33 protein-coding genes, 2 tRNA genes and 1 pseudogene (2 of these 36 cut by a window edge) are annotated in these 57671 nt (G+C 62.5%); 23 read left to right on the top strand and 13 right to left on the bottom strand.

Annotated features, from left to right (window positions below; genetic code table 11):
• The 3 genes in view from HNE05_RS01720 to HNE05_RS01710 are tightly spaced (at most 2 nt apart) and all read left to right on the top strand, a layout consistent with a single transcriptional unit that may run on beyond the window.
• Positions 1–469, top strand: the end of a protein-coding gene (locus HNE05_RS01720) for a type I secretion system permease/ATPase (protein WP_173211447.1). It extends 1253 nt beyond the left edge of the window; only the last 469 of its 1722 coding nucleotides appear in the window; its start codon lies off the left edge, out of view; its stop codon occupies positions 467–469.
• Positions 470–471: 2 nt separating this feature from the next.
• Complete coding sequence (locus tag HNE05_RS01715) at positions 472–1800, top strand: HlyD family type I secretion periplasmic adaptor subunit (protein WP_173211445.1); 1329 nt, start codon at positions 472–474, stop codon at positions 1798–1800.
• A gap of 2 nt (positions 1801–1802) precedes the next feature.
• Positions 1803–3128, top strand: coding sequence for a TolC family outer membrane protein (locus tag HNE05_RS01710; protein ID WP_240008798.1), 1326 nt, complete (start codon positions 1803–1805; stop codon positions 3126–3128).
• 58 nt (positions 3129–3186) lie between these two features.
• On the opposite strand, the gene HNE05_RS01705 is transcribed toward HNE05_RS01710, so the two are convergent.
• The 8 genes from HNE05_RS01705 to hisB form a co-directional block, all read right to left on the bottom strand.
• Positions 3187–4014, bottom strand: a complete 828-nt coding sequence (locus HNE05_RS01705) for a hypothetical protein (protein ID WP_173211440.1) — start codon at positions 4012–4014, stop codon at positions 3187–3189.
• A 24-nt stretch (positions 4015–4038) separates the two neighbouring features.
• A complete protein-coding gene (locus tag HNE05_RS01700) occupies positions 4039–5880 on the bottom strand; it encodes an O-linked N-acetylglucosamine transferase, SPINDLY family protein (RefSeq protein WP_173211438.1) in 1842 nt (613 codons plus the stop codon).
• 84 nt (positions 5881–5964) lie between these two features.
• A complete protein-coding gene (locus HNE05_RS01695; protein WP_173211436.1) occupies positions 5965–22341 on the bottom strand; it encodes a hypothetical protein in 16377 nt (5458 codons plus the stop codon).
• Between the two features lie 361 nt (positions 22342–22702).
• Positions 22703–23473, bottom strand: coding sequence for an imidazole glycerol phosphate synthase subunit HisF (hisF, locus tag HNE05_RS01690; RefSeq protein ID WP_173211434.1), 771 nt, complete (start codon positions 23471–23473; stop codon positions 22703–22705).
• Positions 23474–23483: 10 nt separating this feature from the next.
• Entirely contained in the window at positions 23484–24221 is a 738-nt protein-coding gene (gene hisA, locus HNE05_RS01685; RefSeq protein ID WP_173211432.1) for a 1-(5-phosphoribosyl)-5-[(5-phosphoribosylamino)methylideneamino]imidazole-4-carboxamide isomerase, read from the bottom strand.
• Between the two features lie 37 nt (positions 24222–24258).
• Complete coding sequence (locus HNE05_RS01680; protein WP_173211430.1) at positions 24259–24516, bottom strand: DUF2164 domain-containing protein; 258 nt, start codon at positions 24514–24516, stop codon at positions 24259–24261.
• Positions 24517–25155: an imidazole glycerol phosphate synthase subunit HisH gene (gene hisH / locus HNE05_RS01675; protein ID WP_173211428.1), complete on the bottom strand. Its 639-nt coding sequence runs from the start codon at positions 25153–25155 to the stop codon at positions 24517–24519. It abuts the gene before it with no gap.
• Positions 25156–25749 carry an imidazoleglycerol-phosphate dehydratase HisB gene (hisB, locus tag HNE05_RS01670; RefSeq protein ID WP_173211426.1) on the bottom strand — a complete coding sequence of 198 codons (594 nt, stop codon included), beginning with the start codon at positions 25747–25749 and terminating at the stop codon, positions 25156–25158.
• Positions 25750–25879: 130 nt separating this feature from the next.
• Between hisB and HNE05_RS01665 the strand changes: the two genes are divergently transcribed.
• The 5 genes from HNE05_RS01665 to HNE05_RS01645 all read left to right on the top strand — a co-directional run bounded on the left by HNE05_RS01665 (position 25880) and on the right by HNE05_RS01645 (position 31123).
• Positions 25880–27181, top strand: a complete 1302-nt coding sequence (locus HNE05_RS01665) for a nitrate regulatory protein (protein WP_173211424.1) — start codon at positions 25880–25882, stop codon at positions 27179–27181.
• A 319-nt stretch (positions 27182–27500) separates the two neighbouring features.
• Positions 27501–28832, top strand: a complete 1332-nt coding sequence (locus HNE05_RS01660) for a CmpA/NrtA family ABC transporter substrate-binding protein (RefSeq protein ID WP_173211422.1) — start codon at positions 27501–27503, stop codon at positions 28830–28832.
• 30 nt (positions 28833–28862) lie between these two features.
• Positions 28863–29735, top strand: a complete 873-nt coding sequence (gene ntrB / locus HNE05_RS01655) for a nitrate ABC transporter permease (RefSeq protein ID WP_173211420.1) — start codon at positions 28863–28865, stop codon at positions 29733–29735.
• Positions 29736–29745: 10 nt separating this feature from the next.
• A complete protein-coding gene (locus HNE05_RS01650) occupies positions 29746–30528 on the top strand; it encodes an ABC transporter ATP-binding protein (protein ID WP_173211418.1) in 783 nt (260 codons plus the stop codon).
• A gap of 196 nt (positions 30529–30724) precedes the next feature.
• The gene (locus HNE05_RS01645) at positions 30725–31123 is read left to right on the top strand and encodes an acetyl-CoA sensor PanZ family protein (protein ID WP_173211416.1); all 399 of its coding nucleotides are present in this window, start codon (positions 30725–30727) and stop codon (positions 31121–31123) included.
• Between the two features lie 256 nt (positions 31124–31379).
• Here HNE05_RS01645 and HNE05_RS01640 read toward each other — a convergent pair whose 3' ends face one another.
• Positions 31380–32594 (bottom strand): sterol desaturase family protein, encoded by a 1215-nt coding sequence (locus HNE05_RS01640; protein WP_173211414.1) that lies wholly within the window; start codon positions 32592–32594, stop codon positions 31380–31382.
• 101 nt (positions 32595–32695) lie between these two features.
• Here HNE05_RS01640 and HNE05_RS01635 point away from each other — a divergent pair, with 101 nt between their 5' ends.
• The 7 genes from HNE05_RS01635 to HNE05_RS01605 all read left to right on the top strand — a co-directional run bounded on the left by HNE05_RS01635 (position 32696) and on the right by HNE05_RS01605 (position 43714).
• A complete protein-coding gene (locus tag HNE05_RS01635; protein ID WP_173211412.1) occupies positions 32696–33796 on the top strand; it encodes an NAD(P)/FAD-dependent oxidoreductase in 1101 nt (366 codons plus the stop codon).
• Between the two features lie 51 nt (positions 33797–33847).
• Positions 33848–36076 carry an AsmA family protein gene (locus HNE05_RS01630; protein WP_173211410.1) on the top strand — a complete coding sequence of 743 codons (2229 nt, stop codon included), beginning with the start codon at positions 33848–33850 and terminating at the stop codon, positions 36074–36076.
• Positions 36073–37140 (top strand): A/G-specific adenine glycosylase, encoded by a 1068-nt coding sequence (gene mutY, locus HNE05_RS01625; protein WP_173211408.1) that lies wholly within the window; start codon positions 36073–36075, stop codon positions 37138–37140. The genes HNE05_RS01630 and mutY overlap by 4 nt, the downstream gene beginning before the upstream one ends.
• Positions 37137–37409, top strand: coding sequence for an oxidative damage protection protein (locus HNE05_RS01620; RefSeq protein WP_173211406.1), 273 nt, complete (start codon positions 37137–37139; stop codon positions 37407–37409). Before mutY ends, HNE05_RS01620 begins: the two co-directional genes overlap by 4 nt.
• Positions 37410–37608: 199 nt before the next feature.
• Positions 37609–37684 (top strand) — tRNA-Phe (locus tag HNE05_RS01615).
• A 568-nt stretch (positions 37685–38252) separates the two neighbouring features.
• Positions 38253–41582 carry a calcium-binding protein gene (locus HNE05_RS01610; protein ID WP_173211404.1) on the top strand — a complete coding sequence of 1110 codons (3330 nt, stop codon included), beginning with the start codon at positions 38253–38255 and terminating at the stop codon, positions 41580–41582.
• A 176-nt stretch (positions 41583–41758) separates the two neighbouring features.
• Positions 41759–43714, top strand: coding sequence for an HD domain-containing phosphohydrolase (locus HNE05_RS01605; protein ID WP_240008875.1), 1956 nt, complete (start codon positions 41759–41761; stop codon positions 43712–43714).
• Between the two features lie 448 nt (positions 43715–44162).
• On the opposite strand, the gene HNE05_RS01600 is transcribed toward HNE05_RS01605, so the two are convergent.
• From HNE05_RS01600 to HNE05_RS01590, 3 genes are read right to left on the bottom strand one after another with little or no spacing between them, the layout of a single operon-like run.
• Positions 44163–45059: a M48 family metalloprotease gene (locus HNE05_RS01600; RefSeq protein WP_173211400.1), complete on the bottom strand. Its 897-nt coding sequence runs from the start codon at positions 45057–45059 to the stop codon at positions 44163–44165.
• A 15-nt stretch (positions 45060–45074) separates the two neighbouring features.
• The gene (locus HNE05_RS01595) at positions 45075–45569 is read right to left on the bottom strand and encodes an SH3 domain-containing protein (protein WP_173211398.1); all 495 of its coding nucleotides are present in this window, start codon (positions 45567–45569) and stop codon (positions 45075–45077) included.
• Positions 45566–47404, bottom strand: a complete 1839-nt coding sequence (locus HNE05_RS01590) for an adenylate/guanylate cyclase domain-containing protein (RefSeq protein ID WP_173211396.1) — start codon at positions 47402–47404, stop codon at positions 45566–45568. The genes HNE05_RS01595 and HNE05_RS01590 overlap by 4 nt, the downstream gene beginning before the upstream one ends.
• 385 nt (positions 47405–47789) lie before the next feature.
• Here HNE05_RS01590 and HNE05_RS01585 point away from each other — a divergent pair, with 385 nt between their 5' ends.
• The 7 genes from HNE05_RS01585 to HNE05_RS01555 all read left to right on the top strand — a co-directional run bounded on the left by HNE05_RS01585 (position 47790) and on the right by HNE05_RS01555 (position 55081).
• Entirely contained in the window at positions 47790–48563 is a 774-nt protein-coding gene (locus HNE05_RS01585) for an ABC transporter ATP-binding protein (protein ID WP_173211394.1), read from the top strand.
• A gap of 14 nt (positions 48564–48577) precedes the next feature.
• Positions 48578–49330, top strand: coding sequence for an ABC transporter substrate-binding protein (locus HNE05_RS01580; protein WP_173211392.1), 753 nt, complete (start codon positions 48578–48580; stop codon positions 49328–49330).
• Positions 49331–49385: 55 nt separating this feature from the next.
• Complete coding sequence (locus HNE05_RS01575; RefSeq protein WP_173211390.1) at positions 49386–50081, top strand: ABC transporter permease; 696 nt, start codon at positions 49386–49388, stop codon at positions 50079–50081.
• The gene (locus HNE05_RS01570) at positions 50078–50767 is read left to right on the top strand and encodes an ABC transporter permease (protein WP_173211388.1); all 690 of its coding nucleotides are present in this window, start codon (positions 50078–50080) and stop codon (positions 50765–50767) included. Before HNE05_RS01575 ends, HNE05_RS01570 begins: the two co-directional genes overlap by 4 nt.
• A gap of 39 nt (positions 50768–50806) precedes the next feature.
• Entirely contained in the window at positions 50807–52042 is a 1236-nt protein-coding gene (locus HNE05_RS01565; RefSeq protein WP_420826984.1) for a methyltransferase, read from the top strand.
• A 291-nt stretch (positions 52043–52333) separates the two neighbouring features.
• Positions 52334–52409 (top strand) — tRNA-Thr (locus tag HNE05_RS01560).
• A 497-nt stretch (positions 52410–52906) separates the two neighbouring features.
• Positions 52907–55081 (top strand): acyltransferase family protein, encoded by a 2175-nt coding sequence (locus tag HNE05_RS01555; RefSeq protein WP_173211386.1) that lies wholly within the window; start codon positions 52907–52909, stop codon positions 55079–55081.
• Positions 55082–55489: 408 nt separating this feature from the next.
• Here the strand turns inward: HNE05_RS01555 and HNE05_RS01550 are convergent, their stop codons facing one another.
• Positions 55490–56506 (bottom strand): hypothetical protein, encoded by a 1017-nt coding sequence (locus tag HNE05_RS01550; protein ID WP_173211384.1) that lies wholly within the window; start codon positions 56504–56506, stop codon positions 55490–55492.
• Between the two features lie 275 nt (positions 56507–56781).
• On the opposite strand from HNE05_RS01550, the pseudogene HNE05_RS01545 reads away from it, so the two are divergent.
• Positions 56782–57671 (top strand): annotated as a pseudogene (locus HNE05_RS01545) (IS3 family transposase); it runs 274 nt beyond the window's last position.

The raw sequence follows: 57671 nt of genomic DNA, 5'->3' as shown, positions 1-57671 counted from the left end.
CGATGGCACGGTGGCCGAGAACATCGCCCGCTTCGGTGAAACCGACTCCAACAAGATCATCGAAGCCGCTACCCTGGCCGGCATTCACCAGATGGTGCTGCGCTTCCCGCAGGGCTACGACACCCTGCTCGGGCCTGGCGGTCTCGGCCTGTCCGGCGGGCAGAAGCAGCGCATCGGCCTGGCCCGCGCCCTATACGGTAAACCGGCACTGGTGGTGCTGGACGAACCCAACTCCAACCTCGACGACGCTGGCGAAGCCGCGCTGGTCGCCGCCATCGATGCCCTGCGCAAACATGGCTCAACCGTGGTACTGGTTACTCACCGACCCAACGTGCTGGCGGTAGTCGACAAGTTGCTCGTGCTGCAGGAAGGTACCCAGAAGATGTTTGGCCCGCGTGACCAGGTGCTCAAGGCCTTGTTTCCGAGCAATGCCCCTGCCAGCACAGACCCCAGCACCCAAACGAGCTGATCATGTCCGCCTCCCTCACCAAGCCAACCCTGCCAGCCGACATCAGTTCCGCCGCCAAGACCGCCCGACTGGGCCTGTGGATTATTGCCCTGGGGCTCGGCGGCTTCATTCTCTGGGCCAGCCTGGCGCCGCTGGCGCAAGGCGTAGCCGGTAACGGCACGGTCGTGGTGGCCGGCGAGCGCAAGACGGTACAAGCCCTGGCCGGCGGTGCAGTAGACGATATCCTGGTGCGCGAAGGCGATCATGTGCAGGCCGGTCAATTACTGATCCAGCTCAACACGGTGCAGGCCCAGGCTCAGTTGGAGGTTGCCCTCGGCCAGTGGTTCAGCGCACGCAGCAGCGAGGCACGCCTGAGTTCCGAGCGCCACAGTCTGTCCGCCATCGATTGGCCGCCAGACCTGCTGGCGCGACAGGACGACCCGCGCGCCAAACGCAATATGGATCTGCAGAAGAATCTGTTCGAGACCCGCCGTGACGAGCTGAGCAGTCGCCAACAGATTCTTGAGAACCAGGCTGCCTCGCTGCAGGAGCAACTGCGCTCCTATGAACAGATCAGAAACCATCTGGAAACCCAGCTGGACTACCAGCGCAAGGAGTTGGCCGGTCTGCGCCAACTGGCGGCTGAAGGTTATGTACCACGTAACCGCCTGTTCGAAGCCGAGCGCAACTCCGCCCAGCTCAGCGCCCAACTGGCCTCCGGCATCGCGGATATCGGCAAGACCCGGCAAAGTATCGCCGAGAGCAAACTGCAAGCCCTGCAGCTGCAACAGAGCTTTCGTATCGAGGCCGAGTCCCAGCTGGCCAGTATCGCGGCCGAGGCCTCCAGCCTGGAGGAGCGGATCAAGGCCCTGGAGTTCGAGGTCAGCAACGCCGCCATCCGTGCCCCGGTCGCCGGCCAGGTGATTGGCCTGGCGGTGCACACCGAAGGCGGCGTCATTCCCGCTGCGCAAAAACTGATGGACATCGTGCCGCGCGGCTCGGCGTGGATCATCAAGGCTAAGTTCGAGCCCGTGGTTGCCGATCGACTGAAGATCGATCTGCCGGTGAATTTGCGCTTCTCCTCGCTGAACAGCGCCACGTTGCCCGTGGTAGAGGGCAAGGTGCTGACGGTTTCCGGTGATCAGCTACTGGACGAGCAGACCGGCCTGCCCTACTTCGCCGTCGAGGTTGAAGTGGGCGCCGAGGCCGTGACCAAGCTGCAGGCCCACGGCCTTGAGGTGAAGCCCGGGATGCAGGCCGAAGTGATGGTGCAGACCGGCGAGCGCACCTTCCTCAACTACCTGCTCAGCCCGCTGGAAAAGCGCATTCGCGGCGCGCTCAAGGAAGAATGAGCATGCGCCTGCACCTCGCCCTGCTTACTGCCTTGCTGCTGCCACTCGCCCAGGCCGCAGAGCCGGCGCCCCTGTCACTGCTGGACGCCTACGACAACGCGCTGTACCACGACCCGACGTTCCAGACCGCCACCTTCGACTACCAGGCCAGCCAGCAGGAAGAGGCCATTGGCCTGGCGCCGCTGCTGCCGCAGGTCAACGCCAGCGGCCGCTACGGCAGCACCCGGCAGCTCCGCGGCCGCGATCTCGACGGCAACAACGAAGACCCGCAGTCAACCAGCAGCGGCCTCAGCCTGAGCGCCCGCCAAGTGCTCTACGACCGCGCCCAGGCCGCCTACTACGCCCAGAGCAAGGCGCGCGGCAGACTGGGCGAATCGATCTATGACGATGCGTTCCAGGAGCTCTTCCCGCGCGTGGTCGAGGCCTATTTCGAGGTGGCTCGCCAGGAGAATGAACTGAGCCTGATCGCGCAGCAGAAGATCGCCATCGAAGGCTTGGTCAAACAGACTCGCCGGCTCTACGAAGTGGGCGACGGCACCATAACCGACACCGAAGAGGCCCAGGCCCGCCTGGACCTGGTCAAGGCCCAGGAGATCGAGGCCCAGGCCCGTCTGCAGGCCGCCCGCCATGCCTTGGCCGGACGCACCGGGGTCGCCATCGATGAGATCGTGACCATGCGCGATGAGCTGCCGGCAGCGCCTCCCCTGAAGACGGGTGAAGACCTGCCCTTCTGGCAGCAGCAGGCGCGACTGGCCGCCCCCCGCCTGGACGCCCGGCGCGACTCGGTGGCCGTGGCCGAGGCGGAACTGCGCGCGCAGAAAGCCGGGCACTACCCACAGCTGGCGCTGGTCGGTGAACTGAATCACTCAGACCGCGACAACCTGGCCGACGACTTCCGCCGCCAGTCCACCTCCTACCTCGGCTTGTCCCTGGACGTGCCGCTGTACGCCGGCGGCGGCGTCAATGCCGCCTCGCGCAAATCGCAGTTCGCCCTGTCCAGCGCCCAGGCCCAGCTCGATGACGAAACCCGTCTGTTGTCCGAGGAGATCGAGCGCAACTACCTGGGCGTGGTCAGCGGTTACGCCAAGAGCAAAGCCCTGCAAACCGCCGTGAACTCCAGCCAGCGTGCCCTGGAATCAGCCGAGAAAGGCTACCAGGCCGGGGTGCGCTCGACGGTGGATATCCTCAACGCCCAGCAGACCCTGTTCTTGGCCCGCCGTGACCTGCTCAACAGCAAGCTGCTGATGCTGCAGAGCCTGGTCACCCTGCACGCACGCAGCGGGTTGATGCACCGTGGCCTGCTGCAGCAGGTCGAAGCGCTATTCTGAGAGCCTGTTTACGCTCTCCTGATTCGCGGCCAGGAGATCGTAAAAAGACCCTGAGGGCTCAGACGCCCGGTACGTAACTGCGCTCGCCAGACTTGACCAGCAGATTGAGCTGACCGGTATGCCGGCTCAGCCAATCGCCGTTGGCACTCGGCAGGCTGCGCAACTGGCGCAGCAGGTAGTAGCTGCCCAGACGCTCGGCACAGAAGGCCCAGACCCGCGCCTGCACGTCTGGCCGCTGGGTCGGGTGCAGTTCCACGCAGCGCCGCACCACCGCTTCGATGGCGGTGATATGGCGGACCCAGAACTCCGCAGGCAGCACACCCAGTTCGATGCCGCCGGGGAAGAAGATCTTCTCGTCGAAGAACGGACAGACCTCCTGGCGATCCAGCACGCCCAGCTCCACAGCCGCCGCGGTGAAGCGCAGGAAGTCCTCGACGTGGTGCACGTCCTTGTACTGGTACAGGTAGCCGTGGTTAACCCCGTTGAGGGTGAACTGTCCGGGTTTGCCGATCAGAAAGTCCGAATCCGTGGGCAGCATCTGCGCGGTGAGCACGTCACGGTCGATCTGCTCGGTCGAGAGCACGTCCATCACCTGGTAATTGTCGGCCTGCACGCCGAGGCGCTCGCGGGTCATGAACTTGCGGTACTGGCAGATGCCCACATGGCTGATACCGGGGCGCTGCAACAGCAGGTTCTTCAGGGCGAATGCACCGGCGATCGAGCCCAGCACGGGATGATAGGGCTCCCACTCCGGGGCCAGGTCGCGCAGGTTGAGGCGCCCTTCTCCCTGCGCATCACCCATGTAGATGGGCGTGACATAGTGCGGATAGTCCACCTCCAGCGGCACATGGGTCAGGCAGGCGTAGACGAGGTTCTCGGGGGCCATCGGTAGCTTCCGCGGTAAAAGGGGTCAGTCGCGCGCCGCCGAGGCGTTTCTGGCGGCCAGCAGGCCTTCCTCGAAACTGCGCACGAAGCGCGGCATATCGAACAACAGTGAAGTCTCGCGCTCCTCGGCCAGGCGTTGGCGCAGGTCTCGCAGCTGAGCGGGATCACGCGCCAGTTCGATGGCACGCCGCTCGTAGTCGACCAGATTGTCGGTGATCAGCTCGGGCAGCTCCAGGGCAGTGAGCAAACTGCCAGCCATGCGCGAGGCGAAGGTACGCCCGGAGCGGGTCAGCACCGGCAGGCCCATCCACAGGGCGTCGTTGGCCGTGGTGCCACCGTTGAACGGATAGGCATCGAGGAACAGGTCAGCCACCGTGTAGCGCGCCAGGTACAGCTCGGGCGCCACGCGCGGGGCAAAGATCAGCCGCTCGACCGCCACACCATGGCGCTCGGCACAGGCCAGCAGGTTGGCCTGTGACCACTGATTGTCGGCCAGCAGCCAGAACACGCTGTCCGGTACGGCGGCGAGGATGCGCATCCAGCAGGAAAAGGTTTCCTCGTTGAACTTGTAGTTGTTGTTGAAGCAGCAGAACACCACCTTGTCTTCCGGCAGCCCGCAGTCGGCGCGGCTGGGTAACGGAGCTACCGGGCGCTGGCGGTCACTGCACTGGAACACAGGCAGGTACAGTGGCTTCTCGCTGTAGAAAGGCTTTTCCGCATCGGGAATCAGGTAGCGGTCGGCGATCACGTAATCGACGCACGGCAGGCCGGTCGGCCCCGGAAAACCGAGGTAGGTGATCTGCAGCGGCGCCGGGCGATAAGCCAGGATGTTCGGCCGCGCGCCCGAAGTCAGGCCCTGCAGATCGACCAGGATGTCGATCTCGTGCTGCTGGATCAGCTGCGCAGCGCTGGCGTCATCCATGCCGCCGATGGGAATGAAGTAGTCCATGGCCGCCTTCACCCGCGCACGCAGGGCCGAGCCATCCTCGCGGCTCCAGCAGAAACCGTAGACTTCGAAACGCTCGCGATCGAGCAATTCGAACAGCTCCACCGTCAGCAGCGATACCGCATGCAGACAGAAGTCCGAAGAGAGAAAGGCAATGCGCACGCGCGGATGGTCGTAGCCTTGCGGCGGCGCCAGCAGGGCTACGCGCTGGTTGACCCGCTCGACCACGAAACGCATGGCGGTGGCCAACTGCAGGCCCGGATCGTCGCTGGCGGAAAGCATGGCCAGGGGCGAGGTAGCCTTGAGCATGTCACCGCAGGACAGGCCATCCAGCGGGGTCAATACCGGCCACTCGCACTGTTTCTGGCGCAGGTGCACCCAGTGCTGGATCACCTTGGGCTGCAGCGGATTGGCCTGCAGGCTGGCCAGCAGTTTCTGTTCGGCCGACTGCAGCTGGCGCGTTTCCTCCATCAGCCGGCCCATGCTGTTGAGCACCATGATGTACAGCTCAGGATTGAGCTCGGGGCCCACCAGCGGGTGGTCGAGCATCGACTGCCAGATGATCAGGGCATTCTCTGCCCGCCCCTGGCGCTCGATCACCGCGCCCAGATTGAACCAGGCCTGGACGAAATCCGGTTTGCGCTGAATCGCCGCCCGGTAAGCCTGCTCCGCCGCCGGCAATTGCTCCAGCTGCGACAGGGTTACCCCCAGGTTGAACTGCACGATGTAGTCGGCAGTCGAGCTGCAATGACCTAGCCAGGTCTGGTACAGCCTGACCACGTCGGCTGAGCGGCGTGCCTGGCCCAGGCGCTCGGCCACGGCGATCAGGTGCATGGGTTCGAGAGCAGCCTGCTCGGCCAGCTGTAGAGCACTCAGCAGGGCAACGTCCAGGTTCGGACTTTCAAGGGGATTGGCGGGCATGCGTACGCCTTGTCAGGGGAGGGATTGCACACGTGCCTCCCCGGCAGCGCCAGGCGCCACCGGGGAAGAGTTACCAGCGCTTACTCAGGAGAAGAAGCTGGTGTTCACGTTGCTGGCCACCAGCAGCTGGATGTCGCCATCGTTGTACACGTCGTAGCTGGTGCCGTCGACCTGTACGCTGCCGGCAGCCTGCCACTGCTCGGCAGAGCCGGCAATCTGCACACTGTCGTTGGCATCGCCATTGACGATCAGCTGCACCGGTTGCGAGGCACCCAGACCACTGGTGTCCACCAGTCCGGTCTGACCGAACAGGCTGATGCTCTCGGCATCCAGCTTCAGCGTGCTGGCGACACCACCATCATGCCCCAGATCGATCCGGCTCAAGCCGTGCTCGCTGATCGACGCCGGGTTCAGCGCCGTCAGATCGATGGCCTGACCAGCCTCACCACTGCGGAACCAGGCGTCGACCATGCTGTGCGTCTGGCCGTCGACGGTCTCGTAGCTGCCACTCAGGCCGATCCAGTTGCCGTTGTTCAGTTCGCTGGTCTGCTGAGATTGCAGATTGATGCTGGCGATCCCAAGACTGGACAGACTGAACAGCTCGCCGGACTGGCTGACGCCGTCCTTGTTGCCATCCATCCACACCCGCAGGGCGGCGAACGCTTCGTCGCTGGCATCAATGCGGCCATCACCGTTGCTGTCCAGCTCGGCCAGGGCGGCAAAACCATCCTCTGCCTTGCTGCCATCCGCCAGGGTAGTGGCGGTGCCGAACAGCTCGCTACCGTCATTGATGCTGCCATCGCCATTGCGATCCAGTGTCAGCAGGCCATCGCCCTCGCCGACCCAGCCGGTCTGGTCGAGATCGCCGTCGCCGTCGATATCGAACAGGGTGTTGGCCGCCCAGTGTTGGGTCTGCACACCGTTGCCGTCGAGATCGAGGATCAGCGGCGAGGTGGTCAGCACGGCCAGCTGGTCGGTGCTCATGGCTGCCAGCTGCGACGCGGTGAAGGCGTCTGCCTGGGTCATGTCGAGCGCCGACAGCTGATCGGTGGTCAGTGCGGCAACATCCGATACGTCGATCGCCACCAGTTGTGCGGTGTTCAGCTCGGCGAAGTCACCGGCCTCGATGGCGCCGATCTGCGCCGAAGTCAGGGCCGCCACATCGGCGGTTTCCAGGGCGGCGACCTGGTCGCTGGTCAGGGCGGCGATCTGTGCAACAGTCAACGCCTTGATCTGCGAGGTGGTCAGCGCCTGGATCTGATCGGTGGTCAGTGCCGGGATCTGATCGGTAGTCAGCGCCGCCAGGTCACTGTTCTGCATGGCCTGGATCTGCGCGGTGGTCAGCGCCGCCAGGTCTTCGGTCTCCAGCGCGGCCACCTGGGCGGTGGTCAGGCCGTAGATCTGCGAAGCCGTCAGTGCCTGCACCTGGGCGGTGGTCAGCGCCTCGATCTGCGCCGCCGTCAGAGCCGCCAGATCGGAGATCTGCATGGCCGCGACCTGCGCCGTAGTCAGCCCTGCTACCTGGGCCAGGGTCAGCGATTCGACCTGGGCCGTGGTCAGCGAAACGATCTGCGAAGTGGTCAGTGCCTGCACCTGACCGACGGTCAGGCCGGCGATCTGATCGGAACTCAGCGCTGCCAGGTCGGAGCCCTGGATAGCCTGGACCTGATCGTTGCTCAGAGAGGCCAGGTCGCCGACTTCCATCGCGGCGAACTGGTCGCTGGTCAACGCGACGATCTGCGCGGTGGTCAGCGCCTGCACCTGGGCAACGCTCAGGGCAACGATCTGCGCACTGGTCAGCACCGCCACGTCGGCGCCCTGCATGGCCGCCACCTGCTCGGTGGTCAGCGCCTGCACCTGATCGGTGGTCAGCGCCTGCACCTGTGCAGTGGTCAACTTGACCACCTGCTCGGTAGTCAGTGCCTCGATCTGCGTCACGGTCAGCTCGACCAACTGGTCGGTGCTGAGCAACGCTAGGTCGGTGGCATCCAATGCGCGAATCTGATCGGTACCCAGTGCGACCAGGTCCTCGATTTCCAGCGCCTCGACCTGGGCGCTGGTCAGCGCCTTGATCTGTGCGGTGGTCAGCGCCTGGAACTGCTCGCTGGTGAGATCCTGGATCTGCGCGGTGGTCAGCGCGGCGATGTCGCGGGTTTCCATGGCTGGCAGCTGGTCACTGGTCAGCGCCTGAATCTGTGCACTGGTCAGCGCTGCGGCCTGGGCAGTGGTCAAACCGACAATCGCGGCGACCGACAGCGCGGCCAGGTCGGCCACCTCCATCTGCACCAGTTGCACCGTACTCAGCGCGGCCAGTTGAGCAGAGGTCAGGAAGCTGGCCTGCTCAGTGGTCAGGGCGACGATCTGCGCGGTGGTCAGCGCCGCGATGTCGGCGGTTTCCATCACGGCGATCTGGTCAGAGGTCAGATTGGCGAAGTCGGCCACTTGCATGGCGGCGACTTGCGCGGTGGTCAGCGCCTGAATCTGCGCGGTGGTCAGCACAGCGACCTGATCGCTGCCGAGCGCAACAATCTGCGCGGTCGTCAGCGCAGCCACGTCGTCGGTGCCGAGAGACACCAACTGGGCGCTGGTCAGTGCGGCAACCTGGTCGGTGGTCAGGGCGGCTGCCTGCTCGGCCGACAGGCCTTGCAGGGTGGCCGTGGTGATGACCTCCAGGTCCTCGACCTCGATGCGGACCAACTGTGCAGTGGTCAACGCCGCCAGCTGGGTAGAGGTCAGCGCCTCGGCCTGCTCGGTGGTCAGGGCGACGATCTGCGCGGACGTCAGCACCGCCACGTCGCGGGTCTGCAGGGCGACGATCTGCGCCGTGCTGAGCAGGGCGAAGTCGGCAGCATCCAGAGCCGGCACCTGATCTGTGGTCAGGGCAACGATCTGTGCGGTGGTCAGTGCCTGCACCTGATCGCTGGTCAGAGCCGCGATCTGCGCAGTGCTGAGCACGGCGATGTCGCGGGTCTCCATGGCCTGGATCTGGGCGGTGGTCAGCACAGCCAGATCGGCGGCCTGCATGGCCTGGAACTGCGCGGTGGTCAGGGCCTGGATTTGTGCAGTAGTCAGCGCAGCGACCTGTTCGGTGGTCAAGGCGACGATCTGCGCCGAGGTCAGACCACTGATGTCGGCCGTCTCGATGGCACGAATCTGCACCGTGTTGAGCAGGGCCAGATCGGCGGTCTCCAGCTGCGACAGCTGGGTCTTGCTCATGGCCTGGATCTGCTCGGCAGTCAGCACCTGCACCTGGTCACTGGTCAGCGCGACCAGTTGGGCACTGGTCAGCGCGGCAACATCGTTCGCCTCCATACCGGCCACCTGGGCGGTGGTCAGGGCCTGGATATCGGCGGTTTCCAGCGCCGCCACCTGGGCTTCGGTCAGGGCCTGGATCTGGTCGTTGCTCAGCGCCTGAATCTGCGCGGTGGTCAGGGCAACCACCTGAGCAGTGGTCAACGTGCTGACCTGATCCAGGGTAAGGGCGGCCAGTTGGTCACTGCTGAGCAGGGCCAGGTCGGCAATTTCCAGGGCGCGGATCTGCGCCGTGGTCATCTGCGGGATCTGGTCGACGGTAATAGCCTGCACCTGCGCCGAGGTCAGCAGCGGGATGATGCTGGTGGACAGCGCAGCCAGATCCTGCGGTTCCAGTGCGGCGATTTGCGCGGTGGTCAGGCCAATCACCTGGGCCGAGGTCAGCGCAGCCACCTGGGCGGTGGACAGCAGCTGGATCTGGTCGGCGGTCAGCGCGGCGATATCCGCGGTTTCCATCAACACGATCTGGTCGGTGGTCAACGCCGCCAGTTGTGTGATCTCCAGTGCCTGTACCTGGGCGGTAGTCAGTGCCACCAGCTGCGCGGCACTCAGGGCCTGGATACTGGCAGTACTGAGAGCCGCGATCTGCGCAGCCGACAGGCTGGCGAACTGGGCGGTGCTCAGGGCCGCGGTCTGCAGGGTGGTCAGGGCAGCCACTTGCTCTTCGGTCAGGGCCACGATTTCGGCGGTGCCCAGGGCCTCAAGCTGGGTAGTGGTGAGTTTGCTGATCTGCGCAGTGGAGAACTCCGCGTACTGCGCCGGAGTCAGGGCGACGATCTGCGCAGTGGTCAGCGCCTGTACCTGGGCGGTAGTCAGCGCACCGATCTGATCGAGGGTCAGGGCGGCCACATCCTCGGTGCTCAGTACCTTGATCTGCGCGGTACTCAGGGCAGCAACCTGGGTGTTGTTCAGCGCTACCACCTGAGCGCTGGTCAGCGCGGTGATCTGCTCGTTGGTCAGCGCCAGCAAGTCCTCGGTCTCGATGGCGGCCACCTGGTCGGCGGTCAGTACCGCGATGTCGGCGGTCTCCATGGAGCGGATCTGCGCAGTGCTGAGCGCAACAATCTGCTCGCCGGTCAGGGCGGCGACCTGGGCCGTGGTCAGCCCTTGGATCTGCGCGCCGGTGAGGGCAGCAACCTGATCGGCGCTCAGTGCGGCAATGCGACCGGCACTAAGCGCAGCCAGATCGGCCACTTCGAGCACGCGGATCTGCGCGGTACTCAGGGCATTGAGCTGAGCATCCGTCAGGGCAGCTGCCTGCGCGGTGGTCAACGCCACCAGCTGAGTATTGCTCAGCGCGGCAACGTCCTGGCTCTCCAGCGCGGCGACCTGGGCGCTAGTCAGCGCCTGGATCTGCGTGGTGGTGAGGGCCTGCATCTGCTCGGTAGTCAGCGCTTTCACTTGCACCGTGGTCAGCGCGGCAAGGTCCTCGGTTTCCAGAATACGGATCTGCCGGGTGGTCCAGGCTGCCACCTGCTCGGTGGTCAGCGCGGGCACGCTGTCGGTGGTCAGCGACTCGATGAAGGCGATCTCGGCGGAGCTCAGCGCATCCGGGTTCAGCGCCGCCACTTGATCTTCATTGAGCGCGGCGAACTGGGCACTGGTCAGCGCGGCCGCCTGGTCAGAGGTCAGCTCGGCCAGTTGCTCCGGTGTCATTGCGGCCAGATCGACCACTTCCATCGCACCGATCTGACTGCTGGTCAGCGCAGCGATCTGCGCCAGGGTCAGGTTGGCCACCTGAGCGGTGGTCAGGCCGACGATGGCGGCGGTGGACAGCGCGGCGAAGTCCACGGCCTGCAGGGCGGTGATCTGATCGACACTAAGCACGGCGATCTGCGCACCGCTCAAGGCTGCGGCCTGGGCAGTAGTTAGTGCAGCCAGCTGGACATCGGACAGCACAGCCACATCGGCGGTCTGCAGGGCCGCTACCTGAGCGGTGGTCAACGCAGCCACCTGAGCCACGGAGAGCAGTTCGACCTGCGCCGTGGTCAGCGCTACCACCTGGGCGGTGGTCAAGGCAGCCACCTGGGCGGTGCTCAGGGCTACGACCTGATCCTCGCTCAACACCGCGATGTCGGCCGTTTCCAGGGCACGGATCTGCGCCGTGGTCAGCGCGGCCAGATCAGCCACTTCCAGGGCGGCAACCTGAGCGGTGGTCAAGGCGAGGATCTGGGCCGTGGTCAGGGCAGCCGCTTGCGCGGTGGTCAGGGCAATGATCTGGTCGGTACTCAGGCCGGCGATATCAGCAGTTTCCAGGGCACGTAGCTGGGTGGTGCTGAGGGCAGCCACCTGCTCGCCACTGAGAGCACGCACCTGGGCAGTGCTCAAGGCGACAATCTGCGCAGTGCTCAGGGCCTGCAGATCGACGCTCTGCAGCGCCGCCACTTGGGCAGTGGTCAGCGCGGTAACCTGGGCAGTGCTCAGGGCAGCCACCTGGGCGCTGGTCAGACCCGCAACCTGCTGCTGGCTCAAGGTCACCAGATCAGCGGTTTCCAGAGCACGGATCTGCGCTGTGCTCATGGCCGCCAGATCGACGGTCTGCAAGGCAGCAACCTGGTCACTGGTCAGGCTGACGACCTGGGCGGTGCCCAGTGCGGCGACCTGGTCGCTGGTCAAGGCGACGATCTGTGCGGTGCTTAGTGCCTGGATGCTGACGGTGGACAGCGCAGCGACCCGGGCCGGGCTAAGCGCCGCGATCTGTTCGGCATTCAGTGCACGCACCTGAGCGGTGCTCAGGGCCTGCAGCTGGGCGTTGCTCATGACCGCCAGATCGGCGCTTTCGATCGCCGCCACCTGGCCGGTGGTCAGTGCCTGCACCTGAGCGGTGGTCAGCTTGGCGACCTGGGCAGTAGTCAATGCCGCGACCTGCTCGACCGTGAGGGCAGCCAGATCGGCGGTTTGCAGGGCGACTACCTGGGCGGTAGTCAGGGCCGCCACATCGACAGTCTCCAGCGCGGATACCTGGGCCGTGGTCAGCGCAACGATCTGCGCAGTGCTCAGGGCCTGGATCTGCGCTGTGGTCAGGGCGCTCAGCTGGTCGCTGGTCAACACGGCCACATCGGCAGCTTCCAGGGCGCGTACCTGAGCGGTGCTCAGGGCCGCAACCTGGGCCTGGCTGAGGACCTGGACCTGGGCGGTGGTCAGCGCAGCGATCTGCGCGGTGCTCAGCACCTGCAGATCAGCCACTTCCAGCGCCTCGATCTGCACGGTGGTCAGACTGGCCAGCTGCGCCGTGGTCAGCGCCGCGACCTGGGCCGTGGTCAGTGCCACGACCTGATCGGCGCTCAGAGCTGCCAGATCGGCAGTCTGCATGGCCGCGATCTGCGCAGTGGTCAGCGCCGCAACCTGAGCCTCGCTGAGCGCGGCAATCTGGCCGACGGTCAGGCTGGGGATGATGAGGGTGCCAATCGCCGCCAGATCAGCGGTTTGCAGCGCCGCGACCTGATCGACGGTCAGGGCCGCCACCTGGGCGCCAGTCAGTGCTGCGGCCTGGGCGGTGGTCAGGGCGACGATCTGCGACGGCGTCATGGCCGCCATATCGTCGGTCTGCAGCGCCTGGATCTGCGCGGTGGTCAACGCGGCGACCTGAACGGTGGTCAGCGACTCGACCTGGGCGGTGGTCAGGCCAATCACCTGGGCACTGGTCAACGCCTGCACCTGAGCGGTGGTCAGTTTGTTCACCAGGTTGGCGCTCAGGGTGGCCAGATCGGCGACCTCGATAGCCTTGACCTGGGCAACGGTCAACGCCTGCAGCTGGACGCTGCTCAGGGCAGCCAGCTGGGCCGAACTCATGGCCTGAATCTGCGCGGTGCCCAAGGCTGCCAGGTCGGCAGCCTCCAGAACAGCGACCTGGCTCGGCGCCAGCGCTGCCACCTGGTCAGTGGTGAGGGCCGCCGCCTGGGCGGTGGTCAGCGCCTGTAGCTGGGCACTGTTGAGTGCCGCCAGATCGGCGGCATCGATGGCACGGATCTGCGCGGTGCTCAGCACGGCCAGGTCGGCCGCTTCCAGGGCACCCACCTGATCACTGGTCAGCGCGGCAATCTGCACGGTGGTCAGCGCTGCGGCCTGGGCGGTGGTCAGGGCGGCGATCTGCGCCCCCTGCAGAGCGGCGATATCGGCAGTTTCCAGTTTGCTGATCTGGCTGGCGCTGAGCGCCACCAGATCGACAGTTTCGATAGCCGCGACCTGCTCGGTGGTCAGGGCCAGCAGCTGGCTGCTGGTCAGCGCCGCGAACTGGGCGGTGGTCAGCGCCTCGATCTGGTCGGTACGCAGGGCCGCCAGGTCGACGGTTTGCATGGCGACCAGTTGCGCCGTGGTCAGCGCCTGCAGGTCGGCCTGCTCCAGCGCCTGGATCTGCGCGGTGGTCAGGGCAACGATCTGCGCCGTGCTCAGCGCCTGGATCTGCGCGGTGGTGAACGCGGCAATCTGCTCGGCGGTCAGCACCGCCACATCGGCGGTCTCTATCGCACGCACCTGGGCAGTGGTCAGCGCGGCGATCTGGCCAGCGCCAAGCGCCTGGATCTGCGCCGTGGTCAAGGCGACGATCTGCGCGGTACTCAGGGCCGCCAGATCGGCGGTCTCCAGCGCGGCGATCTGGCCGACGGTCAGCTTGTTGATTTGCGCCGTGGTCAATGCCGCTACCTGGGCGGTGGTCAGAGCCACAATCTGGGCATCGGTGAGGGCTGCCAGATCGGCGCTTTCCAGGGCGCGGATTTGGGTAGTCGTGAGCGCCCGCAGATCGACAGTTTCCAGTGCAGCCACTTGAGCAGTGGTCAACGCCTGGATTTGCTCAGTGGTCAATGCCGCGACCTGTACAGTCGTCAGATTAACCACCTGCTCGGCGGTCAGCGCGGCCAGGTCGGCAGTTTCCAGAGCACGGATCTGCAGGGTGGTCAGGGCCGGAACCTGATCCAGGGTCAGCGCCTGCATCTGCGCCGTGGTCAGCGCCTGAATCTGCTCGGTAGTGAGGTTGGCCAGGTCGGCAGTCTGCCAGGCGGCGATCTGCGCGGTCGGCAGACTGGCGATCTGCGCGGTGGTCAGGGCGGTCGGCTGCGAACCACTGAGGGCAAATACCTGCTCCTGGCTCAGCGCCGCCAGATCGGCGGTTTCCAGCGCGGCGATCTGAGTGCTGGTCAGCTGGGTGATCTGGGTGGTGGTCAGCGCCTGGATCTGCGCGGTGGTCAGGGCAACGATCTGTGCCGTGGTCAAGGCGCGCAGATCGCTGCTTTCCAGCACGGCAACCTGGGTCTGGGTCAGGCTGGCTACCTGCGCGGTACTCAATGCCACTACCTGGGCGGTAGTCAGCGCCTGTACCTGTGCGGTCGTCATTGCCGCCAGGTCGACGGTTTCCAGCGCCCTTACCTGAGCGGTCGACAGGGAGGCTACCTGACCGTTGGTCAGGGCAGCCACCTGGCTGCTGGTCAGAGCAACGATCTGCGCGGTGCTCAACGCAGCCAGCTGGGCGTTGCTCAGGCCGGCGATCTGCGCGGTGGTCAGCGCGGCCAGATCATCGGTCTGCATGGCTTGCAATTGGCCAGTGGTCAGGCCAGCCAGGTCAGCCACTTCGATGGCAGCGGCCTGAGCAGTGGTCAGGGCCACTACCTGAGCATTGCTCAGCGCGGTGATCTGATCGGAGGTCAACGCAGCGATCTGATCGCTGGTCAACGCGGCCAGGTCGTCAGTAGCCAGCGCGCGCACCTGCGCGGTGGTCAGCGCGGCCATCTGGTCAGACGTCAGCGCACGCGCCTGGTCGGTGGTCAGGGCAACCACCTGCGCGGTGGTCAGGGCTTCCAGCTGCACGGTGCTCAGGGCAGCGATGCGATCGGTCGGCAGGACCGCCAGATCGGCGGTTTCCAGCGCGCGAACCTGCGCCGTGCTCAGCGCGGCGATCTGCTCGACGGTCAGCACGGCGGCCTGTGCGGTGGTCAGTGCCACCAGCTGGGCGGCGCTCAGACCAGCGATGTCACCCGCTTCCAGGGCCACGACCTGCGCCGTGGTGAGGGCAGCGATCTGCGCGGTCTTCAAGGCGGCCACCTGCTCGGTGGACAGCGCCTGCAGTTGATCGGTGGTCAGGGCCACCAGATCCTCGGTCTCCAGCGCGGCAACCTGCGTACCGCTCAGCGCTTCAAGCTGCTCGACGGTTAGCGCGCGCACCTGAGCCGTGGTCAGCGCAGCGATCTGCGCAGTGGTCAGTGCAGCTACCTGGGTGATATCGAGACTGGCGACTTGCTCAGTGGTCAGCGCGGCGACATCTTCGGTTTCCAGTGCGCGCACCTGCGAGGTGCTCAGGGCTTCGAGCTGGGCCAGGGTCAGGGCAGCCACCTGGGCGGTGGTCAGGGCAACGATGCGGGTATTGCTCAGCGCGGCAACGTCGACGGCATCCAGGGCCGCGATCTGGGCAGTGCTGAGCACGGCTACCTGGTCAACACCCAGAGCAGCCACCTGGGTGGACGACAGCGCCGCGACCTGCTCGGTGCTCAGGCCAGCCAGGCTGGCGGTGGCCAGATTGCCCATCTGCGAGGCGGTCAGCGCTGCGACCTGATCCAGGGTCAGAGCCGCCAGCTGTGCCGAAGACAGGGCACCAACGGCAGCGGTGGTCAGCTTGGCCAGATCGGCAGTTTCCAGAGCAGCCAGTTGCTCGGTGCTCAAAGCGGCGACCTGCGCGGACGTCAGGCCACGCGCCTGATTCTCGGTCAGCGCGACGATCTGTGCGGTGGTCAGTGCGGCCAGATCGGAGGCATCCAGCGCGGCGATCTGATCGGAGGTCAGCGCAGCGATCTGCGCCGTGCTCAGCGCGGCCATCTGCGCGGAACTGAAGCCGGAGATGGTGCTCGGCGCCAGAGCAGCTAGATCGAAAGGCTCGAATGCGGCGACCTGTTCGGTGCTGAGCACCGCCATCTGTGCACTGGTCAGGGCCGGAACCTGGTCCTCGGTCAGCGCGGCAATCTGCGCGGTGGTCAGCGCGGCGGCCTGGGCCGTGCTCAGGCCGGCAATCGCGGTGCTGCTCAGCGCGGCCAGGTCCTGCGCCTCCAGGGCGCGGATCTGATCAGTAGTGAGAGCGGCAAATTGCGCGGAACTCAGCACGACCACTTGCTCTTCGGTCAGCGCGACTATTTGCGCCGTGCCGAGGGCACGAATGTCCGCCGTATCGAAGGCGCCAAGCTGCAGGGAGCCGAGGTTGGCAATCTGCTCCACGGTCAGGGCAGCCACCTGGGCAGTGGTCAGCGCGGCTATTTGCGCCGTGCTCAGCAGGGTCAGGTCCTCGGCATCCAGCGCGACGATCTGCTCGGTGCTCAACTTGTTCAGTTGCGCGGTAGTCAGGGCAGACACTTGTGAGCCGGTCAAGGCCTGCACCTGGTCGGTGGTCAGGGCCTGCACCTGAGCGGAGCTCAGGTTACGAATAACGGCAGTGGACAGTTGCTGCAGGTCATCGATCTCGATGGCGGCGATCTGGTCGCTGCCCAGCGCGGCGAACTGGCTGGAACTCAGGGCGGCCATCTGCTCGTTGGTCAACGCGACGATCTGCGCGGTGCCGAGCGCGGCGACATCCTGGCTGTCCAGCGCCGCCACCTGGGCGGTACTCAGGGCTGCCACCTGATCGGTGGTCAAGGCCGCGACCTGATCGCTGCCAAGCGCCTTGATGCTGGCGGTGGAGAGGACATTGAGGTCATCGATTTCCAGTGCCGCGACCTGATCCGAGGTCAGGGCAGCCACCTGGGCAGTGGTCAGTGCGGCGACCTGGGCGGTGGTCAAGGTCTGGATCTGCTCGACACTCAGGGCCTGCAGATCGGCGGTTTGCAAGACGCGCACCTGCGCCGTGGTCAGCGCCTCGATCTGATCGGTGCTCAGCGCGGCTACCTGATCGGAGCCCAGGGCAACGATCTGCGCCGTGGTCAGCGCCTGCAATTGGGCACTGCTCAGTACGATCAGCTGCTCCTGCGCCAGGGCAGCCACATCCGCCGTATCCAGGGCGCGGATCTGCGCCGTACTGAGGATCGCGACCTGATCGCTGCTCAACGCCGCAACCTGAGCGGAGCTCAGCGCCTGGATGGCGGCGGTGGTCAGTTGCTGCAGGTCTGCGGTCTCGATGGCCGCCACCTGCTCTTCGCTCAGCAGGGCAATCTGTTGGGTACTCAAGGCCTTGATCTGCGCGCTGGTCAGCGCGGCGATCTGTTCACCGGTCAGCCCCTGCACCTGCGCACTGAGCAAGGCGGCAATGCTGGCGGTGGCAAGCACGGCCAGGTCAGCTGTTTCCAGAGCAGCCAGTTGGCCAACGGTCAGCGCACGAATTTGCACCGAGGTCAGCGATGCCGCCTGGGCAGTGGTCAGCGCCGCCAGTTGTTCCTCACCGAGGGCACGCAGCTGTGCGGTAGTCAGCGCCTTGAATGCCGGCAGACCCAGCGCAGCGATGTCCTCGGTGGACAGCACGGAAACCTGCGCCGTGGTCAGGGATGACACTTGAGCGGTGTTCAGCGCAGCGACCTGGTCGCTGCTCAGTGCAGCGATCTGCTCATTGCTGAGTACGCGAATATCCGCAGTTTCCAGCGCAGCCAGCTGTGCGGTCGACAGCGCGGCCAGTTGTTCGGTCGTGAGTTCCGCCACTTGGGTGGTGGTCAGGGCCTTGATCGAGGCAGTCGAGAGCACGCCCAGATCCTGGATCTGCAAGGCAGCAATCTGTTCCGGCGTCATGGCCGCGATCTGCGCGGTGGTCAGCGCGGCTACCTGAGCGGTGGTCAGAGCGGCAATCTGCTCATCGTCGAGCACGGCAAGATCGTTGGTCTGCATGGCGCGAATCTGCGCGGTGGTCAGCGCCGCGATCTGCGCGGTACTCAACGCAGCCACCTGATTGTTGGTCAGGCTGACGATGGCAGCGGTGCTGAGAGCGACCAGATCCTGGGTCTCCAGGGCGGCGACTTGCGCTGTCAGCAGCTTGGCGATTTGCGCCGTGGTCAGCGCGCCAACCTGGCTGGAGCTGAGGCTGGCAATCTGCAGGGTACTCAGCTGACGCAGATCAGCCGTCTCGATGGCGCGGATCTGCGCCGTGGTCAGGGCCGCCAACTGCTCGGTGCTCAATGCGGCAAATTGCGCGGTGGTCAGGGCAAGAATATCCGCGCTCTGCAAGGCACGGATCTGCGCGCTATCGAGCGCAGCAATCTGCTCGACGCTCAGCGCCTTGAAGTCTTCGCTACCCATGGCGACGATCTGCGCCGTCTTCAGCGCGGCAATTTGATCGGTTTCCAGCGCCATGATCTGCTTGCTGGTCAGCGCGGTGATCTGAGCTGAGCTCAACTGACCGATTTGAACGGTACTCAGCGCAGTCAACTGGTCGGTGGTCAGCGCCAGTATATCGGCGGTTTCCAGCGCGGAGAGCTGCGCAGAGCTCAGCGCAGCTATCTGGTCGGTCTCCAGCGCCTTGACCTGGGCAGTGCCCAGCGCCTTGATCTGGGCAACGCTGAGGGCTTCAACCTGATCGGACGTCAGCGCGGCAACTTGGGCGGTGGTCAGCGCAGTGATCTGCGCTGCGGTGAGCTTGCTCACCGCGAAGGTGCTGAGCGCAGCCAAATCGGCAGTTTGCAGGGCGCGAATCTGCGCCGTCGTCAGCACGATGGCCTGTGCGGTGCTCAACACTGCTGCCTGGACAGTGGTCAGCGCCGCAATTTGCCCGGTGCTAAGAACCTTGACATCCGTCACTTCCAGGGCCGTGATCTGCTCGGTCGTTAGAGCCGCGATCTGGGTGTTCTTGAGTTTGGCGACCTGAGCGGTGCTCAGGCCCGTGATCACGCTGGCAGAGAGGGCCTGGAAGTCTTCGGTTTCAAAGGCGCGCACTTGCGCCGTGGTCATGGCCACGACCTGGGTCGAGACCAAAGCGGCGGCATGGGCGGTCGTCCAGGCAGCGATCTGTGCGGTCGTCAGCGCGCTGATATTCGCAGGGGTCAGCGCACCGATTTCGCGAGCGACCAATTGCTCGGCAGTGAGCGGCGTGTTCAGCGCATCGATCTGCGCGGTGGTCATGGCCACCAGCTGCGGAATGGTCAGGGAGGAGACCTGAGGCGCGGTGAGCGCAGCCATCTGGTCGGTGGTCATGGCCTTGATATCGACCGTCTGGATGGCCTGGATCTGCAGCGTGGTCAGGTCATCGACCTGGGTAGCCTGCAGGCTGGCGATCTGCGCCGTACTCATGCCGGCGATGGCCGCGGTGGACAGCGCCGCCAGATCCTGCTCCTCAAGCGCACCAATCTGCGCCGTCTTCAGACCGGCGATCTGCGCTGTGCTGAGAGCAGCAGCCTGGGCGGTGGTCAGGGCAACGATCTGATCGGTGGTCAAGGCGCCGATCTGGGCGCTGGTCAGCCCTCTGACAGCCTGGGTAGTCAGGGCGGCCAGATCGGTCTCTTCCATCGCTGCCAGTTTGGCAGGCGACAGCGCAGCAATCTGCGCAGAGGTCAGCACCGCCGCCTGGGCTGGGCTGAGGGCGACCAACTGGGCCACGCCCAGCGCGGCAAAATCGGCGGGATCGAGAGCAGCAACCTGGGCAGAAGTCAGAGCAACGATCTGGTCGGTGGTCAGCGCGGCAACCTGCGCCGTGCTCATGGCTTTGATGACGGCAGCCGACAGCGAGGGAATGCTACCGACCTCAATGGCACGCACCTGATCTGTTGTCAGGGCGGCTATCTGCGTCGCGGTCAGGGCGCCAATCTGAGCGACACTCAGCAGCTCGATATCGGCAGTGCTCAGACCCTTGAGGTCAATTGCATCGATCTTGGCAATCTGCGCAGTAGTCAGCACCTGCAGCTGACCGTCAGTCAGAGCTGCCACCTGAGCACTGGTCAGGCCGACGATGGCGGCCGTAGAAAGCTTCGCGACATCCGCCGCTTCCAAGGCGGCAATCTGCGCCACGGTCAGGGCAGTTACCTGAGTACCGGTCAACGCAGCAGCCTGCGCGGTGGTCAGCGCAACCAGTTGATCGTTGGTCAGGGCGCGAATCTGTGCAGTGGTCAGGCCGGCAATGGTTGCGGGCAACAATACGGCCAGGCTGGTGTCATCGATGGCGGCAATCTGCGCGGTGGTCAGCGCGGCGATCTGCCCGGCGGTCAAGGCGCTGATCTGCAGGGTACTCAGGGCCGCGATACTGTCGGAGCTGAGGGCGGCTACGTCCACCACATCCATGGCCTTGATCTGCGCGGAAGTCAGGGCCGCCACCTGATCACTGGTCAGGGCCTGCACCTGGGCAGTGGTCAGCCCCTTGATGGCCGCAGTGTTGATAACGGCCAGGTCCTCGGCCTCGATCGCCGCAATTTTCGCGGGGGTAAGGGCGGCTACTTGAGTAGCCGTCAAGGCTTGCGCCTGGGCGGTAGTCAGCGCCTCCAACTGATCGACTGTCAGCGCCCGCACCTGTGCCGTGGACAACGCCGCAATGGTGGCGGGGGCGAAGCTGGGGATGGAAGCCTCATCAATGGAGGCAATCTGCGCCGTGGTCAGCACCAGCACCTGAGCACTGGTGAGGCCCGCCAGTTGAGCCGAATCCAGAACGGCGAATTGCGCAGAGGTCAGCGCCTTGATATCGGCCGTGTCCAGCTTGCTGATCTGCACCGAAGTCAGCGCCTGAATCTGATCGGTAGTGAGCTTGGCAACCTGTGCAGTCGTAAGCGCTGCAATGCTGGCTGTGGAAATAGCCGCCACATCCTCAACCTCGAGCGCCTGAACCTGAGCGGTGGTCAAGGCTGCCAGCTGGGTCGATTTCAGAGAACGAACCTGCAGGGTGGTCAGCGCTTCGACCTGCTCGGTGGTCAGCTTGCTCACCTGCAGCGTGGTCAGGGCGCCAATGGCGGCCGTACTCAATGCCGCAAGATCACCCGCTTCAATGGCTTGCAATTGGGTAGTGGTCAGAGCCACTACCTGGGGCGCGGTCAGGGCGCCAATCTGCGCACTATCCATGGCCTCCAGCTGGGCGACAGTAAGCGCCCGCACATCAGCAGTATCCAGCCGGGCAACTTGCGCACTGGTCAGAGCCTGGATCTGGTCGGTGGTCAACGCAGCGACCTGCACAGTGCTCAAACCAGCAATAACGGCTGTAGAGATGGCGGCGAGGTCGGCATCTTCCAAAGCCTGAATCTGCGCGGTAGTCAGCGCGGCCAGCTGCGCAGACGTCAGCTTGCTGACCTGCAGGGTGGTTAGTGCTTCCACCTGGGCAGTGGTCAGCCCGGCGATTTGATTGGTCTTCAGCGCCGCAACAACCGCGGTACTGAGGAAGGCAATATCGTCTGCCTCGAGAGTCGCCAGCTTGGCCGGAGTGAGAGCGCCAACCTGCACGGAATTCAGCGCGGCGACCTGATGCGACTCAAGGGCCACAATCTGAGCGGTGGTGAAAGAACTGACATCGGTATCCAGCGCAGCAATCTGCAGCGTGCTCAGGGACTGGATCTGCTCGGTGGTCAGGGCCGCTACTTGGGTCGCGGTCAGCGCCTTAATCGCGGCGGCGTTCATGACTGCCAGATCCTGAACTTCCAGGGCAGCCACCTGGGCATTGGTCAGGCTGGCCACCTGAGTGGTGGTCAGGTTGAAGATCTGGGCGGTGGAGAGCGCCTCGATCACATCGGTGCCGAGCGCCGCCAGGTCGGCGTTTTCCATCTTCTGTAGCTGAGCAGTGGTCAGGACGGCGGCCTGGGCGGGCGTCATCGCGGCGGCCTGAGCGGTGGTCAGGGCAACAATCTGGGCAGTGGTCAGGGCAACCACCTGGGCGGTAGTCAATGCCTCGAATGAATCAGTGCCAAGCGCCGCAAAGTCGGCGGTTTGCATCTTCTGCAGCTGAGCGGTAGTCAGGGCAGCGGCCTGGGTGGCGGTTAGCGCGGCGGCCTGGGCGGTGGTCAGTGCAACGATCTGGGCAGTGGTCAGCGCCGCGGTCTGGGCGGCATCGAACGCGGGAATCTGATCACTGGTCAGGGCGGCGAAGTCGACCGTCTGCATGGCTTGCAGTTGGGCGGTAGTCAGCGCCTGGATGTTCTCGGTAGACAGCACCGGAATCTGCGCCGTGGTAAAGGCAACCATCTGCGCCGTGCTCATACCATCGATGTCTTCGGTGGTCAGTGCCGCGATCTGTGCGGTGGTCAACGCGGCTACTTGGGCGGTAGTCAGGCCAGTAAAGATGCTGCTCATTATTTTTGTACCTGCACAGAGTGAACCGCCTTAGCTCTGCCACCCAGGCATGCCACCGCGGAGAGGGAATCCCGTTTGCGAATTGACGGCAGAAATCTTGGAACCTTTAGCGTGCGTCAGAAAATAGTTTTCTACGCCACACCGACAAGCACCGACAAATTATTGACAACGCTTTTCTGCCATTAAGCCTAGCATGCTGGCAGAACGCCATTTTGCCTAGAGCCGTTTAGCCGACAGAATGCATAACGCCGTGGACGAGATGCGGAAATCAGGAAATGGCTGAAGCACTATTAAGTAATAGTACTGATCGCGCCTTTGTGAGGGATGGCGGAGCGCCTTGCACGCCCCGCCCGTTGCCAGATCAGCGAACGACGATCCCACGACTGGCCAGGTAGGCCTTGGCTTCCGGCACGGTGTATTCGCCGAAGTGGAAGATGCTCGCGGCGAGCACCGCATCGGCCTTGCCTTCGAGGATGCCGGCGGCCAGGTGTTCGAGGTTGCCGACGCCGCCGGAGGCGATCACCGGGATGCCCACGCTCTCGCTGATGGCGCGGGTGACGCCGAGGTCGTAGCCGCTCTTCACACCGTCCTGATCCATGCTGGTCAGGAGGATTTCGCCGGCACCGAGGTCTTCCATCTTCTTCGCCCACAGCACGGCGTCGAGGCCAGTCGGCTTGCGCCCGCCGTGGGTGAAGATTTCCCAGCGCGGGGTTTCACCGGGCAGCGAGACTTTTTTGGCGTCAATGGCGACGACGATGCACTGCGAGCCGAAACGCGCGGCCGCCTCGCCGACGAACTCGGGGGTAAAGACCGCCGCGGTGTTGATCGACACTTTATCGGCGCCAGCATTCAGCAGATTGCGAATGTCCTGCACGGTGCGCACACCGCCACCCACGGTCAGCGGGATAAACACCTGGCTGGCCATGCGCTCGACCGTGTGCAGGGTGGTGTCGCGGCCGTCGACGCTGGCAGTGATGTCGAGGAAGGTGATTTCGTCGGCACCTTGCTCATCGTAGCGGCGGGCGATTTCCACCGGGTCGCCGGCGTCGCGGATGTTCTCGAACTGCACGCCCTTGACCACGCGGCCGTTATCCACGTCCAGGCAAGGGATGATGCGTTTAGCCAGCGCCATGTCGGAATCCTCAGCCTTTATAGGCGTCGCAGAAGGCTTGCGCCTCGGCGACATCCAGGGTGCCTTCGTAGATCGCGCGGCCGGTGATGGCGCCGATGATGCCCGGCGAACGGGCCAGCAGCAGCTTCTCGATATCACCAAGGTTGTGGATGCCGCCGGAAGCGATCACCGGGATTTTGCTGGCTGCGGCCAGGGCCGCAGTGGCCTCGACGTTGCAGCCCTGCATCATGCCGTCTTTGGCGATGTCGGTATAAACGATGGCGGAGACGCCGTCGGCCTCGAAACGCTTGGCCAGATCAGTCGCTTGCACAGTCGACACTTCGGCCCAGCCGTCGGTGGCGACGAAGCCGTCTTTGGCGTCCAGGCCAACGATGACCTTGCCCGGGAAGGCCTTGCAGGCATCGGTGACGAACTGCGGGTCTTTCACCGCCTTGGTGCCGATGATCACGTAGCTGACGCCGGCCTTGACGTAGGCCTCAATGGTTTCCAGCGAGCGGATGCCGCCGCCGATCTGGATCGGCAGGTGCGGGTAGCGCTTGGCGATGGCGGTGACCACCTCGCCGTTGACCGGCTGGCCTTCGAAGGCACCGTTCAGATCGACCAGGTGCAGACGGCGGCAGCCGCCCTCGACCCACTTGGCGGCCATGCTCACCGGATCATCGGAGAACACCGTGGAGTCTTCCATGCGGCCCTGGCGCAGACGCACGCAGGCGCCGTCCTTGAGATCGATAGCGGGGATAATCAGCATCGGTTGAACCTGCTCAAGTCATGAATTCGGTAAAAGGTCAGCTCTTCTCGAGCGCCCACAGGTCGCTTTCCAGGCTGGCGAAGCGGTCGGACAGCACCGCCTGCACATCGGAGATCGCCTTGTTGTAGTAATGCGGAGCAATATCGCGACTGATCAGGTCGAGCACTTCCTGCACTTCGAACGAGCCCAGCTCGAGCTCGAAGCGTTCTTCCAGAAAGCGCCCGAGTGTCTGCAGCGCGGCCTGCTGCTGGGGCCCTGCGAGCTCCAGCTGCGGGATTTTCTTGCCCCGGCTCATTTACGCGCGGCCATTCCAGCCGACGAAGTTCTGCAACAGCTGCAGGCCATGGGTATGGCTCTTCTCCGGGTGGAACTGCACGGCGAACTTCGAGCCTTCGGCCAGCGCCGCAGCGAAGTCCTTGCCGTAGTGGCCGCCACCGACCACCTGGGCCGGGTTGCCGGCCTCGATGTAGTAGCTGTGCACGAAGTAGAAGCGCGCCTGGTCGGGAATCTCGTGCCACAGCGGGTGCTCGACCACCTGCGCCACCTGATTCCAGCCCATGTGCGGCACCTTCAGGTGCTCGCCGCCTTCATACAGATCCTTGCCGAAGAAACGCACCTGACCGGGGAACAAGCCGATGCAATCGACCCCATCGTTCTCCTCGCTGCGCTCGAGCAAGGCCTGCATGCCGACGCAGATACCGAGGAACGGCCGATCCTGGCTGACTTCGCGCACCAGGCTGTCGAAGCCCAGGCGCTTGATTTCGGCCATGCAGTCGCGGATCGCGCCGACACCGGGGAATACCACGCGGTCGGCTTCGCGAATCACGGCGGCATCGCTGGTCACCAGCACCTTGCCAGCACCGACGTGCTCGAGGGCCTTGGCCACCGAGTGCAGGTTGCCCATGCCGTAGTCGATTACTGCGACCGTCTGCATTTACAGGCAGCCCTTGGTCGACGGCATCTGCCCGGCCATGCGCGGGTCCAGCTCGACGGCCATGCGCAGGGCGCGGCCGAAGGCCTTGAACACCGTTTCGATCTGGTGGTGGGTGTTGGTGCCGCGCAGGTTGTCGATGTGCAGGCTGACCAGGGCGTGGTTGACGAAGCCCTGGAAGAACTCCTGGAACAGGTCGACATCGAAGCCGCCAACTACCGCGCGGGTGAACGGCACATGCATCTGCAGGCCCGGGCGACCGGAAAAGTCGATCACCACGCGCGACAGCGCTTCGTCCAGCGGCACATAGGAATGACCGTAACGGGTCATGCCCTTCTTGTCGCCGATTGCCTTGGTGAAGGCCTGACCGAGGGTGATACCGACGTCTTCCACGGTGTGGTGGTCGTCGATATGCAGGTCGCCCTTGCACTGGATGTCCAGGTCGATCAGCCCGTGGCGGGCGATCTGATCGAGCATGTGCTCGAGGAACGGCACGCCAATATCGAACTTGGCCTTGCCAGTACCATCCAGGTTGATCGAGACCTTGATCTGGGTCTCCAGGGTGTTGCGCTCGACGGATGCCGTACGTTCGGCCATCACCAGCTCCCGAAAATGCTTGCGGAAAAGGCCGGCATTATAGGCGTAAAGCCGCCGGAGGGGATACGCACCCGGCCGGATGGACTGCATCTTGCAGGTGCTGGCAGGTTGTTATCCCGAGGCGACACCCATGCAGGAACGAAAACTACCGGCCACCCTGCGCTTCATGCTGGCTGCACGACGCAGTGAGCTGCTGCGCCTGGAAGACCTGTCGCAGACCTGCGCTCTGGTTACCCGCATCAGCCAGTTGGTGCACGCCCTGCAAAAAGAACGCGGTTACTCCAACCTTTATCTGAGCAGCCAGGCAACGCACCTGCGACCGCGCCTGGAAAGCCTGAGCCAGGCAGCCGCAAGCCTGGAACACGAGCTGCGTGCAGCGTTGGAGGAAATTGATCAGAACGACCTCGGCGCCGCCGAAAAAACCCGCCTGTTCACCCGCATCGCCCACGCCCTGCATCTGCTCGATGAGCTGCCCGCCCTGCGCCGCCGTATTCTCGATCGCCGCACCAGCGCGCAGGATGCCACGGCCACCCTGGCGCGCCTGATCGGCAGCCTGCTCGCGGTGGTCTTCGAGGCAGCCGACAGCGCAGTCGACCCCGATATCACCCGCTGCCTGGTGGCGCTATTCAATTTCATGCAGGGCAAGGAGCTGGCAGGTCAGGAGCGGGCGCTGGGCGTGGCCGGCTTTGCCTGTGGCTACTTTGTTGAGGAACAGCTGGAGCGCCTGAACCATCTGCAGGAATGTCAGGAGCGCAGCTTCAGCACCTTTTCGCGCTTCGCCAGCGAGGCCGCCACGCAACAGTGGCAAGCGCTCTGCGCCAGCGCCAGCAACCTGCAAGCCTGCCGCCTGCGCGAGATTGCCCGCAGTACCCATGCCAAAGCCAAGCTGGACACACAATTGGGCGAGCTGTGGTTCGAGCTGCACACCCAGCGCATCGACCTGATGCAAGGCATCGAGAGCCAGCTGGAACAGGAGCTACTGCAGTGCTGCCAGCTGGGCATGCAGCGCATTCGCCAGGAACTGCACAGCCATCGACGGGTACTGGAAAACCTCAGCGACCTGCAGCACCACGAAGAGCAGGCCCGCCTGTTCAGCGTGCACAGCAGTGAGCTCGACAGCCCGCCCGCAGACGGCCTGAGCAGCAACCTGGCGCGCTCGACCCTGGACCTCCTGCAGCACCAGGCGCAACGACTGCAGGTCATGCAGGACGAACTGCGCGAGGCGCGCCAGGCGCTGGAGGAGCGCAAACTGGTCGAACGCGCCAAACAACTGCTGATCAGACAACAGGGCTACAACGAGAGTGAGGCCTATGCCTGGCTGCGCCAGGCCGCAATGAACCAGGGGCTGCAGCTGGAGGAAGTGGCCCAGCGCCTGCTGACCACCAGCACCGAGAACCCATCAGCTCAGCCGCGCGCCCGACTCAGGCACTGAACACTGGCATGTCATCGCGACCGCGCACCGCAACGGTGCGGAGCGCTAGCGACGACGCCCCGCCGGCCCGTATAAACTGCCAGCAAACGCCTCAGTCGCACCGACCTCCTCTCGCAACTGCTTGATATAACTGACGTAATACGCATGAAAAGGCCAGCACACTGGCATCTTCAAAAATCCTGGCACGGCTTTCGCTTATACCCTTGCAAGCCCGACCAGACGGTGGGCGCCACAATTCGATCCGGACAACGATGTCCACGTCCGCCGGCTCAGCCGGTCAGCGTGACATCGTTTTTTTTCGCCTAGAGGAAACCGAGCCATGACCGACAAGCCGATCAATGATGACAACACCAACCTGCTGCAGGCCTCGCGCCGCCGCTTCCTCAAGCAGTCCATCGCCGCTGCGGGGGGCGTAGCCCTGTTCGGCGGCATGAGCCTGGGCAGCCAGAGCAGTGTCTGGGCCGCAGGTGGCGACGTGGAGACCACCAAGGCCAAGCTGGGCTTTATCGCCCTGACCGATGCCGCGCCGCTGTTTGTCGCCGCCGAGAAAGGCTTCTTCGCCAAATACGGCATGACCGAGGTCGAGGTCCTAAAGCAATCCTCCTGGGGCACCACCCGCGACAACCTGGTGCTGGGTTCGGCGAAGAACGGTATCGACGGCGGCCACATCCTCACGCCCATGCCCTACCTGATCAGCGCCGGCATCGTCACCCCGAACAACCAGCCGGTGCCGATCTCCATCCTCGCCCGCCTCAACCTCGGCGGCCAGTGCATCTCGGTCGGCGAGGAATACCGTGACCTGAAAATCGGCGTCGACACTGCACCCTTCAAGGCGGCTCTGGAAGCGAAGAAGGCCAGCGGCAAGAAAATCAGCGCGGCCATGACCTTCCCCGGCGGCACCCATGACCTGTGGATTCGCTATTGGCTGGCAGCCGGCGGCATCAATCCGAACACCGACATCAATACCATCGTGGTACCACCCGCACAGATGGTCGCCAATATGAAGGTCGGCAGCATGGACACCTTCTGCGTGTGCGAGCCGTGGAACGCCCAGCTGATCAACCAGAAGATCGGCTACACGGCCAACACCACCGGCGAGCTGTGGCACAACCACCCGGAAAAGGCCTTCGCCCTGCGCAGCGACTATGTCGCCGCCAACCCCAAAGCTACCCAGGCACTGACCATGGCCATCATGGAAGCGCAGATGTTCTGCGAAAAGCCGGAAAACAAGGAAGAAGTAGCGAAGATCTGCTCGCAACGCCGCTGGATCGGCGCGCCTTACGCCGACATTGTCGACCGCATGAAAGGCAACTTCGCCTACGGCACCGGCAAGGTGGTGGAAAACCATCCCGAGCAGATGCGCTACTGGGACGACTTCGCTTCCTACCCCTTCCAGAGCCACGACCTCTGGTTCCTCACCGAGAACAAGCGCTGGGGCTACCTGCCGGCCGACTTCGACAGCAAGGCGCTGATCGCCCAGGTCAACCGCGAGGACATCTGGCGCGCCGCCGCCGCTGCCCTGAACCTGCCAGCCGCGCAGATTCCCACCTCGACCTCGCGCGGTATCGAGAAATTCTTCGACGGCAAGGTGTTCGACCCGGAAAACCCGCAAGCCTACCTGGACAGCCTGACCATCAAGGCCATGGCCTGAAGCCCGGAGCTGCCTGCAAGGAGATAGCCCATGAACGCCAACGTCAAACTTGCCCCTCCCGCCGCGACCACTCCAGCGGCGGACGCCGCGCCGTCGCGACTGAGCCGGATCGGCACGCGCCTGCAGCAGATTCTGCTGCAGGATCTGCTGCCGCCACTGGTCATCCTGCTGTTGCTCGGCCTGTTTTGGGAGTTGCTCTGCTCAGGCGCCGGTGCAGCCCTGCCGCCGCCTTCCCAGGTGCTTAGCGATACCTGGGAGCTGATCATCGACCCCTTCTACGACAATGGCGGCAATGACGTTGGCCTGGCCTGGCAGCTGCTGGCCAGCCTGCAGCGGGTTGCCCTGGGTTATCTGCTGGCGGTGGCGGCGGGTGTCGCCTTGGGCGTGCTGATCGGCCAGTCGGACTGGGCCATGCGCGGCCTCGACCCGCTGTTCCAGGTGCTGCGTACCGTGCCGCCACTGGCCTGGTTGCCGCTGTCCCTGGCCGGCTTCCAGGACAGTCACCCTTCGGCGATCTTCGTGATTTTCATCACCGCGATCTGGCCCATCATCATCAACACCTCGGTGGGCATCCGGAACATCCCCCAGGACTACCGCAACGTGGCCCAGGTGCTGCAACTGAATGCCTGGGAGTACTTCCGCACCATCATGCTGCCGGCGGCGGCGCCCTACATCTTCACCGGCCTGCGCATCGGTGTCGGCCTGTCGTGGCTGGCGATCATCGCCGCGGAAATGCTGATCGGCGGGGTCGGTATCGGCTTCTTCATCTGGGATGCCTGGAACGCTTCGCGGATCAGCGACATCATTCTCGCGCTCATTTATATCGGCATCGTCGGCTTCTGCCTGGATCGCCTGGTGGCCTTCGTCGGCCAGCGCATCACTCGCGGCATTCCCGCAGCCTGAGGAACCGGACATGAGCTATCTCAGCATTGAACAACTGGACATGAGCTTTACCCGCGGCAAGGTCTCCTCGCAGGTGCTCAAGGGCATCAACCTGCGCATCGACCAGGGCGAGTTCCTCTCCATCATCGGCCACTCTGGCTGCGGCAAGTCGACGGTGCTGAACATCATCGCCGGCCTGCTGGAACCCAGCCTCGGCGTGGTGATCCTCGACGGCAAGGAAGTCAGCGGCCCCGGCCCGGATCGCGGCATGGTGTTCCAGAACCACTCGCTGCTGCCCTGGCTGACGGTGTTCGAGAACGTCGAAGTGGCGGTCAACAAGGTGTTCAAGCGCAGCATGGGCCGGCGTGAGCGGCGCGAATGGGTGGAACACAATCTCAAGCTGGTGAACATGGGCCACGCCCTGCACAAGTACCCGCAGGAGATTTCCGGCGGCATGAAGCAGCGCGTCGGCATCGCCCGCGCTCTGGCCATGAAGCCCAAGGTGCTGCTGCTCGACGAGCCCTTCGGCGCGCTCGACGCCCTCACCCGCGCCCACCTGCAGGACGAGGTAATGCGCATTCAGGCGGACCTGGGCAACACCATGATGATGATCACCCACGACGTCGACGAGGCAGTGCTGCTGTCGGATCGCATCGTGATGATGACCAACGGCCCCTCGGCCACCATCGGCGAAATCCTCACCGTCGACCTGCCGCGCCCCCGCGACCGTATCGCCCTGGCCGACGATCCGGAGTACAACCGCTGCCGCCGGGCGGTGCTGAGCTTCCTGCACGATCGGCATCGCCTGCATTGATCGCCGCCGGCCGGCAGCGCTGATGCCGGCCGCACCAGTTTGCACACCGGCAGGCCAAGAGCGTGCTTATCCATTCCTGAATTAACAGCGCAGGCTGGCTCTGGCCTGCGCCGCTTTGGATAGACTGCTTTCGCAAAGGCTATCGGCGCGGTCGGGCTGACCTTACACTGCGCCACCCGCCCGCGAGGAAGCTGCGATGCCCGTGTTTGTCGAGATCGTCACCCGCCCATCGGCCCAGGATCACACCGACCTGACCAAGGTCTACGCCGACGCCCCGGACTGGCTGCTGACGCCCTACGCCAGCGCCGACGCGCTGATCGCCAGCGGCATCGGCGAAGGCCGACTGATCGCCGGGCGCTTCAACGACCGCCTGCTCGGCGCCGCCCTGCTAACCCATGGCGCCGACTGCTGGCGTCTGTCGCACCTGTGCGTACGCAAGGTCACGCGCAAGCGCGGCGTGGCCCGACGCATCCTCGACGAAGCCCAGCGCATGGCCCGCGAAGCCGGCAAGCCGCTGCACCTGGCCGCGCCGAAAGACCATCTGGAAAGCCAGGCCCTGGCCGCCCGCACCGGCCTGCAGCTGGATAGCCTGTAACCGGCGCAAAACCGCAGTAGGGTGCGCCGCGCGCACCAGCCTGTAGGAGCGAGCTCTGCTCGCGAAATAGCTGCCCCCCCCTTTCGCGAGCAGAGCTCGCTCCTACGAAAGCGGCATGCAATTACCGCCCGTAGGGTGGATCGCGCCCCATCGATCCAGCGAGAGCGGCGCCGTGGTGGATGAAAAAGCGTCATCCACCCTACGGACCGTAGCCCGGATGCAATCCGGGAAAGTCCCACCCCGGATTGCATCCGGGCTACGTCGCTACCACCTGCGGTCGCGCCGCCAACCACTTCAGCCACAGCAGGCTGGCCACACACAGCCCCGCCAGCAGCACGCCGAGCAGCCACTGCGCCGGCACCAGCCACAAGCCCCAGCCCAGTGCCAAACCGGCCAGCGCCAGCAGCCGCACCACCTCCAGCGACCACAGCCGGCGTTTGCCCTCGAACAGCAGGCCGAGGCTGACGCAGCCACTGAGGATCGCCAGCACCAGCAGCCAGGGCTCCCACACGGCGGCGCGCTTGACGCTGGCCAGGAAGCACAGGGCCATGGCATTGATCGCCACGAACTGCAGAAAGGCATACCAGCGCAGGCTGCTCGGATAGGGCCGCTCGAACTTGTCCGCGGGCATCGATGGCCAGGGCCTTGCCTGCACATCTGCCGGGCGCCAGCCGGTGGGCATCCACCACAGGCGCAGCTTGTCCCACCAGGAGCGAGTCGCGCGGGCATCGGCCCAGAGCAGGCGCCACCAGGAAAACTGCAGGCGGATCGGGTCGAAGGTGCGCACCGGCGTGGTCACCCCGTAGCGCACCGGCTCGCGCTCGTCGACGAAGGTGCCGAACAGGCGATCCCAGATGATGAACACGCCGCCATGGTTCTTGTCGATGTAGCAGTCGTTCTGCCCGTGGTGCACGCGGTGGTTGCTCGGCGTGACCATGAACCACTCCAGCACGCCGAGCCGGGCGACATGCTGGCTATGGATCCAGAACTGGTAGACCAGCTGCGCGCCAAGCAGAACCAGAAACAGCGGCAGCGGAATCCCCAACAACGCAAGCGGCAGGTAGAACGGCCAGTCGAAAGCCGTCTGGAAGGCGCCCTTGCGCAGCGCGGTGGACAGGTTGAAGTCCTCGCTGGAGTGATGCGGCTGGTGCGCGCCCCACAGCAGGTTGTAACGGTGCAGGCTGCGATGCGCCCAATAGAAGCAGAAGTCCACGGCGATAAAACCGAGCAGCCAGACCCAGGGCGAGCTCGCATCCAGCTCCAGCAGCCGCGCATGTTCGTATAGCCAGGCGTAAGGGATCACCAGCAGCAGACGCAGCGGCCCTTCGAGCAATACGCGCAACACGGCGGTGTTGATGCTGGTGGTCGCATCCGCCAGACGATAGGTGTGGCGCCCGCTGTAGCGCTCGTACGCCAGCTCCAGCAGGATCAGTGCGATATACAGCGGCACGGCCATTACGGCGACATTCATGGGCGCTTCTCGGTTCTTGTTATGCTGCCAGCCTAACGCCCCAGGCCGCTCGGCAACACCGCCCCAGCCGCCAAAACCAGCCACTGTTCACGCCAGCCATCATGCATAGCATCGACACCCTGATCATCGGCGCCGGCGCCATCGGCCTGGCCTGCGCCGCACGCCTGGCACGCCCCGGACAGAGCACGCTGATCGTCGAAGCGGAAAGCCTGATCGGCAGCCACAGCTCCAGCCGCAACTCCGAGGTGATCCACGCCGGCCTGTACTACCCGCCCGACTCACTCAAGGCCGAGCTGTGCCGCGAAGGCCGCGAACGCCTGTATGCCTGGTGCGCCGCACAGGGCGTGGCGCACCGCCGCATCGGCAAGCTGCTGGTGGCGGTGGAGGCGGCAGAAATCGCCCAGCTGGAAAAGCTCCAGGCCAATGCCGCCGCCTGCGGGGTCAGCGACCTGCAGCCGCTAGACCGCGCCCAGCTGCTTGGCCTGGAGCCGGCAGTTCGCGCGGTCGCTGGCCTGCTATCACCGAGCAGCGGAATCCTCGACAGCCACGCCTACCTGCAATCACTGCTGGCCGTCGCCGAAGCCCGCGGCGCGCAACTGGTGTTGCGTACGCGCATCGAGCATCTGCAATCCAGCGCCGACGGCTGGCTGGCCAGCGGCATCAGCGCCGGCGAGCCGTTCCAGCTGCGCGCCCAGCTGGTGATCAATGCCGGCGGCCTGTTCGCCCAGCAGTTGGCGGCGCAGACCGCCGGTCTCGCGCCGATACCGCCGCTGCATCTGTGCCAGGGCCGCTACTTCAGCTACAGCGGGCGCAGCCCGTTCCAGCACCTGGTCTACCCAATGCCAGAAGCCAACATCGCCGGCCTCGGCATCCACGCCACCCTCGACCTCGGCGGCCAGCTGCGCTTCGGCCCGGACATGCGCTACCTGGACAGCCTGGACTACCAGGTCGACGCGCAGCTGCGCGAGCCTTTCGCCACGGCGATCCAGCGCTACTTCCCCGGCCTTGACCCCAGCCGCCTGCAGCCCGGCTACAGCGGCGTGCGACCCAAGCTGAGCGGCGCCGGGGAACCGCCCGCCGACTTCGTCATCCAAACCGCTGCCGCCCACGGCCTGCCCGGTCTGGTCAACCTGTTCGGAATCGAGTCCCCAGGCCTCACCGCCAGCCTGGCAATCGCCGAGAAGGTGGCCGCGGCACTCTGAGCCGGCGCTATACTCGGCGCCCAGAAAAGTCATCCAAACAAGGACGCGTTCATGAAATCTATCGGCAAAATCCTGGGCCTGGTCTTCCTCGGACTGTTGCTGATCATCGTCGGCCTCGGCTTCGCCCTGACCCACCTGTTCGACCCCAACGACTACAAGGACGAGATCCAGCAACTGGCCCGCGACAAGGCCAATCTGGAACTCAAGCTCAATGGCGACATCGGCTGGAGCCTGTTCCCCTGGCTCGGTCTGGAACTGACCGACGCCACCCTGGCCAGCGCCGAGACCCCGGACAAACCCTTCGCCGACCTGCGCCTGCTGGGCCTCTCCGTGCGCGTGCTGCCGCTGCTGCGCAAGGAAGTGCAGATGAGCGACATCCGCCTCGACGGCCTCAACCTGACCCTGCAACGCGACGCCAAGGGCCGCGGCAACTGGGAAGGCGTGGGCAAACCGGCGCAAACCGCCGCCACCCCGCCCACTACCGCCAGCGATAGCACGGCGCCTGCCGGCAGCGAACCGGCCCCTGCCGAAACGGCCGACAGCCAGCCGATCAAGCTGGATATCGACAGCCTGACCATCAGCAACTCGCGCATCGATTACCAGGACGCAAGCAACGGCCGCCAGTTCAGCGCCGAAGGCATCGAGCTGAGCACCGGGGCGATCCGCGAAGGCGCCAGCATCCCGCTGAAACTGACCGCCTTCTTCGGCACCAACCAGCCGGTGCTGCGCGCCAAGACCGAACTGCAGACCGCGCTGCGCTTCGACCGCGCCCTCAAGCGCTACCAGCTGGAAGACTTCAAGCTGGCCGGCGAGGCCTCCGGCGAGCCGTTCAAGGGCAAGACCCTGACCTTCGCCACCCAGGGCCAGCTGCTGCTCGACCAGGCCGCCCAGGTCGCCGAGTGGAACAGCCTCAAGCTCACCGCCAACCAGCTGCGCGCCATCGGCGAGCTGAAGCTGCGCGACCTGGACAAGACCGTCCAGCTACAAGGCGGCCTGTCCATCGCCCAGGTCAACCTGCGCGAATTCCTCAGCGGCCTCGGCGTCGAGCTGCCGGCCATGCGTGACGCCAACACCCTGCAGCAGTTCGAGCTGTCGACCCGCCTGGCCGGCACGCCGACCAGCATCAACTTCAACGAACTGAGCCTGAAACTGGACGACAGCAGCTTCAGCGGCAGCCTGGCCGTCAGCGACTTCGCCAAGCAGGCCCTGCGCCTGCAGCTCAAGGGCGACAAGCTCGACCTCGACCGTTACCTGCCGCCCAAGGATCAGGACGCCAGCGCCGGTGTCGCGCGCAAGAACGAGATCAAGGGCGCCGTGGCCGCCGCCGGCAAGAGCGGCAGCACACCGCTGCCGAACTCGCCAACCCAGCAGGCCTGGAGCAACGAACAGCTGCTGCCCCTCGAACAACTGCGCAAGCTCGATGTGCAGGCCGACATCAGCCTCGGCCAGCTGACCCTGAACAAGCTGCCCATCGAAAGCGCCCTGTTCAAGGCCAAGGCCCGCGGCGGCGTACTCAACCTGCAGGAGCTGCGTGGCGACCTGTATGGCGGCAACTTCGCCGTCACCTCGCAACTCGACGTGCGCCCTGCCGTGCCACTGCTCACCGCACAGAAACAGCTGACCCGCATCCCGGTGGAAAAACTTATCGAAGCCCAGGGCGAAAAGGCCCCGATCAAAGGCCTGCTCGACCTGAATGCCGACGTGCGCACCCAGGGCAATAGCCAGAAGGCCTGGATCGACGCGCTGAACGGCAAGGCCGGCTTCAGCCTAAGCGACGGCGTGCTGATCGAAGCCAACCTGGAGCAGCAGCTGTGCCAGGGCATCGCCACCCTCAATCGCAAGTCGCTCACCGGTGAGCCACGTGGCAAGGACACCCCTTTCGAAGAACTCGACGGCAACCTGACCTTCCGCAATGGCGTGGCCAGCAATCCCGACCTCAAAGCCCGCCTGCCCGGCCTCACGGTCAAAGGCAAAGGCGATGTCGACCTGCGCGTACTCGGCCTCGACTACCGCATCGGCATCGTCATCGAAGGCGACAAGAGCGCCATGCCGGACCAGGCCTGCCAGGTCAACGAACGCTACGCCGACATCGAATGGCCCCTGCTCTGCCGCGGCCCGCTGGAGCTGGGCGCCAAGGCCTGCCGCCTGGACAAGGACGGCATGGGCAAGGTCGCCGCCAAGCTGGCCGGCAACAAGCTCGAAGAGAAGATCGAAGAAAAGCTCGGCGACAAGGTCAGCCCGGAACTCAAGGACGCACTCAAGGGCCTGTTCAACCGATGACGCCCGCGCAATTCAACGGCGCCGTGCTGGCCTGGTATGACCAGCACGGGCGCAAGGATCTGCCCTGGCAGCAGGACATTAACCCGTACCGGGTGTGGGTCTCGGAAATCATGCTGCAGCAGACCCAGGTCAGCACCGTACTCGGCTACTTCGACCGTTTCATGCACGCCCTGCCGACCGTGCAAGCCCTGGCCAAGGCCCCGGAAGACGAAGTGCTGCACCTGTGGACCGGCCTTGGCTACTACACCCGCGCACGTAACCTGCAGAAGACCGCGCAGATCGTCATGGCCGAGCACGGCGGCGAATTCCCCCGCGACGTCGAGCAGCTCACCGCGCTGCCCGGCATTGGCCGCTCCACCGCCGGCGCCATCGCCAGCCTGAGCATGGGCCTGCGCGCGCCAATCCTCGACGGCAACGTCAAACGCGTGCTGGCCCGCTACGTGGCCCAGGAAGGCTATCCGGGCGAACCGAAAGTGGCCAAGCAGCTGTGGCAGGTAGCCGAGTGCTTCCTGCCCGACGAGCGAGTCAATCACTACACCCAGGCGATGATGGACCTGGGCGCCACGCTCTGTACCCGGAGCAAGCCAAGCTGCCTGATCTGCCCGCTGCAGAGCGGCTGCCAGGCACACCTGCTGGGCCTGGAGATCCGCTACCCGATCGCCAAGCCGCGCAAGGCGCTGCCGCAGAAGCGCACGCTGATGCCACTCCTGGCCAACCGCGACGGCGCCATCCTGCTCTATCGCCGCCCGTCGACCGGCCTCTGGGGCGGCCTGTGGAGCCTGCCCGAGCTGGACGACCTGAACGCCCTCGAACCGCTGGCCAGCCAGCACGCCCTGCAGCTGGGCGAGCGCCGCGAACTGGCTGGGCTGACCCACACGTTCAGCCACTTCCAGTTGAGCATCGAACCCTGGCTGATCCAGGTCGAAGCCGCCGCCCTTGGCGTGGCCGAGGGCGACTGGCTCTGGTATAACCTCGCCACCCCGCCGCGCCTGGGCCTGGCCGCCCCGGTAAAGAAGCTCCTCAAGCGAGCCGCGCAAGAACTGAATGCAGGAGAAACGTCATGAGCCGCACCGTCCACTGCCGCAAGCACAAACAAGACCTCCCCGGCCTCGACCGCCAGCCCTACCCGGGCGCGAAAGGCGAAGACATCTTCAACAACGTGTCCAAGCAAGCCTGGGACGAATGGCAGGCGCACCAGACCATGCTGATCAACGAACGCCGCCTGAACATGATGAACGCCGAAGACCGCAAGTTCCTCCAGGGCGAGATGGACAAGTTCCTCTCCGGCGAGGAATACGCCCAGGCCGACGGCTACGTGCCACCGAGCGCCTAAACCCTGTAGCCCGGATGCAATCCGAGAACCTCACTCACCGAGGCATGCCCCCCGGATTGCATCCGGGCTACAGAAGCAAGCGCAGCACGCAGCGAACCGCCGCAACACCCGTAAATTTCGTAAGCGCCCGTCTTTACTGAAATTTTTTCTTTCTCCGGCTTGACACTGCAAAGCCAAATCCGTTTAATAGCGCCCCGTTGCCCAGGTAGCTCAGTCGGTAGAGCAGGGGATTGAAAATCCCCGTGTCGGCGGTTCGATTCCGTCCCTGGGCACCACCTTTCGTTTTCAGGTGGTGTCAAAATCACCCGAAAGCCTTAAAGAACCGGCCCTAGAGCCGGTTTTTTATTGCCTGCAATTCCCCACCCCTTCCTGCACCTCCGTTGTAAGCCCTAATCTTTAGGGGCATCTTTGGGGGCATCGCCGGTTCGGTCATATTTTATGAGCCGCTAGGCCACGCGCGCACCAGAAAATAAGCCATAAAAAGAGCCAAATCCAAGAGCAGCGCTACAAGCTCATAAACGGCCCGAGCCCATTTCTAGATATCAGCTGACGATGCAGTGCGTCGTATAGTATCAAGAGTAAAAATCCCGCCATTGCTTCTCCGCACAAAAGTCATCGCACCACGCATGACCAGGCACTCTCAATAGACCGCCAACCTTGCAGAGCACTCACGTATAATCTTCAATCATCGATTTTGCGACAGCAATGTCGCGGTATGACGTGTTGGGCAGACGAACTTCTTTGCCTGAACACCTCTAAATTGGCACAATCCGCCGCGCGCTCGTCATGACCAATAGGCAGAATGTCGCCATCTACCATATCAACTATTAGGAATGGACTCCCATGGCTATCGTTAACGGCACCCAGATCAGCGAGATACTCAACGGCACGGCGGGTAACGACGAAATCACTGGAAGGGCAGGCGATGACACATTGCTAGGCGGCGCCGGCGAGGACGCTGCTATCTACTCTGGAAGTGCTGCTGATTATCTATTCAGCTGGGAAAATGGTCACCTAACAATTACTGATAAGAATTTATCCGACGGCAACGACGGCACAGACACACTTCAAGGCATCGAAGAGGTTCGATTTTCTGATAGTACCTTCGCGGTAGAAATCGACGGACTTTCCTCCATAAACACCACCACCCCCGGCGACCAACGCAACCCCTCAACAACGCTTCTTTCCGATGGGGGATGGATAATTGCCTGGCAAGATAGCTCGAGCTCAACCCAGAGCATCTATACCCAACGCTACGATAGCGAAGGAAACAAAATTGGGATTGAGACAAAGGTCAACAACGCAAACTCATCATCTAGTCACATAGACCCTGCAGTCTCTGCATTGCCGGATGGCGGATGGTTGATTGCTTGGTCGCACTTCCCAACAGGAGAAATACTTAGTCGACGGTACGATGCTACCGGAGAGCCAGTCAGCGATGAGCAGCTAGTCAGCACCACACCTTATGCAGGACTGTGCCCACCTACGGTTATAACCCTGTCTGATGGCGGCTGGCTTATTAGCTGGGAAAAAAATAATGAGATTATTAGCCAACAATATGATGCCTCCGGAACCCCTGTCGGAAGTAAAATATTCACTAGCCCTTTCGAAATAAGTCCAGGCACCCTTTCCACCACAGCTCTTGTTGACGGCAGCTGGTTGATTACCTGGGGCGAGAATCAGACTAGTGGCCACTCGGCGCTACAACTTACAGCCACTCAACACTACTCTGCTACCGGCGAACTTATAGGCGAAACCATCTATAGCTCACCGCAAAGCTGGACAATAAAACCCACCACCACGGCACTAGCCGACGGTGGCTGGCTGATAGCTTGGACTGATGACAGCGGCACGATGACCTGTCAACGCTACAATGCGGAAGGAGAAAAGTCTGGAGAGCCCTCTGAAACCGACTTAGCCTTTGATTCCTTCCCATATCCTGCCAGCATTATCGGCTTGGCTGATGGAGGATGGCTAATAACAACAGGCGACAGCCCTATTAAATCTGTTCGATTTGACTCGAACGGCAACCAAATAGCTCAAATATCCACCAACACTATTGGCGATTCAATGGGGGCTAATGTTACCGCCACAGCCCTTGCGGATGGTGGCTGGTTACTCACCTGGCAAAAAAACACATCTTCGGAGCAAGGGCTAGAAGTCCTATCTCTCCGTTACGACGCAGATGGCATCCCCCAGACCCCAAAGGTTCAAGGAACCGATGCAGCAGACACTTTAGTCGGCTCATCCCTGATCACTTTGGCGGGAGGGCTAGGCAACGACATTTACATAGTAAATAGCTCAAATGCAGCCACCCCAATAATCTTAGAAAAAAGCGATGAAGGCACCGACACCGTATACAGCTCAATTAATTACTACAAATTAGCCGACAATATAGAAATAGGCCGAATCACTACCGCAGACAAAACAGCAAGATTAGAAGGAAACAGCTTAAACAATACACTCTTCGCCACAAGCGCCAACCAAACCCTTGATGGCGGTGACGGCATAGATACAGCCTCTTTCATTCACTCCACTGCCGGTGTTATTCAGGGCATTGGTCACGAACTACAAGAAATATACACCGACGGCATTTTATACAATATAGAAAACATTACCGGCTCCAATTTCAATGACGTTTTTTACAACAGCAGCAGCAACAATGTGTTTGATGGAGCATTAGGCTCTGACACTGTAGACCTATCCTTCATCTCTGCAGCTTCTACCATTAACCTCTCAAAGACAGCATCTCAAAATACTCAAGGAGCCGGATCAGATACATTCATTAACATAGAGAATCTCTACGGCTCACGTTACAACGACAACTTCACCGGCAACGCAGCCGGTAACGTGCTCAACGGCAGGGCTGGAAATGATGTGTTGGATGGAAGAGAGGGGGCAGACTGGCTGATCGGCGGCGACGGCTCCGACACCTACTTCGTCGACAATACCGGTGACATAGTCAGCGAAACCAATACCAACGCGACTACGGGCGGCACCGATACCGTCAACAGCTATCTCAGCCGGTACACACTGGGTGCCAATATCGAAAATGGCCGCATCACAGCCAGCAGTACGGCCAGCCTGACCGGTAACAGTCTCAACAATATTCTCTATGCCGGCGCCGGTAATAACGTGCTGAACGGCGGCAGTGGCAGCGACACGGCCTCCTATCTGTATGCCGGCAGTGCCGTGACCGTCAGCTTGGCCAACACGGCAGCACAAGCCACGGGCGGCTCGGGCTCCGACACCCTCACCGCTATCGAAAATCTGACCGGTTCCAATTACAACGACAAACTCACAGGCAACTCAGCTAATAACAAACTGAGCGGGGGTCTGGGCAACGACGTGTTGAATGGCGGCGCTGGCGCCGACAACATGATAGGAGGCGACGGCTCGGACAACTACTACGTAGATCACGCCAGCGACGTAGTCAGCGAGACCAATGCTGATGCCAGCACGGGAGGCACCGATACTATATTCAGCTATCTCGCAGGATATAACCTCGGCACCAACATCGAGAACGCACGCATTCTGGCTACCGGTTCCGCCAACCTCACCGGTAACAGCCTCAACAACGTGCTGATGGCTGGCAATGGCAATAACGTGCTGAATGGCGGCAGCGGCATCGATACCGCTTCTTACGCTTATGCTGGTAGCGCAGTAACGATCAGCCTTTCCAGCACGAGCGCACAGGCCACCAAGGGCTCGGGCTCAGACACTCTGACCTCCATCGAAAACCTGACCGGCTCCAACTACAACGACACGCTGATTGGCAACTCCGCCAGCAACACGCTCAATGGCGGTTCCGGCAATGACCGCCTAACTGGTGGTGCTGGCAAGGACACACTGATCGGCGGAGCCGGCAACGACGTCTTTGCCTTTATCGCTCTCGCGGACAGCGGCGTAGCCAGTAATAGCTGGGATATCATCAAGGACTTCGTTCGTGGCGCCGACAAGATTGATCTGTCCAAACTGGATGCCAATACTGCCGCAAGCGGCGACAACGCCTTCAACAAGATCATCGATGGCGCGGCAACCTTTACCGCGGCCGGGCAATTGAAGGTCTTCAATGGCGTGCTCTATGGCAATACCGATGGCGACATCGATGCCGAGTTCGCCATCCAGCTGATCGGTGTATCCAGCATCTCACTAGCAGATTTCATCGCCTGACAACGCATACAAGGGGTCTCTCCCCTGCCACCTCAGCAAAGATTGCGTGACCGCCCAACGGCTAACTGCCCCCAGCACAGCCTGCCCCTCACAAGCCGAACGGCATGGAAGGGTGCAGGTACTGGTGCAATACTCAGGCAAGCGCTACTACCCCTGCGCCGCCGAGGGTTCCCGTGATGACAGCCAGCTGCACAGTGGGGCACAGCCCACTCTTCGCCGAATCCAACCTGTACGCACGCCTGCAGCGCGAGGGCCTCAGCCTCAAGACCATCAGTCAACCGGGCGAGCTGGATAGCAGCGGTGCCGAAGTGCTGTTGCTCGATGACGCGCTGCTGACCAGCCATGCGCTGGCCGACTGGCAGGCCGGCGGCGCCACCCTGGTGGCTTTCGAGGCCATGGACGGCGCACTGCCGCTGCCCGCCAAGGCAAGTGAAGAGGAACTGCTGGCCCTGCTCGGCTTCGCCGCCGAGCAGTTCCGTCTCAAACAGAAGACCACGCAACTGGCCAATGCCCTGCAGAGCAAGGATGGCGACCTGCAGAAGCTGGTCGATGTCGGCCTGGCGCTGTCTGCCGAGAAGGATCTGGAGCGCCTGCTGAGCAAGATCCTCACCGAGGGCCGGCGCTTGTCCAACAGCGATGCGGCCTCGCTGTTTCTGGTCGACAAGAAGGGCGAGCAGGCCCAGTTGATCTTCAAGCTGACGCAGAACAGTTCGATGCCGACGCGCTTCCAGGAACAGCGCATGCCGCTGACCAAGGCCTCGATTGCCGGCTACGTGGCGCTGACCAGCACCGAGCTGGATATTGCCGACGCCTACGCTATCCCCGCCGAGGCGCCGTATCGCTTCAACCGCTCGTTCGACATGCAGGTGGGCTACCGCACCATGTCGCTGCTGGCGATTCCCATGCTCAACCACCGTAGAGATGTGGTCGGCGTGCTGGAGTTCATCAATTGCCAGAATGCCGCCGGCGAGGCGATCCCGTTCGATGCGGTGATGGCCACCTCGTTGCGTGCCCTGGCCAGCCAGGCGGCGGTGGCGATCGAGAACCGCCAGCTGCTGGACGACATCAGTCAGTTGTTCGACGGCTTCGTGCAGGCCTCGGTGTTCGCCATCGAGCAGCGCGACCCTACCTCCAGCGGCCATTCGTTCCGCGTTGCTGACCTGTGCATCGCCCTCGCCCGCCAGCTGCCGCAGGCACCGCAATCCCATATCCGCCAGCAGGCGTTCAATGACGAGGGCATGCGCGAGCTGCGCTATGCCGCGCTGCTGCATGATTTCGGCAAGGTCGGGGTGCGCGAGCATGTGCTGACCAAGGCCAAGAAACTGCCCGAGTCGGCGGTCGACAACCTGCGCTACCGGGTGGCGCTGGCCAAGGAGAGCCTGCAGAACCAGATGCTCAAGCGCATGCTGCACGCCTATCGCCAGCACGGCGGCCTAGCCGAGGAGCAGCGCCTGCAGTGGGAAAGCGAGCTGGCCCTGGAGTGCGAGCGCCTCGATCATTACCTGCGCGACATTCTCAAGGCCAACGAGCCGAGCGTGCTGACCGAGGGTGACTTCCATCACCTGCAGGAGATCCAGGGCCAGGTGGTGAAGAACCACGACGACAGCCTGATCGGTCTGCTCTCGGACAGCGAGTTCTGCGCCCTGGCCATCCGCCGCGGCAGCCTGACCCAGGAGGAACGTGCCGAGATCGAGCGCCACGTGGTGCACACCCGCGACTTCCTCCAGCTGATTCCCTGGACCCCGGCCCTGCAGCGCATCCCGGAAATCGCCGCAGCGCACCACGAGAAGCTCGACGGCAGCGGTTACCCCAAAGGGCTGGCCGGCGATGCCATCCCCTGCGCCTCGCGGATCATGACCATCTGCGACATCTACGACGCGCTGACCGCCGCCGACCGCCCGTACAAGCCGGCAGTGCCCACCGACCACGCCCTCGACATCCTCCAGTCCGAGGTCAAGAGTGGCCTGCTGGATGGCGACCTGGTGCGGGTGTTCATCGAATCGCGCTGCTATATCAATCCGGGGCAGAGCCTGCCGCTACCAGCACCGAGCACGGTACTGACCACACCGGGCGCGCCGCCCTACGCCCACCATGTCTGCGACTTCGAGCCGGGCAGCAAGCACAGCCATTGAACGGGCTAGCTCTAGCCCCCCTCTCCCACGGTCTGTACTGGCTAGAGTCAGATTTGGCTTGTCGGTCCCGCCACCCCTTCAAGTTTCGAACATACAAGAGGGGCTGGGGGAGAGGGAACTCGCGCACTCAAACTCCCCCGTGCTTCAACGCCTACCAACGTGCCCGACAACACCTCACCGTAGCCCGGATGCAATCCGGGAAACAGGCAGCTCCGCTCCCGGATTGCATCCGGGCTACCACGCTGCACTAGGCAACTCACCCTCTCCCCAACCCTCGGCTTTGGCTTCCTGCGTCGCTCTACCTCCTGCATCCATACAGTCGTCTCCCGTGAACGGGAGAGGGGGCAGAAGCGGTTTGTGCCTGCTGGCTCTGGCTCGGCCAAAAGTCATGATCGTCAGCCAAACAAAACCCGCCAAAGCGGCGGGTTTTGTTTTGGCGCATGCGGCATTACCTGCCGGACAGCACCTGCTGATAGCGCTGCTCCAGGGTCAGCTGGCTGCCATTGCCGCTGAAACGTTCCAGATACAGATAGGTCGGCTCCAGGCGAGTCAGGCGGTCGCCGATATTCGGGTGCACCTTGAGGAAGGTCACCAGGGCGGCATCGTCCTGCTTCATGGTCGCCATGCCTTGCAGCACGGTGGCCAGGCCGTAAGGGTCGTAGCCGGCGCGGGCGGCGATGACCGCGCCCATGGCATCGGCCTCGTACTCGTCACCGCGATCCAGGCCACGAGTATAGAGGTTGGTCACCACCTGATCGAACTTCGTGTTGGTCAGCGCGTCGCTGCTACCGGAGCCACCCAAACTGGCCTGATGCGCCTGCACCGCCAGGCGCGTGACATCGGCCAGCAAGCCGGCGCCGGCCTGCTGCTTGATTGCATCGAGGTGATGCTGGCGCACCACGTGGGCCACTTCATGGGCCAGTACGCCGGCCAACTCGGCCTCGCTGTCCATCCGCGCGAGCAGGCCACTGGTGATGAACACATAGCCACCAGGCGCGGCGTAGGCGCCCACCGCCGAGTTGTTCAACACCCCGAAGCGCCAGGGCAGATCGGGGCGCTCGCTGTTCAGCGCCACCCAGCGCCCCACTCGGTTGACGTAGGCCTGCAGCGCCGGGTTATCCAGCAGCGCTGCCTGCTGGAGCAACAGGGCGGCGGTGTTGCTGCCGATAACCTGTTCCTCGTCCTCGGTCTTGTCGGCCATGGCACTGAGGTTCTTGCTGGCACTGGCCAGCGGGCTGAGATCGACACCCTGGATATTCACCCCCTCGAGGGCCTCCAGGCCCTGACAGGCCGTGAGGCTGGCGAACAGGGCGAGTAGTACGGCACGGCATAGAAGGTCTTTCATGCTCTCGGCTCCTGCTCAGTTGGGGTAGGCGATGGTCTGGCTACGCAGCCCGCCGGACTGGGCGAAGGCCCGCGCGCTGCCGGGTGTCACCGCGTAGCGATCAAGCTCTTGCAGCGACTGACTACCCGCACCGCCCGCCTCCAGTTGGTCATCGCTGACCCCACGCACACCGGTGGCCACGCCGGTCGCTGGCGCCACGGCCGTGCTGCTTTCCAGCAGGGCGCCAATGTTGCCGCCCTTGGCTGCGGCACTCTTGTCGAAGCGCACCGCCAGCAACGCCACCCAGCCCTGCTGGCCGGCACTGGTCTGCACCTGATACCAGCCGCCCTGGCGCTTGAGGATGCTCACCCGACTCTGTGCTGGCAGTTGCTGCACCACCGCTGCTGCGGCACCTGCCGCTTCACGCAGGGCGGTGGCCTCCACGGTAATACCGCTGCGCACTTCGGCCTGCACGACGGTGCTGAACAGCCAGCCCGTCAGCAGCAGAACAGCAGTAAACGCTCTGATCATGATGGTTTTCTCCTGGGTTCGAAGAGGGTCACCGGCTCGTTACGGCCCTTGACCTGGAAATCGCCGTGAGGCAAGAAATCGAATGCATCGCCGCAAGCCTGCATGGTCGCGGCGGACACCAGCAGGCGCGCGCGACCCTTGGTCAGGCCCTCGATGCGGCTGGCCAGATTCACCGTGTCACCAATGGCAGTGTAGTCGTAGCGTTTGCTGGTACCGACCATACCGACCACCGCCGGGCCGGTATGCAGACCGATACCGATGTCGAAGTCCGGGTGGTTGAAGTCGCGGCGGTAACGCTCGACATTGTCGACCATTTCCAGCGCCGCACTCACCGCATCCACGGCCTGATTGGGGTTGTCCTGCGGGGCGCCCCAGAAGGCCATGATGGCGTCGCCGATGAACTTGTCGAGGGTCGCGCGGTGCTTGAACAGCACATCCACCTGGCCGGCGAAGTAGTTCTCCAGTATCTGCATGATTTCCTGGGCACTGTGCCGCTCGGACATGGTGGTGAAGTTGCGGATATCGGAAAACAGCACGGTCAGCTGGCAGTCGCGACTGGCCAGCAGGGCCTGTGGGTCTTCGCGGGCGACCAGCTGGGCCACCACCTGCGGATCGAGGAAGCGGCTGAACATACTGATGGTGGTATTCAGCTGCTGCCGCCGGCGCCGGTAGAACACTGCCAGAGCCAGTGCCAGCAGCAACCACAGCGCCAGCAGGCTGGGCAGCACACTGACCAGCAGGCCGTTGCGCGCCAGCAGATAGGCGCCGCCGAACAGGCCCAGGGTGAGCCCGGCAGTCAGCAGGCTGACCAGCAGCAGACGCTCACGCAGCAACAGCAACTGGAGCAGCAGCACCAGCGCCATGCAGAGCAGCGGCATCAGCCAGCCGGGTGCAGCGTGCAACTGCTCGCCATTGAGCAGGTTGTCGATGGCGGTGGCGAGGATAAACACCGCCGGGTACAGGTCATCCAGCGGCGTGCGGCGCAGGTCGTAGAGCCCGGCCGCGGTGGTGCCGATGACGATGATCTTGCCGCTGAAGTAGTCGGCCGGCAGCTTGCCCGCCTCACCCCGCGCCTGGGCCAGGGCCTCGGCAAAGGGGATGCGCGGATAGGGAACGCGACTGGCGCCCTGCCAGTCGAGCAGGAAACTGTCCTGCGCCGGCAACTGCACGGACTGATCCTGCGCCAGGCGCGCCGGCAGCGAGGGCATGCGCCAGTCGCCGAATCGCCGGTAGAGGTCATAGCGGCGACCGACGCCGTCGCCATCCGGGGTGAAATTGATGGTACCGGTCTTCCACACCGTCGCCGGCAACGCCTGCGGCAACAGCAGCAGGCCACGCTGCTGCGGATCACCAGAACGCAGACCGGTCTGCGGCGGGTAACTGTTTAATAGCGGGGCTTTACCCGGGTCGACCGCCTGCTGCTGCAAGGCGGCCAGATAGACGCGGTCGGTCTGTGCCAGGACTTCGGCGAAATAGGCATCGGCGTCCGGATGGAAGCGATCCGCCTCGCTGAACAGCACATCGAACACCACCGCATCGGCCTGCTGCGCCAGCAGGTGCTCGAGCAGTTCGGCATGCAGCGAGCGCGGCCAGGGCCACTTGCCCGCCTCGCCGGCCAGCACCTGCAAACTGGTGTCGTCGATATCGATCACCACCAGGCGCGGGTCCGGCACCTGCTGAGCAGCACGCTGGCGAATCAGCCAGTCGCCGTGGCTGTTGCTCCAGCGCTGCAGCGGTGCCCACAGGTGCAGCACGGGCACCAGCAGCACCACCAGGGCGCACACCAGCCATAAAGCCGAACGAAAGGATCGTGATGACTGCTGCGCCTGCTGCATGACTTCCCCCGGCAGTTCCGCGCCAATGCCCGCCTCTGCGGACGAGCTGGAGACACTTTAGCAGAGCGCCAAGCCCCGTGACCCGCGGGTTCCCGACTTCACCCTGGCAAGCGCCTACCGTAAACTGTGCGACCTTTACGCAAGCCGCATCCAAGGCGCTGCACGAGCCGAGCCCGCTAACCTAATCGCGCAATCACCGACCTCCCCTGCAGTCTTTTTTGTCCCTGCGCGACAAGCAACTGCGACGATGCGACACATCCACGGCCTCACGCCGTACTAGCCGCCCCTACCCGCTTGGCGCCCCAGTTGGCGCTATGCTAGGTTGGCGCCACGCCAGGATGGCGGCCAGCCGCCGGAGCGCACTCCGTACCCAAGAGGACCCCCCATGGCCGAGGCAACGCCCGCGCTGGAAATTCGCAATCTGCACAAACGCTACGGCGACCTTGAAGTGCTCAAGGGCATCTCGCTGACGGCCCGCGACGGCGATGTCATCTCCATCCTCGGCTCATCCGGTTCAGGCAAGTCGACCTTCCTGCGCTGCATCAACCTGCTGGAAAACCCGCATCAGGGCCAGATTCTGGTCGCCGGCGAAGAGCTCAAGCTCAAGCCCGCGAAGAACGGCGACCTGGTCGCCGCCGACAGCAAGCAGATCAACCGCCTGCGCAGCGAGATCGGCTTCGTCTTCCAGAACTTCAACCTGTGGCCGCACATGAGCGTGCTCGACAACATCATCGAGGCGCCGCGCCGCGTACTGGGCCAGAGCCGCGCCGAAGCCACCGAAGTGGCCGAAGCCCTGCTGGCCAAGGTCGGTATCGCCGACAAGCGTCACGCCTACCCCAACCAGCTTTCCGGCGGTCAGCAGCAACGCGCAGCGATTGCGCGCACCCTGGCCATGCAGCCTAAAGTGATACTGTTCGACGAGCCGACTTCGGCCCTCGACCCAGAAATGGTACAGGAAGTGCTTAACGTCATCCGCGCGCTTGCCGATGAAGGTCGCACCATGCTGCTGGTGACCCACGAGATGAACTTCGCCCGCCAGGTTTCCAGTGAGGTGGTATTCCTCCACCAGGGCCTGGTAGAAGAACAGGGGCCGCCCGACCAGGTGTTTGACAACCCGCAATCGGCACGCTGTAAACAATTCATGTCCAGCAATCGCTAACACGGAGCAATACGATGCAGAACTATAAGAAGATCCTGCTTGCCGCAGTCGCCACCCTGGCCTTCGGCACCAGTGCAATCGCCGCGGACAAACTGAAAATCGGCACCGAAGGCGCCTACCCACCCTTCAACCTGATCGACGCCAGCGGCCAGGTCGGCGGCTTCGACGTGGAAATCGCCAAGGCCCTGTGCGCCAAGATGGCGGCCGAGTGCGAAGTGGTCACCTCCGACTGGGACGGCATCATCCCGGCCCTGAACGCGAAGAAGTTCGACTTCCTCGCCGCCTCCATGTCGATCACCGAAGAGCGCAAGGCAGCGGTCGACTTCACCGACGCCTACTACACCAACAAGCTGCAGTTCATCGCCCCGAAAGCCTCCGATCTGAAAGCTGACAAAGTCAGCCTGAAAGGCAAGGTCATCGGTGCCCAGCGCGCCACCATCGCCGGCACCTGGCTGGAAGACAACCTGGACGGCGTGGTCGAGATCAAACTCTACGACACCCAGGAAAACGCCTATCTCGACCTGTCCTCTGGCCGCCTCGACGGCGTACTGGCTGACAAGTTCGTCAACTGGGAATGGCTGAAGAGCGACGCCGGCAAGGACTTCGAGTTCAAGGGCGAGCCGGTCTTCGACAACGACAAGATCGCCATTGCCGTGCGCAAGGGCGACCCGCTGCGTGAGAAGCTGAACGCTGCCCTGAAGGAAATCGTCGCCGACGGTACCTACAAGCAGATCAACGACAAGTACTTCCCGTTCAGCATCTATTGATGCCGCCTGACCGCCGCCCCACCGGGCGGCGGTCATTCCTCGCAGTAGTCCTCAGATGATCTTCGACCTCCACGGATTCGGCCCGGCCCTGCTGGCTGGCGCGCTGATGACCATCCAGTTGGCGCTTTCCGCGCTGTGCCTGGGCCTTGTGCTCGGCCTGCTCGGCGCCCTGGCCAAGACTTCGCCGCACAAGCCGCTGCAATGGCTTGGTGGCAGCTACTCGACCATCGTTCGCGGCGTGCCCGAACTGCTCTGGGTCCTGCTGATCTACTTCGGCACGGTCAACCTGATGCGCAGCATCGGTGAAGCCTTGGGCAAACCCGACCTCGAACTGAACGCCTTCGCCGCCGGCACCATCGCCCTCGGCCTGTGTTTCGGCGCCTACGCCACCGAGGTGTTCCGCGGCGCCATCCTGGCCATCCCCAAGGGCCACCGCGAAGCCGGCCAGGCCCTTGGCCTGTCCAGTCCCCGGATCTTCTGGCGGCTGATCCTGCCGCAGATGTGGCGCATTGCCCTGCCGGGCCTCGGTAACCTGTTCATGATCCTGATGAAGGACACCGCCCTGGTCTCGGTCATCGGCCTGGAAGAAATCATGCGCCGTGCGCAGATCGCCGTGACCGCCAGCAAGGAACCCTTCACCTTCTTCCTGGTCGCCGCCTTCATCTACCTGGGGCTGACCGTCCTCGCCATGATCGGCATGCATTTCCTCGAGAAACGCTCTAGCCGCGGTTTTGTCAGGAGCGCGTCGTGAACTGGGAAGTCATCGTCAAATACCTGCCCAAACTGCTCGAAGGTGCCTGGCTGACCCTCGAGCTGGTCGCCATCGCCGTTATCGCCGGGCTGATCCTCGCCCTGCCCATGGGCATCGCCCGCGCCTCGCGGCACTGGTACGTGCGCGCCCTGCCCTACGGCTACATCTTCTTCTTCCGTGGCACACCGCTGCTGGTGCAGCTGTTCCTCGTCTACTACGGCGTGGCGCAGTTCGACATCGTGCGCAACGGCCCGCTCTGGCCCTATCTGCGCGATCCTTACTGGTGCGCGATCCTGACCATGACCATGCACACCGCCGCCTATATCGCCGAGATCCTGCGCGGCGCGATCCAGGCCGTGCCACCGGGCGAGATCGAAGCGGCGCGCGCCCTGGGCATGTCGCGGGCGCAGGCGATGCTCTACATCATCCTGCCGCGCGCTGCGCGCATCGGCCTGCCGGCCTACAGCAACGAAGTGATCCTGATGCTCAAGGCCAGCGCCCTGGCCAGCACCGTGACCCTGCTCGAGCTGACCGGCATGGCACGCACCATCATCGCCCGCACCTACCTGCCGGTGGAGATCTTCTTCGCCGCCGGGATGTTCTACCTGGTCATCGCCTACGTCCTGGTGCGCGGCTTCAAGCTGCTGGAGCGCCGCTTGCGGGTAGATGCCTGCCAGGGCCGCTAAATCCTGTACGCCCTCCCAGCCGGGAGGGCAGCAGTTAGAATGGCCACACCTCCTGCCTGCGCCCACACCATGCCGCTGACCGGTTCCGACCTGCTGACCCGCTTCCAGGCCTTGGACGATTTTCTCGTCGCCCACCAAGCGTTGTGGCGCCCCAAACCCTTCACCAGCCTGAGCCTGCCCTGGGAGCTCGACCACCCTGAGCTAGCCCAATGGCTGCGCGCGCGCAGCCTGGAGCAGGCCGAAGCCAGCCACAACCAGCCACACCTGCTCGACGCTCCCGCGCCCTTCCCACAACTGGCGCGTACAGCACTGCAGCTGAGCGAGCTCGGCGAGTTGCCGGGCATAACCCTGGCAAGCCTGCCGGCGCGCTATTCGGTGGATGTGCCAGGACGTAAATGGCAGCAGATCGAAGCCTTCGCCAGCCGCCTGCACTTTCGCCAGCCGCCCAGCCACTGGCTCGACTGGTGCGCCGGCAAAGGCCACCTCGGCCGCCTGCTGGCCCACGACGGCAGCGCACTGACCTGCCTGGAATACGACCCGCAACTGGTCGCCGCCGGCCAGCAACTAAGCGCGCGCCTGCAACTTCCGGCCCTGCACCAGCAACAGGATGTGCTGGCCGCCGATGCCGCAAACAAACTGCTCAGCGAACACAGCCCAGTGGCCCTGCACGCCTGCGGCGACCTGCATGTGCGCCTGCTGCAACTGGCCAGTGCCAAGGGCTGCAAGCAACTGGCGGTGGCGCCGTGCTGCTACAACCGCATCCAGGCCGCGCACTACCAGCCGCTCTCCAGCCCGGCGCAGAACTCGACCTTGCAGCTGTCACGCGACGACCTGGGCCTACCACTCAGCGAAACCGTCACGGCCGGCCAACGCGTCCGTCGCCAGCGCGACCAGTCCATGGCCTGGCGCCTGGCATTCGACCTGCTGCAGCGGCAACTGCGCGGCAGCGACCAGTACCTGCCAACCCCCTCACTGCCGGTCAGCTGGCTGGCCAAAGACTTCGCCGACTACTGCCGCGACCTTGCCGCCCTCAAGGAGCTGCCATTACCCGCGCCGCGCGACTGGCAGCATCTCGAAGCCCAGGGCTGGCAACGCCTGGCTCAGGTGCGCAACCTCGAACTGCTGCGCAACCTGTTCCGTCGCCCCCTGGAACTCTGGCTGCTGCTCGATCGCGCCCTGTATCTCGAAGCACAGGGCTACAGCGTGCAACTGGGCAGCTTCTGCAGCTACCAGCTCAGCCCACGCAACCTGCTGCTGCTCGCCGAACGCACCTGACAAGCCATCCACAAAAGCTGTGGATAACTCTGTGAGTAGATTCTGCAGAACTCGCCCCAGAGCCCACGGCTTCAGCCTCTCAGGCAGCTGTCGCTTTCTTGAACAAAATTAAAAGTCGATAAAAAACAGCGCGTTATAGCCATCTGCGATCTGCCGCACAAAACTCACCCCAGCGCACCAGACACGCCTCGTCATTGTGCATAAGCAAATTGCTGCTGATAGCCAGCCCCCATTTCTTCTGCATCGCAACGGGTTTACTCTCTGGCGCCAATAGCTATAATGGCCGCCCTTGCCGGTATAGCTCAGCTGGTAGAGCAACTGACTTGTAATCAGTAGGTCCCGGGTTCGATTCCTGGTGCCGGCACCACACAAACGAAAAAGGCTCACCTTAGGGTGGGCCTTTTTCGTTTGTGCTCAACACTTGCCCAAAGCAGGGGTAGAGCTCCAGAACCATCCCCCCAGACGCTCTAGAACTTCAGGGGGGCCGCCGTGGTATTTCTCATAACCTCATCGCCTCAAAGAGCTGAGGCCACCACGAAGCACCGAGCGACGCAGAAAGACCACGCGATCTGGCGCAACAATGTCGAGCAAATGCATACTAAATCAGCTGGGTTATCACACTAAAACCATGACGCCTGATGGCGGAGAGGCTGTCGTTAATGCGCTATTGCCAAGACCGGCCAATTGCCGCAGCCCCAACCAATCTGACACCGCGTGAAAGTAGATCAGCTCGGAGCTGATATCAGATGAAAAAGCCCCTGTGCAACCCAACTCTTTGCCAAGTACCTTTAACCCTAAACGCTGCAACTGATTAAAGCGCCGGACGCTGTCCGGGCACTGGCTCAATAATTCAGGCTCAACCTTATGCCCACCAACATTTCAAGCGCCCCAGTCACAAAGCGCCGCGACATTCAGATAATTCGAGCCCTGGCAGTACTCTCCGTAATATTCTTTCACTTAAATGAAAACTACCTACCCTTCGGCTACGTAGGAGTTGATATATTTTTCGTTATAAGTGGCTACGTGATAACCCGAGGCATTCTTATAAGACAAAGCGGGGGAGTAATTTTTTCGGGGACGAGCTTCCTGGAAAGGCGCATTAATCGACTCTTTCCTCCTCTGCTTTTTATGCTATTCCTCACCACAGCAGCGGGAATCCTTATTTATCCACCAAGCGAACTAAAAGCACTAGCCTATTCTGCGATATACGCATTGAGCGGTGTATCCAATATATATTTTTTTACGCAGACCAATTACTTTTCCGCCCCGCTCGACACGCTACCACTCCTTCACACCTGGTCACTTTCAGTAGAAGAACAATTTTATCTACTTTTTGCGTCAATCGCTTCGCTCCTCATATTTTTTCAAAAGCGTCTATCAACAACTTTTTTCACCACGTGGTGCATCATTTTCTTTGCATCCATCTGGGTTCACCTGCAGGGAAGCACATATTTATCTGAAACCAGCTGGGCAAAAAGTCTTGCTCTTGACGACATCCGTGAATCCCTGAACTTCTTCCTACTGTCCTCCCGCGCCTATCAACTTTCCCTCGGCATACTGGGGGCCTATGCAATCTGGCTGACGGGCCCACTAGCGTTAAAACCAAAGGCCCGCACTATAATTTCCTGCGCGCTTTTCTCAATCATTTGCCTATTAATAGCTTTGGGCAGCAGCTTGCCACAGTGGACTGAACCCTCAATATTTGTCATCTGCGCAGCAACTCTTGTCTTTTTGATCACGGGAGAGAGCAAATACCCAACTTACAGCCATGGTTTTTTCGTACCACTTACCTTTATTGGCGATAGAAGCTATTCCTTGTATTTAATGCACTGGCCGGTGATTGTTTATCTCGGTTTCTATCAATTCAAAACACCCACATTGGCATCCGCAGCGATAGCACTAGCCCTGACCTTTAGCTTGGCCGAAATATCCTATCGCTTATTTGAGAACCAAAAAACACATGCACAGCAACGCATCTCTTCAATCTTCGTGTACGCATCATTATTATTTTTCTCTCTGCTAAGCGCTATCGCTCACAGCAATGGGATACCTGGCAGAATAGAAGCCAACAAGAACCCACCTTTCTTTACCTACAAAGAAAACATTAAAAATATAGAAAACAAATACAACATCAAAATAGAAAATCCTTGGGCCACACTAAAAACCATGGCACCCCGCACTGTCGCGCCCCAAAAGAAAGTTTTGGTTCTAGGTGACTCGCATGCAAGCCACCTCAGTTCGATGGGAAAATATTACGTCTCGAAATACCATGTAGAGTGGACCACATACACATTCACAGGTTGCCCACCTATATTTGGCCATTACAAAATTTACAACATTGAAAGGCTTAACGATCCACCCAAACAGATCGCGTGCAGGGAGCAAATAAAGACATGGGAAAGCTTTATCAACAAACACAGTGGCGAATTTGACTACGTCATCCTATCTAGCCGATGGAACTGGATGTTTAACCATGAAAATTTCAATGGGACAACCCTACGCAAAAACCTACTGGTATCGAACAAAAACCCACTACCTCTTAACACAGATACGTCTAAGGAAAACTTTGTAAACGGACTTCAATACACAACCAAAATCATTACCAAGAATGGAATGACGCCAATTATATTTGGCCAACCTCCGCTTAGCAGCAAACCACTCAAGGGCTGCGATGAGGTGCCTCGCTACATCTTTGACAATGACTCCATCCAACGCAGATGCAACATTGACCCGTACTCCGAAATCATCGCACGCGGGGCCTTTGTCGACTCAACGCTGAGAAATGCTGCTGCGCACGGTATAAAAAACACGTTAACCGTTGTCTCGATAGATCTATTCTGCGATCACAAGCTAAGAAGCTGCAATAAATTCGCTTACGACACAAGGTTGTTTGATGACACAAATCATCTAAACAAGTTCGGCTCACTCTGGGTTGCCAAAGAGTGGGAAAAATTTCCTGACTTCCCTTTCTCTCAGAATACCAGCACACCCACTAGCGAAGCCCAGCTGAGCGCTACTCAAGAAAAACGAACCAACTAGAGCAAATCGAAAACCAACTAACCATCACTTTACAACACCTATAAAAGCGCATCACTTACGGAAAAATATAATGACTCTTACCGAAGTAAACCCGGCAGGGTGCTGGGCGTCATACGCCCTAAAGCCAATCACACTTACTGCTGCACTACCCGCCCAGCAACAGCGAAGAATAATGCCGCCCATTTAACTGGCAAACTGCTCAGCGACGGTCAGGTTCTGTGATTATCGACGCATGCATACTGAGGCGACAGCGCGCAAATACGCACCATGCCGAACGACTGGTTATTACCCGCAGGCAATAAGACCAGACGTATCTATACAGATTGGATTATCAGCTATGCCCTCCCTCGTAATACTAAAGATGGCTGGCTTACCAGTAAACGGGGCTATCTGCCGGGGCGCTCATAATCAATGCGCGGAGCACACAACGGCCTCTGCCTGTGCCGCTTGAAAAACCAGCCGCTCGATAAGAGCGGCACGCTCTGACGAAAGGCTATAGCTTAAATGCTGATCGCTAGGGATTTCTTCGAGAAACAATGAATCTTGCTTCGCATAGTTACCAGCCAAATACTGGTAGAACTCCTTATATTCCTCTAAGAGTTCGTAGCGCGTTTGGATATCCAAGATGCTACCGACGTCCTTGAAATCAAACTCACTCTTCAAGCGACTGCTTACAGACAACAGTGCCGAATTGGAGGCAACCTTCCCATGGCGCGCATTCATGTGAATGAGCGTCTCCATAAGATCGCGATGCAGTCCCTCATTGCCATGCACCACGCTGAATTCATGGGCATAGTCTGCCAGGCCCATGATTTTCAGCATGTCCTGCACAGCACATTGCTTATAAAGCTGGGATCGTTCGAAAGGCCGCACAATGATATTTTCAGGACCAAAGCACTGCTCTAATAAGCGAAAAAAAGCAAAGGCCCGAACGGCAGAAGTTTTCTCACGAAGCACGTCCCAGCTTACTGTGCGCGCTGCTTTGACTTCTTGCTTGTATAACGATTCCAAGTAGAGGTCTATGCGACGCAGATGCAGTACAATTTTGAAATTATGCGAGCGGAAAAAATCACGAAAAGCCTCTAGAAATCGAAGGGCTTGCTCTCCCTTGCGAACATCATCAACTCTAGCCTTCGATAATCTTCCCCACAGCGATTCCGTGGTAAGGAAAATATCTGACCGCGCATGCTCACCCGCCTTATATGCACGAAGGAAGCCTTCCGAGAGCATACGTCTATCAGGATCTTTTTCAATAAAAGTGCAGGGCAGAGAAAGCTGCCGCTCTTGCTGAATCTGTTCCAATAGGAATATACAATTACGTACCGGCGCACAAACTCCATGGGCACTGAATGCCCCAGAGTTACCTTCAACAAGGTTCGCAATTGATACCGTTCCGGCTTTGTCCGAGCCAATTCGAAAATACACTGTACTCATTCCTGAACAACCCGAGCCGAGAACCTAACACTGTGAACCAGTCAAAGTAGCGCTGACTCACTCTTAAGTATTTCAAGTCGCTCTAGCGCCGATCCGCATGCGCAGCTTCAACGACAGGCTTTACCTGAGCTAACACATCAGACGCCATCCGCCGCATGATCCGCTGGCGGGAAAAGCGCCGCGTGACTTCCTCGCGCGGCGTGTAGTGGTCTACTGATCCCGGACACCCATTTAGGGCGAGAATGCTCGCTATAAAGAGGTGTCTGATGACCAAGCAACGTCGTTCCTTTACGCCCGTGTTCAAACGAGAGGCCGCCGGCCTGGTGCTCGACCAAGGCTACAGCCATATCGAAGCAGCCCGTTCGCTGGGGTTGGTTGAATCGGCCCTGCGCCGATGGGTAAACCAGCTTCAAGAGGAGCGCCTGAGCGTTACCCCGAAGAGCAAAGCATTGACTCCCGAACAGCAGAAAATCCAGGAGCGGGAAGCCAGGATCGACCGACTGAAGCGGGAGAAAGCGATCCTAACAAAGGCTACCGCTCTCTTGATGTCGGACGAGTTCAATCGTACGCGCTGATAGACCAGTTGAGTGAGCGGGAGTCTGTGGAAGTGATCTGTTCAGCCTTCGACGTGGTACGGTCTTGCTACTACGCCCATCGCCTTCGACGCTGCCGTGTTGATGCACGCCGCGTTGCACTGCGCAGTCAGGTCAGCCAACTGTTCAACCAGAGTCGAGGCTCTGCTGGCAGCCGCAGCATTCTGGGCATGCAGCGTGAGGATGGCGTAAGCATTGGCCGCTTTCGTGTGCGTGGGTTGATACGTGAGTTGGGTCTGGTCAGCAAGCAACCAGACTCGCACGCTTACGAGCAGGCTAAGGTTGAGCCGCCAGATATACCTAACCGGCTGAACCTCGAGTTCACCACCGAACGACCCAACCGGGTGTGGTGCAGCGACATAACCTACATCTGGGCACAAGGCCGCTGGCATTACTTCGCGGCGGTGCTGGATCTGCATACAAGGCGAGTGGTCGGCTGGGCGCTTTCCACCAAGCCGGATACCGAGCTGGCCATCAAGGCACTGGACATGTCCTACGAGCAGCGAGGCAAACCGCAGCAGGTGCTGTTTCATTCCGATCAGGGCAGCCAATACGCCAGCCGG

Origin of the sequence: Pseudomonas campi (genome assembly GCF_013200955.2) — a bacterium.
GTDB classification, from domain to species: domain Bacteria; phylum Pseudomonadota; class Gammaproteobacteria; order Pseudomonadales; family Pseudomonadaceae; genus Aquipseudomonas; species Aquipseudomonas campi.
The sequence above is the reverse complement of the archived record's forward strand: the minus strand, read 5'-3'. Positions and strand labels throughout refer to the sequence as shown.

Coding starts and splice junctions, on each gene's coding strand:
- HNE05_RS01715 (WP_173211445.1), top strand. CDS start 472: ATGTCCGCCTCCCTCACCAAGCCAACCCTGCCAGCCGACATCAGTTCC.
- HNE05_RS01710 (WP_240008798.1), top strand. CDS start 1,803: ATGCGCCTGCACCTCGCCCTGCTTACTGCCTTGCTGCTGCCACTCGCC.
- HNE05_RS01705 (WP_173211440.1), bottom strand. CDS start 4,014: ATGGCCCCCGAGAACCTCGTCTACGCCTGCCTGACCCATGTGCCGCTG.
- HNE05_RS01700 (WP_173211438.1), bottom strand. CDS start 5,880: ATGCCCGCCAATCCCCTTGAAAGTCCGAACCTGGACGTTGCCCTGCTG.
- HNE05_RS01695 (WP_173211436.1), bottom strand. CDS start 22,341: ATGAGCAGCATCTTTACTGGCCTGACTACCGCCCAAGTAGCCGCGTTG.
- hisF (WP_173211434.1), bottom strand. CDS start 23,473: ATGGCGCTGGCTAAACGCATCATCCCTTGCCTGGACGTGGATAACGGC.
- hisA (WP_173211432.1), bottom strand. CDS start 24,221: ATGCTGATTATCCCCGCTATCGATCTCAAGGACGGCGCCTGCGTGCGT.
- HNE05_RS01680 (WP_173211430.1), bottom strand. CDS start 24,516: ATGAGCCGGGGCAAGAAAATCCCGCAGCTGGAGCTCGCAGGGCCCCAG.
- hisH (WP_173211428.1), bottom strand. CDS start 25,155: ATGCAGACGGTCGCAGTAATCGACTACGGCATGGGCAACCTGCACTCG.
- hisB (WP_173211426.1), bottom strand. CDS start 25,749: ATGGCCGAACGTACGGCATCCGTCGAGCGCAACACCCTGGAGACCCAG.
- HNE05_RS01665 (WP_173211424.1), top strand. CDS start 25,880: ATGCAGGAACGAAAACTACCGGCCACCCTGCGCTTCATGCTGGCTGCA.
- HNE05_RS01660 (WP_173211422.1), top strand. CDS start 27,501: ATGACCGACAAGCCGATCAATGATGACAACACCAACCTGCTGCAGGCC.
- ntrB (WP_173211420.1), top strand. CDS start 28,863: ATGAACGCCAACGTCAAACTTGCCCCTCCCGCCGCGACCACTCCAGCG.
- HNE05_RS01650 (WP_173211418.1), top strand. CDS start 29,746: ATGAGCTATCTCAGCATTGAACAACTGGACATGAGCTTTACCCGCGGC.
- HNE05_RS01645 (WP_173211416.1), top strand. CDS start 30,725: ATGCCCGTGTTTGTCGAGATCGTCACCCGCCCATCGGCCCAGGATCAC.
- HNE05_RS01640 (WP_173211414.1), bottom strand. CDS start 32,594: ATGAATGTCGCCGTAATGGCCGTGCCGCTGTATATCGCACTGATCCTG.
- HNE05_RS01635 (WP_173211412.1), top strand. CDS start 32,696: ATGCATAGCATCGACACCCTGATCATCGGCGCCGGCGCCATCGGCCTG.
- HNE05_RS01630 (WP_173211410.1), top strand. CDS start 33,848: ATGAAATCTATCGGCAAAATCCTGGGCCTGGTCTTCCTCGGACTGTTG.
- mutY (WP_173211408.1), top strand. CDS start 36,073: ATGACGCCCGCGCAATTCAACGGCGCCGTGCTGGCCTGGTATGACCAG.
- HNE05_RS01620 (WP_173211406.1), top strand. CDS start 37,137: ATGAGCCGCACCGTCCACTGCCGCAAGCACAAACAAGACCTCCCCGGC.
- HNE05_RS01610 (WP_173211404.1), top strand. CDS start 38,253: ATGGCTATCGTTAACGGCACCCAGATCAGCGAGATACTCAACGGCACG.
- HNE05_RS01605 (WP_240008875.1), top strand. CDS start 41,759: ATGACAGCCAGCTGCACAGTGGGGCACAGCCCACTCTTCGCCGAATCC.
- HNE05_RS01600 (WP_173211400.1), bottom strand. CDS start 45,059: ATGAAAGACCTTCTATGCCGTGCCGTACTACTCGCCCTGTTCGCCAGC.
- HNE05_RS01595 (WP_173211398.1), bottom strand. CDS start 45,569: ATGATCAGAGCGTTTACTGCTGTTCTGCTGCTGACGGGCTGGCTGTTC.
- HNE05_RS01590 (WP_173211396.1), bottom strand. CDS start 47,404: ATGCAGCAGGCGCAGCAGTCATCACGATCCTTTCGTTCGGCTTTATGG.
- HNE05_RS01585 (WP_173211394.1), top strand. CDS start 47,790: ATGGCCGAGGCAACGCCCGCGCTGGAAATTCGCAATCTGCACAAACGC.
- HNE05_RS01580 (WP_173211392.1), top strand. CDS start 48,578: ATGCAGAACTATAAGAAGATCCTGCTTGCCGCAGTCGCCACCCTGGCC.
- HNE05_RS01575 (WP_173211390.1), top strand. CDS start 49,386: ATGATCTTCGACCTCCACGGATTCGGCCCGGCCCTGCTGGCTGGCGCG.
- HNE05_RS01565 (WP_420826984.1), top strand. CDS start 50,807: ATGGCCACACCTCCTGCCTGCGCCCACACCATGCCGCTGACCGGTTCC.
- HNE05_RS01555 (WP_173211386.1), top strand. CDS start 52,907: ATGCCCACCAACATTTCAAGCGCCCCAGTCACAAAGCGCCGCGACATT.